Annotated in this window: 48 protein-coding genes (1 of these 48 only partly in view); 26 read left to right on the top strand and 22 right to left on the bottom strand. The window is 72.5% G+C overall.

The window, feature by feature from the left end; genetic code table 11:
* From ACFQ53_RS11580 to ACFQ53_RS11555, 6 genes are all read right to left on the bottom strand, one after another.
* Positions 1-873, bottom strand: the 5' portion of a protein-coding gene (locus ACFQ53_RS11580; RefSeq protein WP_377859768.1) for a GtrA family protein. 318 nt of this gene lie to the left of the window's left edge; only the first 873 of its 1,191 coding nucleotides appear in the window; its start codon is at positions 871-873; its stop codon lies off the left edge, out of view.
* A 5-nt stretch (positions 874-878) separates the two neighbouring features.
* On the bottom strand, positions 879-1,802 hold the full coding sequence (locus ACFQ53_RS11575; protein ID WP_377859773.1) for a phosphodiester glycosidase family protein: 924 nt from the start codon (positions 1,800-1,802) through the stop codon (positions 879-881).
* Positions 1,803-2,094: 292 nt separating this feature from the next.
* Entirely contained in the window at positions 2,095-3,576 is a 1,482-nt protein-coding gene (locus ACFQ53_RS11570; RefSeq protein WP_377859766.1) for an amidohydrolase family protein, read from the bottom strand.
* Between the two features lie 9 nt (positions 3,577-3,585).
* Positions 3,586-4,197, bottom strand: coding sequence for an AAA family ATPase (locus ACFQ53_RS11565; protein WP_377859764.1), 612 nt, complete (start codon positions 4,195-4,197; stop codon positions 3,586-3,588).
* Positions 4,198-4,252: 55 nt separating this feature from the next.
* Entirely contained in the window at positions 4,253-5,251 is a 999-nt protein-coding gene (locus tag ACFQ53_RS11560; RefSeq protein WP_377859762.1) for a proline racemase family protein, read from the bottom strand.
* Positions 5,251-6,306, bottom strand: coding sequence for an Ldh family oxidoreductase (locus ACFQ53_RS11555; protein WP_377859760.1), 1,056 nt, complete (start codon positions 6,304-6,306; stop codon positions 5,251-5,253). The genes ACFQ53_RS11560 and ACFQ53_RS11555 overlap by 1 nt, the downstream gene beginning before the upstream one ends.
* 236 nt (positions 6,307-6,542) lie before the next feature.
* On the opposite strand from ACFQ53_RS11555, the gene ACFQ53_RS11550 reads away from it, so the two are divergent.
* A complete protein-coding gene (locus ACFQ53_RS11550; protein WP_377859758.1) occupies positions 6,543-7,325 on the top strand; it encodes an ABC transporter ATP-binding protein in 783 nt (260 codons plus the stop codon).
* Between the two features lie 78 nt (positions 7,326-7,403).
* Here ACFQ53_RS11550 and ACFQ53_RS11545 read toward each other — a convergent pair whose 3' ends face one another.
* From ACFQ53_RS11545 to ACFQ53_RS11535, 3 genes are all read right to left on the bottom strand, one after another.
* The gene (locus ACFQ53_RS11545; RefSeq protein WP_377859756.1) at positions 7,404-7,979 is read right to left on the bottom strand and encodes a sugar O-acetyltransferase; all 576 of its coding nucleotides are present in this window, start codon (positions 7,977-7,979) and stop codon (positions 7,404-7,406) included.
* A 34-nt stretch (positions 7,980-8,013) separates the two neighbouring features.
* Entirely contained in the window at positions 8,014-8,610 is a 597-nt protein-coding gene (locus tag ACFQ53_RS11540; protein ID WP_249477581.1) for a manganese efflux pump MntP family protein, read from the bottom strand.
* A 319-nt stretch (positions 8,611-8,929) separates the two neighbouring features.
* Complete coding sequence (locus tag ACFQ53_RS11535; RefSeq protein ID WP_377859754.1) at positions 8,930-10,261, bottom strand: multidrug effflux MFS transporter; 1,332 nt, start codon at positions 10,259-10,261, stop codon at positions 8,930-8,932.
* A 222-nt stretch (positions 10,262-10,483) separates the two neighbouring features.
* On the opposite strand from ACFQ53_RS11535, the gene ACFQ53_RS11530 reads away from it, so the two are divergent.
* Positions 10,484-10,891 carry a VOC family protein gene (locus ACFQ53_RS11530; protein ID WP_377859752.1) on the top strand — a complete coding sequence of 136 codons (408 nt, stop codon included), beginning with the start codon at positions 10,484-10,486 and terminating at the stop codon, positions 10,889-10,891.
* Between the two features lie 40 nt (positions 10,892-10,931).
* Here ACFQ53_RS11530 and ACFQ53_RS11525 read toward each other — a convergent pair whose 3' ends face one another.
* Entirely contained in the window at positions 10,932-11,804 is an 873-nt protein-coding gene (locus tag ACFQ53_RS11525; protein WP_377859750.1) for a hydrolase, read from the bottom strand.
* Between the two features lie 82 nt (positions 11,805-11,886).
* On the opposite strand from ACFQ53_RS11525, the gene soxR reads away from it, so the two are divergent.
* The 5 genes from soxR (at position 11,887) to ACFQ53_RS11500 (ending at position 16,343) form a co-directional block, all read left to right on the top strand.
* Entirely contained in the window at positions 11,887-12,396 is a 510-nt protein-coding gene (soxR, locus tag ACFQ53_RS11520) for a redox-sensitive transcriptional activator SoxR (protein ID WP_377859748.1), read from the top strand.
* Between the two features lie 23 nt (positions 12,397-12,419).
* On the top strand, positions 12,420-12,908 hold the full coding sequence (locus ACFQ53_RS11515) for a VOC family protein (RefSeq protein ID WP_377859746.1): 489 nt from the start codon (positions 12,420-12,422) through the stop codon (positions 12,906-12,908).
* A 149-nt stretch (positions 12,909-13,057) separates the two neighbouring features.
* A complete protein-coding gene (locus ACFQ53_RS11510; protein ID WP_377859744.1) occupies positions 13,058-13,807 on the top strand; it encodes a DUF4956 domain-containing protein in 750 nt (249 codons plus the stop codon).
* Complete coding sequence (locus ACFQ53_RS11505; protein ID WP_377859743.1) at positions 13,804-14,625, top strand: VTC domain-containing protein; 822 nt, start codon at positions 13,804-13,806, stop codon at positions 14,623-14,625. The genes ACFQ53_RS11510 and ACFQ53_RS11505 overlap by 4 nt, the downstream gene beginning before the upstream one ends.
* A 137-nt stretch (positions 14,626-14,762) precedes the next feature.
* Entirely contained in the window at positions 14,763-16,343 is a 1,581-nt protein-coding gene (locus ACFQ53_RS11500) for a carbohydrate-binding domain-containing protein (RefSeq protein ID WP_377859741.1), read from the top strand.
* 130 nt (positions 16,344-16,473) lie between these two features.
* On the opposite strand, the gene ACFQ53_RS11495 is transcribed toward ACFQ53_RS11500, so the two are convergent.
* From ACFQ53_RS11495 to ACFQ53_RS11485, 3 genes are all read right to left on the bottom strand, one after another.
* The gene (locus ACFQ53_RS11495; RefSeq protein WP_377859739.1) at positions 16,474-19,056 is read right to left on the bottom strand and encodes an alkaline phosphatase PhoX; all 2,583 of its coding nucleotides are present in this window, start codon (positions 19,054-19,056) and stop codon (positions 16,474-16,476) included.
* Positions 19,057-19,342: 286 nt separating this feature from the next.
* Entirely contained in the window at positions 19,343-21,271 is a 1,929-nt protein-coding gene (locus tag ACFQ53_RS11490; RefSeq protein WP_377859737.1) for a carboxyltransferase domain-containing protein, read from the bottom strand.
* On the bottom strand, positions 21,268-22,098 hold the full coding sequence (locus ACFQ53_RS11485) for a LamB/YcsF family protein (RefSeq protein WP_377859735.1): 831 nt from the start codon (positions 22,096-22,098) through the stop codon (positions 21,268-21,270). The genes ACFQ53_RS11490 and ACFQ53_RS11485 overlap by 4 nt, the downstream gene beginning before the upstream one ends.
* Before the next feature lie 164 nt (positions 22,099-22,262).
* Here ACFQ53_RS11485 and ACFQ53_RS11480 point away from each other — a divergent pair, with 164 nt between their 5' ends.
* Positions 22,263-23,177, top strand: a complete 915-nt coding sequence (locus ACFQ53_RS11480) for a LysR family transcriptional regulator (RefSeq protein WP_377859733.1) — start codon at positions 22,263-22,265, stop codon at positions 23,175-23,177.
* A gap of 44 nt (positions 23,178-23,221) precedes the next feature.
* Complete coding sequence (locus ACFQ53_RS11475; protein WP_377859732.1) at positions 23,222-23,716, top strand: hypothetical protein; 495 nt, start codon at positions 23,222-23,224, stop codon at positions 23,714-23,716.
* A gap of 69 nt (positions 23,717-23,785) precedes the next feature.
* On the opposite strand, the gene ACFQ53_RS11470 is transcribed toward ACFQ53_RS11475, so the two are convergent.
* From ACFQ53_RS11470 to ACFQ53_RS11460, 3 genes are all read right to left on the bottom strand, one after another.
* Positions 23,786-24,364: a dihydrofolate reductase family protein gene (locus ACFQ53_RS11470; protein ID WP_377859730.1), complete on the bottom strand. Its 579-nt coding sequence runs from the start codon at positions 24,362-24,364 to the stop codon at positions 23,786-23,788.
* A gap of 89 nt (positions 24,365-24,453) precedes the next feature.
* Positions 24,454-24,750, bottom strand: coding sequence for a YciI family protein (locus ACFQ53_RS11465; protein ID WP_377859728.1), 297 nt, complete (start codon positions 24,748-24,750; stop codon positions 24,454-24,456).
* Between the two features lie 151 nt (positions 24,751-24,901).
* Entirely contained in the window at positions 24,902-25,747 is an 846-nt protein-coding gene (locus tag ACFQ53_RS11460) for an undecaprenyl-diphosphate phosphatase (RefSeq protein WP_377859726.1), read from the bottom strand.
* A gap of 379 nt (positions 25,748-26,126) precedes the next feature.
* On the opposite strand from ACFQ53_RS11460, the gene ACFQ53_RS11455 reads away from it, so the two are divergent.
* From ACFQ53_RS11455 to ACFQ53_RS11445, 3 genes are read left to right on the top strand one after another with little or no spacing between them, the layout of a single operon-like run.
* Complete coding sequence (locus ACFQ53_RS11455; protein ID WP_377859724.1) at positions 26,127-26,822, top strand: helix-turn-helix domain-containing protein; 696 nt, start codon at positions 26,127-26,129, stop codon at positions 26,820-26,822.
* A gap of 3 nt (positions 26,823-26,825) precedes the next feature.
* Complete coding sequence (locus ACFQ53_RS11450; protein ID WP_377859722.1) at positions 26,826-27,986, top strand: serine hydrolase domain-containing protein; 1,161 nt, start codon at positions 26,826-26,828, stop codon at positions 27,984-27,986.
* Positions 27,983-28,429, top strand: a complete 447-nt coding sequence (locus tag ACFQ53_RS11445) for a hypothetical protein (protein WP_377859718.1) — start codon at positions 27,983-27,985, stop codon at positions 28,427-28,429. The genes ACFQ53_RS11450 and ACFQ53_RS11445 overlap by 4 nt, the downstream gene beginning before the upstream one ends.
* A 207-nt stretch (positions 28,430-28,636) precedes the next feature.
* On the opposite strand, the gene ACFQ53_RS11440 is transcribed toward ACFQ53_RS11445, so the two are convergent.
* The 3 genes from ACFQ53_RS11440 to ACFQ53_RS11430 form a co-directional block, all read right to left on the bottom strand.
* A complete protein-coding gene (locus tag ACFQ53_RS11440; RefSeq protein WP_377859716.1) occupies positions 28,637-29,434 on the bottom strand; it encodes an alpha/beta hydrolase in 798 nt (265 codons plus the stop codon).
* A gap of 105 nt (positions 29,435-29,539) precedes the next feature.
* Positions 29,540-30,982, bottom strand: a complete 1,443-nt coding sequence (locus ACFQ53_RS11435) for a 6-phospho-beta-glucosidase (RefSeq protein ID WP_377859714.1) — start codon at positions 30,980-30,982, stop codon at positions 29,540-29,542.
* Entirely contained in the window at positions 30,979-31,749 is a 771-nt protein-coding gene (locus tag ACFQ53_RS11430; protein WP_377859712.1) for a DeoR/GlpR family DNA-binding transcription regulator, read from the bottom strand. Before ACFQ53_RS11430 ends, ACFQ53_RS11435 begins: the two co-directional genes overlap by 4 nt.
* A 117-nt stretch (positions 31,750-31,866) precedes the next feature.
* On the opposite strand from ACFQ53_RS11430, the gene ACFQ53_RS11425 reads away from it, so the two are divergent.
* The 8 genes from ACFQ53_RS11425 (at position 31,867) to dhaM (ending at position 41,215) form a co-directional block, all read left to right on the top strand.
* The gene (locus ACFQ53_RS11425) at positions 31,867-33,222 is read left to right on the top strand and encodes an extracellular solute-binding protein (RefSeq protein WP_377859710.1); all 1,356 of its coding nucleotides are present in this window, start codon (positions 31,867-31,869) and stop codon (positions 33,220-33,222) included.
* An 86-nt stretch (positions 33,223-33,308) separates the two neighbouring features.
* A complete protein-coding gene (locus ACFQ53_RS11420; RefSeq protein WP_377859770.1) occupies positions 33,309-34,190 on the top strand; it encodes a carbohydrate ABC transporter permease in 882 nt (293 codons plus the stop codon).
* Complete coding sequence (locus tag ACFQ53_RS11415) at positions 34,187-34,993, top strand: carbohydrate ABC transporter permease (RefSeq protein ID WP_377859708.1); 807 nt, start codon at positions 34,187-34,189, stop codon at positions 34,991-34,993. Before ACFQ53_RS11420 ends, ACFQ53_RS11415 begins: the two co-directional genes overlap by 4 nt.
* Positions 34,994-35,010: 17 nt before the next feature.
* The gene (locus tag ACFQ53_RS11410; protein WP_377859706.1) at positions 35,011-36,135 is read left to right on the top strand and encodes a carbohydrate kinase family protein; all 1,125 of its coding nucleotides are present in this window, start codon (positions 35,011-35,013) and stop codon (positions 36,133-36,135) included.
* Between the two features lie 43 nt (positions 36,136-36,178).
* Complete coding sequence (locus ACFQ53_RS11405) at positions 36,179-38,935, top strand: PIG-L family deacetylase (protein WP_377859704.1); 2,757 nt, start codon at positions 36,179-36,181, stop codon at positions 38,933-38,935.
* A gap of 101 nt (positions 38,936-39,036) precedes the next feature.
* Positions 39,037-40,035: a dihydroxyacetone kinase subunit DhaK gene (dhaK, locus tag ACFQ53_RS11400; protein ID WP_377859702.1), complete on the top strand. Its 999-nt coding sequence runs from the start codon at positions 39,037-39,039 to the stop codon at positions 40,033-40,035.
* Between the two features lie 83 nt (positions 40,036-40,118).
* The gene (gene dhaL / locus ACFQ53_RS11395; protein WP_377859700.1) at positions 40,119-40,796 is read left to right on the top strand and encodes a dihydroxyacetone kinase subunit DhaL; all 678 of its coding nucleotides are present in this window, start codon (positions 40,119-40,121) and stop codon (positions 40,794-40,796) included.
* Entirely contained in the window at positions 40,793-41,215 is a 423-nt protein-coding gene (gene dhaM, locus ACFQ53_RS11390) for a dihydroxyacetone kinase phosphoryl donor subunit DhaM (protein WP_377859698.1), read from the top strand. Before dhaL ends, dhaM begins: the two co-directional genes overlap by 4 nt.
* Positions 41,216-41,447: 232 nt before the next feature.
* Here dhaM and ACFQ53_RS11385 read toward each other — a convergent pair whose 3' ends face one another.
* The 3 genes from ACFQ53_RS11385 to betT form a co-directional block, all read right to left on the bottom strand.
* Positions 41,448-43,010 carry a GMC family oxidoreductase gene (locus ACFQ53_RS11385; protein ID WP_377859696.1) on the bottom strand — a complete coding sequence of 521 codons (1,563 nt, stop codon included), beginning with the start codon at positions 43,008-43,010 and terminating at the stop codon, positions 41,448-41,450.
* Between the two features lie 99 nt (positions 43,011-43,109).
* Positions 43,110-44,585 (bottom strand): aldehyde dehydrogenase family protein, encoded by a 1,476-nt coding sequence (locus ACFQ53_RS11380; RefSeq protein WP_377859694.1) that lies wholly within the window; start codon positions 44,583-44,585, stop codon positions 43,110-43,112.
* Between the two features lie 108 nt (positions 44,586-44,693).
* The gene (gene betT, locus ACFQ53_RS11375; protein ID WP_377859691.1) at positions 44,694-46,925 is read right to left on the bottom strand and encodes a choline BCCT transporter BetT; all 2,232 of its coding nucleotides are present in this window, start codon (positions 46,923-46,925) and stop codon (positions 44,694-44,696) included.
* Between the two features lie 287 nt (positions 46,926-47,212).
* Between betT and ACFQ53_RS11370 the strand changes: the two genes are divergently transcribed.
* The 6 genes from ACFQ53_RS11370 (at position 47,213) to ACFQ53_RS11345 (ending at position 55,761) form a co-directional block, all read left to right on the top strand.
* A complete protein-coding gene (locus ACFQ53_RS11370) occupies positions 47,213-48,754 on the top strand; it encodes an alpha-amylase family glycosyl hydrolase (protein WP_377859688.1) in 1,542 nt (513 codons plus the stop codon).
* Between the two features lie 132 nt (positions 48,755-48,886).
* Positions 48,887-49,225 (top strand): hypothetical protein, encoded by a 339-nt coding sequence (locus ACFQ53_RS11365; RefSeq protein WP_377859685.1) that lies wholly within the window; start codon positions 48,887-48,889, stop codon positions 49,223-49,225.
* A gap of 347 nt (positions 49,226-49,572) precedes the next feature.
* Positions 49,573-51,414 (top strand): ABC transporter ATP-binding protein, encoded by a 1,842-nt coding sequence (locus ACFQ53_RS11360; RefSeq protein ID WP_377859682.1) that lies wholly within the window; start codon positions 49,573-49,575, stop codon positions 51,412-51,414.
* The gene (locus ACFQ53_RS11355) at positions 51,411-53,219 is read left to right on the top strand and encodes an ABC transporter ATP-binding protein (protein ID WP_249477637.1); all 1,809 of its coding nucleotides are present in this window, start codon (positions 51,411-51,413) and stop codon (positions 53,217-53,219) included. The genes ACFQ53_RS11360 and ACFQ53_RS11355 overlap by 4 nt, the downstream gene beginning before the upstream one ends.
* Before the next feature lie 148 nt (positions 53,220-53,367).
* Positions 53,368-53,901, top strand: coding sequence for a lamin tail domain-containing protein (locus ACFQ53_RS11350; RefSeq protein WP_377859677.1), 534 nt, complete (start codon positions 53,368-53,370; stop codon positions 53,899-53,901).
* 204 nt (positions 53,902-54,105) lie between these two features.
* Entirely contained in the window at positions 54,106-55,761 is a 1,656-nt protein-coding gene (locus tag ACFQ53_RS11345) for a cation:proton antiporter (RefSeq protein WP_377859674.1), read from the top strand.
* The last annotated feature ends 150 nt before the right edge of the window (positions 55,762-55,911 follow it).

Raw genomic sequence — 55,911 nt, 5'->3', positions numbered from 1 at the left:
GTCCAGGGCGAAGGCCAGCAGCCCCGACCCCATGAAGGCGACCACCGGGCCGAGGACGCGCAGCGAGTCCCGGACGGGACGGAAGTGGCTGGCCTCGTTGTCGTCGAGGTAGACGGTCTCGATCGGCACCTGGTGCAGGCCGATGCCCTCGCGGCTGGCGCGCACGAGCATCGAGTACTCGTACTCGTAGCGGTCGCCCGGGATCGCCTCGGCCCAGGCCAGGCGTGAGGCGGGCAGGCCGCGCAGGCCCGTCTGCGTGTCGCGCAGGCGCGCGCCGGAGGCGAGGCGCAGCACCCACGAGCTCACCACATTGCCCAGCCGCGAGCGCAGCGGCACCTCGGCCCGGTCGAAGCCGCGCACGCCGAGCACGAGGTCCGTGCGGGGCACGGCCTGCGGGGCCGACGCGCGGCGCACTGCCCCATCGGCCGACGCTGGACCCGCTGCCCCGTCGGCCGGCGTCTCAATCCCGTCGAGGACGTCGCGCACGCGGCGGATGTCGGCGAGGGTGTGCTGGCCGTCGGCGTCTGCGGTGACAACGCCGCTTGCGGGGCGGGTGGCGCGCACGTGGGCGATGCCGGCGCGCAGGGCGCCGCCCTTGCCGCGGTTCTCCGGCAGGTGCAGGACCTCGGCGCCCTCGAGGGAGCAGCGGTCGAAGACGACCTCGTAGTCGGGGCCGGAGCCGTCGTCGACCACGAGAGCGTCGATGTCGTCGGCGGCGAGCCTCGCGACCAGGTCCACGAGCGGTCGCGCGGGGGCGAGCGCCGGGATCAGGACCACGGAGCGGGCCGGAGCGGCTGGCTCGGTCGGTGCGAGCGATGCTCCCGGACGGGCGGGAGCGGTCTCGGGGCGCAGGTGCGGGCGGATCGTGACCATCGCGCTCACCCGGCCACGTACAGGATGTCGGAGGTGGCGCGCTCGCCGCCGTTCGAGGGCTCGTTGAGGATCTCGCCGTCGAAGATCATCACCGAGGAGCCGCCGCCGTCGAGGTTGTAGCCGCTCGTGCAGCCGAGGTCCGCGAGGATCTCGCCGAGCTCGGTGAGCCCGACGCCGCGCGAGTGCCCCTCGGAGCGGCCGTCGACCACGAGGAAGACCAGGTGGTTCTCGCCGATCACGCCGATAGCGGTGCGCGGCTGCTCGCCCTGGATGGAGTGGTTGCCGATGTTCGTGTCGATCTCGACGTCCTCGACGCCGTCGGGGACCTTCCCGCCCTCGAGCACGGCAGGGCCGAAGCTGAGGGTGTTCCAGGCGCCGTCGGCCAGCAGCTCGTCCGCGCTGGTGGTGGTCTCGTCGTAGATCTCGATGCGTCCGTCGGTATAGAAGACCAGGCCGTCGCGGGCGGGCTCGTCGCGGTAGGAGACGCCGTTGCGGATGACGATGCCGGTGTCGCGGAAGCCGTAGTAGTCGCCGTTGATGGCGAGCACCGCCGAGTTGTCCGAGGCCATCTCGCTGGGCTCGGCGGTGATGTTCTGGCCGAACTCGTCCTGCGCGAAGGCCGAGCGGACGATCGTCGCGTCGTCGATCTCGATCTCCGCGGCGTACCAGGCCAGGGCCTCGGAGCCGGTGCCGGTCTCCGTCTGCGTGAGGGTGATCGTGGTGGTCGACGAGGTGAACCCGGTGCTCGAGTACTCGCCGTCGGTCGCGAGCGCCGCGGTCTGCGCGGTGCCGGCCTCGGACTCGGCGGCGGAGACGTCGGAGACCTCGACCTTCTCCCGCAGGAAGCGGTCGTAGGCCCAGGCCGCGGAGCCGCCGGTGCCGGCGAGCAGGGCGACGCCGGAGCCCAGCAGCACGCGCCGGCGGATCATACTGCGCCCGCGGTGGGTGCGCCGACCCGCCGGGGGCGGGTCCGACGGGGACTGGTCCGGTGGGAGCTCGCCCGCCGGGGACTGGTCCGGCAGGGAATGGTCCGACGAGGGTTCGTGCGACGGGTTCTGGCCCGGCGGATGCTCGCCGGGATCGCGGGTGGGTGCGTGGGGTGCGTTCATGCGCCATAGAGTCGGCGCGCAGACTGTGCCGGGAGCCTCGGGCGGGCTGTGGGGGTGCTGTGCGGGCCGGCGGGCCCCGTCTCAGCGGCTCAGCGGCTCAGCACCCCCGGACTCAGCGCGCCGTCGGGCGGGCGGCGAGGCGCTCGAGCGTCTCGCCGAGCGCGGCGCGGTCGCGGTAGGCGCCATCGCGGACCACGCCGCGCACGTCGGCGAGCGCGGCGGCGTCGGCCGTCGGGTCCCCGCCCAGCAGCACGAGGTCCGCCTCGAAGCCCGCACGGACCGCACCGGAGCGGTCCTCGCGGCCGAAGAAGCGGGCGGCGTCGCTGGTCGCCGCGCGGAGGATCTTCGTCGGGCTCACCCCGGCCTCGGCGAGCAGGGCGAACTCGTCGTGCAGACCCAGGCCCGGGATCACCCAGCTCGCGCCGTTGGAGTCGGTGCCGGTGAGCATCGGGACGTCGGCGTCGGCGAGCACACGGGTCATCCTCAGCTGCGCCTCCCAGTGCTCGGCGAGAGCCTCGCGCGTGGGCGCCGGGAGCTCCTCGAAGGTGTCGGTGACCGACTCCCACACCGCGAGCACGTCGGGCGCGATGAACCTCTTGCGGGGGTCGTCGCGGTGGCGCGGCGTGCCGGGGAACTGCTGGGTGTGCACGCGGATCAGCGTGGGGCACTGCCAGGTGCTGTTGGCCGCGAGCAGCTCGGCGAGGGACGCGGCGCGCTGCTCGTCGAAGGTGCGGTCCACGAGCCGGTAGTTCTCGGCGGTCTTGGCGCTGGTGCGGGCCACGGGGTTGACCACGAGCTTCATGAGGAAGGGCTGGAAGATCCGGTTCGCGATCGGGGCGAGACCGGGGATCCGCGGGAGGCTCGGCACGCCGCCGGCGTTCTTGCGCACCTGCTGCTCGCGCCGCGAGGACGCCGCGTACAGGGCGACGCCGGTGCCCAGGTGCTCCATGCAGTGCATGCCGGCGTCGGAGGCCTCGCGGGCGTCGATGTCGTCGGGCACATGGCCCACGACGTCCAGGCCGACCCTCTCGCCCTCGGCGATCGCGGCGAGCAGCGTGCTGCGGTTGGTGAAGCCGGCCTTGATGAAGTCGGCGCCGTGCTCGGCCTGGTGGCGCACGGAGGCGGCGGCGCCCTTCGCGTCGGGCGCGGTGATCGGGGTGAGCAGATCCCCGGGCAGGGCCAGCAGACGGGGCGAGCCCTCCGGGATGCGCAGCGTGCCGGCGGCGCGGCGGGCCAGCAGCTCGTCGCTGCCGGACATCTGCCGGTACCCGGCGACGCCCGCGGCGAGCATGAGCGCGTAGGTCGCGTCGACGTCGTCGGGATCGTTCAGCGGGTGCGCGTGCGAGTCGACGTAGGCGGGGACGACGAACAGGCCGGAGGCGTCGACGATGCACGGGGACGCGGCGGATCCCGCGCCGTGCGACCGGTCCGGGGAGCGGTCGTCGTGCGCTGCGACGGAGGCGATGCGCTCGCCCTCCAGCCGCACGTCCTGGTGGGCGGTGACCGCACCGCTCGCGGGGTCGACGACGGCGACGTCCGCGAGGACGACGGAGCCGGCGGCGGTGGGTGCGGGGACGTAGCTCGCGGCAGTCATGCCCCGAGGCTATGCCCCGTCGATGTGCGCGGGTCCGGCAGGGCGCGAGGGGTCGAGGACGCGCGAGGACTCGAGGATGTGCGTGGCAGCCCGCTCGATGCTCATCCGTGAGGTGTCCACCTCGATCGCGTCCGACGGGGCGGGCAGCGAAGGGATCGCGAGCAGCTCGCGCAGGACGCCGGCGTCGATGAGCTTCGAGCGCTCCGCCCGTTCGGGGGAGTCCACGCGCGCGGCGAGCTCGTCGGCCGACGCCGTGAGCCAGACGGGCACGAACCGCGCGCCCCGTTCAGCGGCGAGATCGCGCAGGCGCTGCACGTGGGCGGCGTTGTCCGGATCCTCGGGCAGCCAGTTGGTGAAGACGTGTGAGAGGCCCGCCGGGGCGGCGAGCGTCGCCTCGAGCACGACGTCCAGGACCCGCGCGCGCAGCGCGTCGGTGTCGGCGAGGTCCCTGCCCCCGCGATCCAGGCCCATGGGCACGAAGACGGCGTTGTTGACCAGGTGGTTGTCCACGACGATCGCTCCCGAGCGCCGTCCGATCTCGCGGGCGATGCTGAGCTTCCCGACGGCCGGCGGGCCGACGAGGAGGAAGAGGCGGGAGGGCGCGGGTCGCTCGGGGCTCATGCTGACAGAGCGTAGAGGGTGTCCCGGAGCAGAGGTCGTCGCGCCCGTCGGCCGCTCAGAGGGTGAATCCGGCCGGGAACGGGTCGCTGGGGCCCAGGACGACCTGCGAGAGGGCGGTGAGCCAGGCGCTGCCGGTGATCGTGGGCAGCACGGCCTCCGTCCCGCCGATGCGTGTGGTCCCGACCAGGCGCCCGGTGAAGGACGTGCCCAGGATCGACGTGTTCTCGAAGTCCTCCTCGAGGCCCAGGGTCCCGCGGGCGTGGTGGAGGGCCATGAGCGCGCTGGTGCCGGTGCCGCCGGGCGAGCGGTCCATCCAGCCCGGGTGGTTGACGAGGGCATGGCGGGCCCGTCGCGCGTCTGGGGCGGGATCCAGCAGGATCGTGTGCTCGCAGCCCTCGTAGCCGGTCCCGGGATGGCGCGGCAGCATCTGCGCGTTCACCGCGTCCATCACGGCGCTCCCCGCGCGGACGAGGTCTGCGGACGCCTCGCGCTCCACGCGGAGCCCGAGCGCGTCGGCGCCGAGGACCGCGTAGAAGTTCCCGCCGAAACCGATGTCGACGCTGACCTCCCCGTATCCGGGGACGTCGATGCGCTGGTCGAAGGCGTGCGCGAAGGAGGCGACGTTCGCGATGGTCACCGAGAGGGCCCGCCCGTCGCGCACCTCGACGTCGGCCGTGATGAGGCCGATCGGGGCGTCCAGGCGGATGCGGGTCACGGGCTCGCTGACCTCGACCATGCCGGTCTCGACGAGGGCCGTCGCGACGCCGATCGTTCCGGCGCCGCACATGGGCAGCACACCCGTGACCTCGATGAACAGCACTCCCCAGTCGGCGTCCTCGCGGGTGGGCGGCTGCAGGATCGCGCCGGACGTCCAGCCGGTGCCGCGGGGCTCGCACATGAGCAGGGTGCGCAGGTCGTCGTGCTCCGCGACGAAGCGGGCGCGGCGCTCCTCCATGGTGTCGCCGGGCAGCGGCGCCACTCCCCCGGTGACCACGCGCACCGGGAGTCCTTCGACGTGGGTGTCGACCACCTGCAGCAGACGGCGCGCGCGCATCAGCGGACCTCCGACGCCGCGGCCGGGGCGGTCGACGCTGAGCCCGTCGACCCTGCCCCCGCGAGCTCGTCGAGCAGGGCGACGGGCAGCTCGACCTCGGTGACCTCGGTCTTGCGCCGCCCGAAGTCCACGCCGAGCTCCTCGCGCAGTCGGCGCAGGTGCTCCTCGGCCCGCTGCGGGTAGTCCTCGGCGAAGGCCGACGGGTCGATGGCGATCGCGAACATGCCCAGGCTCGGCGAGGTCGCGCCGGAGTCGAAGGGCGCGGCGTCCAGCGAGAACGAGCCGCCCGACATGGCCGCGAGCATCTCCACCATGAGCGCGATGTTCCCGCCCTTCACGCCGCCGAAGGGCAGCAGCGCGCCGGCGAGCGCCGCGCGGGCGTCGGTCGTCGGCTCGCCGTCGGGGTCGAGGGCCCAGCCCTCCGGGATGGAGGAGCCGTCATCGGCGGCGTCGCGGATCTTCACCCAGGCCGTCTCGCTCGTGGCCTGGTCGAACATGCGGGGGCCGTCCGGATGCGGGAGGGCGAAGGCGATCGGGTTGGTGCCGGTGACCTCCTGGCTCGCGCCGTGCACCGCCATCAGCGCAGGCGAGTTCGCGCCGGTCACGGCCACGAGGCCGTGCTCGGCGAGGCGGGTCGCGTAGTCGCCGAGCTCACCGGCGGTGAAGGCGTCGCGCACGGAGAGGACCGCGACGCCGCAGTCGCGGGCGGCCGTGACGAGCGCGTCCTCGGCGGTGTCGAAGGCCAGCTGGGCGGTGCCGCCGTCGGCGTCGACCGCGACCACGGCCCGACGGGACACGGTCACGCGCGGGTGGGCGTCGGGCGCGATCCGGCCCGACCGGAGACCGTCGAGGTAGTCGGGCAGGTGGGCGGCGCCGATCGCGGACTTGCCGCGGCGCTCGGCGGAGGCGACGGCCGCGGCCAGGGACTCGGCGACCTCGGCGGATCCGCCGGCCGCGCGCACCGCCTCACGGCAGAGGTCCGTCAGTTCGACGAGGGTGAGCCGACGGGTCGAGGCGGGCGCGGCATGGCCGGAAGAAGCAGAGCTCGAGGTCATGGTCGTCCACGCTATCGGAGCGGCGCGCCCGGCTCGCGGGCGTCCGGCGGGCGACGGGCGGCGGCCGGGGCGGACAGGAAGAGGTCCGACGGGCGACGCTCCCGACCCGGCCCCAGCCTCCGTCGCTACAGTGCCGGAGGTGGGGCACCCGCACCCGCACCCGCACCCGCACCCGCACCCGCACCCGCACCCGCACCCGCACCCGCACCCGCACCCGCACCCGACTGAAAGCGATCATGGCCTCTTCCGCCTCGTCCACCGCCCTCACCGCGTCCGACCTCCACGCCGGCTACCCGGGCCAGAGGGTCCTCGACGAGATCGACCTGGAGATCCGTTCGGGCCAGGCGCCCACGGGCCTGCTCGGTCCGTCGGGCGCGGGCAAGACGACGCTGATCGATGCGCTGCGCGGGATCCTGAAGCCGACGTCGGGCCAGGTCATGTACGAGGGCAGGAACGTCTCCCGGCTGCGCGGCGCGCACCGCAAGGCGTTCACGGCCGACGTCCGCTTCGTCTCCCAGTACGCGATGACCGTCACCGATCCGCGGGCGAGCGTCGCCGGGGCCCTGGGCAACGCCGCGCGGGAGGCGCGCAAGGGCGGCCGCACGCACGCGGTGTCGGTGGTCGAGATGCTCGGGACCGTAGGCCTCGAGCCCCGCTTCGAGGACCGCACGCTGCGCTCGCTCTCCGGCGGGGAGCTGCAGCGCGTCGCGCTCGCGACGGCGCTGGCCACGCGCCCCGGGATCCTCGTGCTCGACGAGCCGCTGACCGCGGTGGATCCGGGCATGCGTGGGGAGATCGCCGCGGGCCTGCGCTCGCGCGCGGACGAGCTGGGCGTGGGCATGCTGATCGCCTCGCACGATCTCGAGCTGCTGCAGCGGCTGTCCGAGGACATCGCCTTCCTCGGGCAGGGACGCATCCTCGCCCGCGGCACGATGCATGAGGTGCTCGCGAGCACCGAGCACCCGGCGATCCGGGATCTCGCGACGAGCGCCCCGCTCGCCGTGCAGCGCTTCCGCTGAGCGAGCCCGGAGGCGGCGCACGCCGCACGAGCACGCGCGCCGATCGCCCCGAGTCTCCCCGGGCAGAAGAGCCGAGGCTCAGCCCGGCCCGTCCTCCGGCGGGAGAGTGCGGATGATCCTCGCCGGCGACCCCGCCGCCAGGACGTGATCGGGAAGATCCCGCAGCACCAGGCTGCCCGCGCCGACCACCGAGTTGCGGCCGATGCTCACGCCGGCGCCGACGGTGACCGAGGCGCCGAGCCAGCAGTTCTCCCCGATCGAGATCGGCAGCGCCCGCTCCCAGCCCTCGCGCCTGCGGGCGTGGTCGTCGATCGGGTGCAGGGCCGTCATCAGCTGCGCGCCGGGCCCGAGCCGGGCTTGGGCGCCCACGGTGATCGCCGCATCGTCCATGAAGAACGCGTTCGCGTTGACGAACGCACCGTCGTCCAGACGGACATGAGCGCCGTAGGTGCACTGGAACCGGGGCACCACCTCGACGTCGGCGCCGACGTGACCGAGCATCGCGGTCAGTGCGCGGTGGCGCTCGTCGTCCTGGTCGGCCGCCGCGGAGTTGAAGTCGTCCAGCAGGCGCCGGCAGCGGCGTCGGCGTTCCTGGAGCTCCGGGTCATCGAGGTACCACTCGCCGCGGGCGAGACGCTCGGCGTGTTCTCCCATGGCCCGATGGTCTCAGAGCAGGCGGCTCCGCCTCTCACAGCACCCCGAGGTGCTCGAGCAGGATCTGCAGGCCAATGAGGATCAGGATGATGCCGCCGACGACCTCGGCGGGGGTGCGGAAGCGGGCGCCGATCCTCTGCCCCAGGAACACGGCGACGAAGGACAGCACGAAGGTCACGACGCCGATCACGGGCACGGCGGCCCAGATCGAGAGCGAGGAGAAGGCGATCGAGATCCCGACGGCGAAGGCGTCGATGCTGGTCGCGACCGCGAGCACGGCCACCTCGCGCGGGGTGACGCGATGGTCGGGATGGTCGGGGTCCTCGGGGAGCTCATCGGCCGGGTCGTCGGGCCGGAAGGCCTCCCAGATCATCTTGCCGCCGACGATCGCGAGCAGCCCGAACGCGATCCAGTGGTCGATCTTGTCGACGTAGGTGCCGAAGGCGGCCCCCAGGAGCCATCCCAGCAAGGGCATCACGGCCTGCGCGACGCCGAAGGCGGCGGCGAGGACGAGCGCGTTGAACAGAAGCTTGCCGCGGATCTGCAGACCGCGGCCCAGGGCGACCGCGAAGGCGTCGGCGGAGACGCCCAGGGCGAGGATCAGAAGGGTGGCGGTGGTGGCCAGGGTCATGGGGTCGAGGGCCTCACGAGTCGGGCCGGCGGATGGAGTCCTCCGGCATGGTCAGATGCCGAAGGTCTCGTTCACCCTGGCTCCTCCGCCGCTGCGGTCGCGGAGCCGGGCGGCGGGCCGGGTGCCGGGGCACCAGAATGTCGACGTCGCCTCGGCGCTGCGCCAGTGGCCGACGGCCGGGCCGACGTGCCTGCGGCGCCCGCGCGCTGGGAACTACTCCCCTTCTGGTTGCAGGGTACGGGAGGCCGACGGTGGGGCGAAGCGCCGGTGGGAGGCCTCACGGGCCGTCGGCCGCTCTTCTCAGCGGCGCCCGCCCGGCTCAGCGGCGTCCGCCCGCGAGCGCGAAACCGCCGAGCGCGATGACCGCGGAGACGAGCATGGTGAGGGCGAGCGGGAGCGTGGTGTCCTCGCCCGCGAGGCCGACGAGGCCCGCGACGATGCCGGCGAGCACGAACTGGAGCATGCCCAGTAGCGCGGAGGCGGAGCCGGTCGCGCGCTGCGGGACCGACGAGAGCGCGAGCGCGGTGGCGTTGCCGAAGACCAGTCCGAGCGGTGCGATGGCCGCGAACAGGGGCACCATGAGCCATGCCGGGGGCGCTCCGACCAGGGTGAACGCGAGGATCACGAGCACCGCGCAGCTGCTGATCGTCAGCCCCGTGCCGGTCAGGGTGCGCACGCTGACACGGGAGGCGAGACGGGCGGAGAGGGCGGAGGAGGCCATGATGCCGACGGCGTTGACCGCGAAGGCGAGCCCGTACTGCGCGGTGCCCAGCCCGATCATGTCCTGGTAGACGAAGGGCGAGGCGGAGATGTAGGCCATCATGATCGCCATCCCGAAGCCGAACGCCGCGACGTGCCCGAGATAGCCGCGGGTCAGCATCGCCGACCAGGCCGAGCGCGGCGCCGAGGCGCCGGCGGACGCGGCGTCGACAGCAGCAGGGTCGCCGGCAGCAGGGCCGTCGGAGGCAGAGCCGTCCGCAGCATGCCGCCGCCCCGCGCGGACCTCGACCGGGAGGGTCTCGCGCACGCACAGCAGCGTCGCGACCAGGGCGACGAGACCGAGCGCAGCGACGATGCCCAGCAGGCCGCGCCAGCCGAGCGGCTCGGCGAGCAGGCTGCCGCTGAGCGGGGCGATCACGGGCGCGACGCCGCCGATCATCATCATCACGTTCAGGGCCCGCGCGGCGGCCGGTCCGCGTTCGCGGTCCAGGATCATCGCGCGGCCGATGACCATGCCGGCGGCTCCGCCGAGGCCCTGCAGGAGCCGTGCGATCACGAGCATCTGCACGTCGACGGCGAGGACGGCGGCGATGCTCGCCCCGAGGAACAGCACGAGCCCGATGAGCAGCGGGGGCATGCGCCCGGAGCGGTCCGACCAGGGGCCGAACACGACCTGCCCGAGCCCGGCGCCGACGAGGAACGCGGTGAGCGAGAGCTGCACGCCCGTGGCCGTGGTCGCGAGGTCCGAGGTCATCGCGGGGAACGCGGAGAGGTAGAGGTCGGTGCCGAAGGGGGCGACGGCCGCGAGGATCGCGAGGGTCACCAGCATCGCGGCGCCGATGGGGCGGGCGGGCGCGGGCCGGTCCGGGGTAGAACTCGCCGCCTGCGTGCTCGTCTCGGCGGGCGGGTCGATGGTCACTTCGCTGGTCACGTCGCGCAGTCCTCCTTCGCGGTGCACGGACCGTGCGGCTCCTCGCCGGCTCGTCATGGGTCCGTCGGGCGCTCCGACGCACCGCACGAATATTGTTATGTATTCATTGCAATATCGCGAGAGACGCGTGCCGCAGGCCACTCGACCGAGGAAAGGCTCCGGAGCGGCGCGAAGGACCGGGCGGGCGGGTCGTCCGTCGGCGCACAGGCCTACGGTGAGGCCATGACCTCCACGCCCACTCCCGGCGCCGCTCCCGCCGCGATCGCCCCGCTCGCCTCGGTCTCCATCGACTGCCCGGATCCGCGCGCGCTCGCGCCCTTCTGCTGCTCGCTGCTGGGTCTTGCGGAGGCCTTCGCCGCGCCCGACGGATCCGTCGTCTCCCTCGCGGGGGCGGGCCCGATGATCACCCTGATGAGGGCCGATGACTACGTCGCCCCACAGTGGCCGAACGGCCCGCAGCACCAGCAGATGCACCTCGACCTCGCCGCCGCCGACCTCGACGCCGCCTCGCACGCCGTCCTCGCGATCGGCGGCGTCGAAGCGCCGACGCAGCCCGATCCCGCACGCTGGCGCGTCATGCTCGACCCCGTCGGCCACCCGTTCTGCCTGAGCGCCGTGCGGCCGGACTGACCGGACTGATCCGCCGACGGCCCACACGGGTGAGGACGCCTCAGGTCAGGTCGTCGTGCTCGCCGCTCGTCCAGGCCGCGTGCCGACGTGCCGAGGCGAGCACCGCCTCGCGCGCATCCTGCAGCACGGCGCCCGCGAAGTTCCCGTACAGCCGGTCGAAGTCGAAGCGCGCCGCCGCTTCGGCGACCCGCAGCGCGACCGTTCCGGACAGCGGGATCCGATTGGGGTAGGAGCGCATGAAGGCGAGCGTGCGACCGTCCGGGTTCGGCGCGATGGTGTCGCCCGAGAGCAGCACCCCGCGCCCGTCGGCCCCCGCCCAGTGCACGACCGCACTGCCGGGGAAATGGCCGCCGAGCTGGGCCGCCGTGATGCCGGGGACCACCTGCTCCTCGCCCTCCCACAGATGGATCCGCGCGGGTGCGCGGCCCAGCCAGGCGGCGTCGGCCCGTGGGACCCACACCGGCGCGCCGCCGAGCGCCTCCGACCAGGCCGACTGCAGACCGAACATGTGCGGGTGACTGGGGATGATGGCGCGCAACGGCCCGAGGGCGCGGACGGCCTCGATCGCGGAGTCGGTGATCGCGGCGGGCACCTCGACCATGACGTTCCCGTGCTCGGTCACCAGCACGTTCGCCTCCTGCCCGATGCCCACGCCCTCGACGCCCCGCAGCGCGAACAGGCCCCGCTCGAGCTCGACGAGCTCGAGCAGCCCGGCGTAGCGGGAGGGGTCCGCCCAGTGCTGGATCCCGTCGGCGGGGAGGTACTGCCGCTCGTCCGCGCAGATCGGGCAGATCCCGGGGTGGTCCCTCGCGTCGTACTCGACGCCGCACGTGGCGCACTGCAGGATCCCGCGGGTGGCGGTCTGCGCGTCGAGCATTTCGGCGTGGGCGACGGTGCTGACGTTCTGGGTCATGATCAGGCCTCTCCTCGAATGACCTCACCTTCCGACCTCAAGTCCGCTTGAAGTCAAGGGCTTCACGGCGCAGACTTCTCGCATGACCGCCGACCGCACCGACCGCGCCTTCCGCGACGAGTCCTCGGGGGCGCACGCCTCGCCCGAGCAGCGGCTGAGCATCGGCGAGGTCGCCGAGCGCGCGGGCGTCGCCACCAGCGCGATCCGCCACTACGAATCGCGCGGGCTGCTGACCAGCGACCGCACCTCCGGCAACCAGCGTCGCTACGCGCGCACCGTGTTGCGCCGCATCGCCGTCATCCAGGCCGCGCAGCACGTCGGCCTCTCCCTCGCAGAGATCGCCGAGGCCTTCTCGCGCTTCCCGCCCGACCACGCGCCCACCAAGCGCGACTGGGCGCGGCTCGCCCGCGAATGGCGGCCGCGGCTGGATCGGCGGATCCGGGAGCTCGAGCAGGTGCGCGACGGGCTCTCGATGTGCGTGGGCTGCGGCTGCCTCTCCATGCGCCAGTGCGCGATCTATAACCCCGACGACGCGCTCGGGGCGTCGGGCCCCGGTGCGCGCCGCGTGTTCCCGCACCCTGACGAGGAGTGAGGGCGCCCCCGTACGCTCGCCCCATGGATCAGCCCGCGGACCGCCCCTCACCGGCCCTTCAGCCCCTGCACCACGTGGAGCTGTGGACGCACGACCTCGCGGGCGCCGCGCCGTCGTTCGACTGGCTGCTCGGGGCGCTCGGCTGGACGGGCGAGTCGGATCCGGACTGGCCGACGGGCCGGATCTGGCGGCATCCGAGCGGGGTGTACGTGGTGCTCGAGCAGTCTCCCGCCGTCGTCGGCGAGGTCCACGACCGCATGCGGCCCGGCCTGAACCATCTCGCGCTGCGCCTCCCGCCCCGTCTCGGCACGGGGCCCGGGACGGAGACGGCGACGCACCGGCACGCGGCCGCGGGCTCCGCCCCCGCCGCGCTCGACCGTCTGCGCGAGCAGGCCCCGGCGCACGGCTGGTCGGAGCTCTTCGCCGAGGCCTATCCGCACGCGGGAGGACCCGAGCACACGGCCCTGTTCCTCGAGAACGCGCAGGGGTTCGAGATGGAGATCGTCGCCTGAGGACCACGCCCATCGCCCCCTGACCAGCGCTGTCACCCTCGGCCACCTTGGCGTTCATCTCTCATACACCCGCGACAGGGCGGGCATAGGCGCTCCACAGGAGCGGGCCGGATTCTCGATGTCATACCGATCATCGAGGAGCACACGTCATGTCCGCCATCACCCTGTACGCCCTGGATCTCGTCGCCGCCGCGACCCTGACCTTCGGCATCTACTGGCCCCGCCATCGCCGACGCGACCTCGTCGTCGCGTTCCTCGGCATCAACGTCGGAGTCCTCGCCGTCTCCGCCCTGCTCGCGAACTCGGCCGTGAGCGCCGGGATCGGCCTGGGCCTGTTCGGCGTCCTGTCGATCATCCGGCTGCGCTCGGACGAGCTCGCGCAGCACGAGATCGCCTACTACTTCGCGTTCCTGGCGCTCGGCCTCGTGGGCGGGCTGTCCGTCACTCCCGCCTGGATGGGCGCGGTGTTCATGGCGCTCATCGTCCTCACCATGACGCTCGTCGACCACCCGGCGCTGCTCGCCGCGCACCGCCGACAGGTGGTGGTCGTCGACCGCGCGATCGCCGATGAGGACGAGCTGCGCGAGCACCTCTCGCGGATGCTCGGCGGCCGCGTGACCTCGCTCAGCGTGCAGCGCCTGGACACCGTCTCGGACACCACCACGGTCGACGTCCGCTACCGCCTCACCGGCGAGCGCCCGGCGGGCGCGGCCGTGCCGATCGAGGCGAGCGCCGCCGAGCGCTCGACGACCTCGCCCGGGCGCACCAGCATGGCCGCCCCCGTCGGCGCCGAGTCGGACACCCGGCCCGATTCCCGGTCCGACTCCCGGGCCTACGCCGGCGCCGGTGCCGACACCGCGGCCGACGCCTCCCGCCACGTGCAGGGGGTCGCGCGATGACCAGCCTGAGCACCCTCCCCGCCGTGGGCCTCGAGGAGATCTCCGAGCGCGCCGGCCTGATGACCCGCGTGGACCGCAAGTACCTGGTGCCCCGCGAGACCGTGCACATGCTGCTCACGGGGCTCGACGGCAGCATCCGCGTCCTCGAGATCGGCGGACGGCGCACCTTCCGCTACGCCTCCACGTACTACGACACCGCCGACCTCGCGACCTTCCGCGCCGCGGCCGGCAGGCGCCGCCGGCGCGCGAAGATCCGCTGCCGCGAGTACGTCGACTCCGGCACCGCGTTCCTCGAGGTGAAGACCGCCACCGGACGCGGGGGCTCCTCCAAGCAGAGGATCCCGCTGCCGTCCGGATCCGACGGCGACCCATCCGCCGGACCCCTGGAGGGCACCTCCCGGGAGTTCGTCGACACCGCGCTCGACGGCGCCGGATGCGCCCTCGACGGCGAGCTCGGACCGGTGCTCACCACCCGCTACGACCGCACGACGCTCCTGGTCACAGGCGAGGAGAGCCGCGTGACGATCGACGCCGGCCTGCACTGGGAGATCCCCGGCACGCAGCGTCCGACGGGCACGGGCAAGCACGCCGCGTCCGCGCCGCCGCCCGGCTACGACCTCGAGGGCCTCGTCGTCATCAAGACGAAAGCGGGCACCCGACCGGGACGCGCCGACCGCCTGCTCTGGGCCGACGGCCATCGCCCGGTGCGGATCTCGAAGTTCGCGACGGGCCTCGCCCTGCTGGATCCGCGTCTGCCGACGAACCGCTGGCACCGCACCCTCCAGAAGGTCCGCTCGCCGGCCCAGCACGCAGCGTGAGGAGGCCCCCGCATCACCACCGGACCGACCATCGGCACCGCACCAGTCGCCGGCACTTCTTCAGCCACCGGCACTTCTTCAGCCATCGGCACTTCTTCCACCACCACGGCCCCGGGCCGCGAGAGGACACGATCACCATGACCAGCCAGCACACCCCTGAGAACCCGTCGACCACCGAGCCCGCGACACCTGCCCCGCCGTCGTCCGCACCTCCGTCGACGACCCCGCCGCCGACCGGACGCAGACGCGGCCGCAGCGCGCGCAGCGTCCGCCGGACCATGGCCGCCGTGGCGGCGGGCGCCGCCACCCTCGCCCTCGCGGCGTGCGGAGCGGCGACCGCGGTCACCGGCGCCTCCTCGAGCAGCGAGGCGGCGGCGAGCAGCACCTCGAGCTCGAGCACCTCGGCGAGCAACGACATGCTGTCGAGCCTGGACCTGACCACCCTCGACACCCACTACGACGAGGACGACCTGAACTGGGACGAGGCCGACGAGCAGGCGATCACCCTCTCCGACAACGGCTCGACCTCCGACTCCTCGGGGGTGAGCGTCGACGGCTCGACCGTGACGATCACCGAGGGCGGCGTGTACCGGGTCTCCGGGTCGCTCAGCGACGGCCAGCTGGTCGTCGACGCCCCGGACGACGAGGACGTCACGATCATCCTCGACGACGCCTCGATCACCTCGAGCAGCGGCCCCGGCATCTCCGTGACCAGCGCGGACGAGGCGACCCTGTATCTGGCCGACGGCACCGAGAACTCCGTCGAGGACGGCTCCGACTACGAGGTCGCGGACGATGCGACGCCCGTCGCGGCGATCGCCTCCGCCTCCGATCTCACGATCTCCGGCAGCGGCGCGCTCTCGGTCACCGGAAACACGAACGACGGCATCTCCACGAAGGACGGCCTCGCGATCGTCGGCGGCGACCTCACGGTCACCGCGGCCGACGACGGCATCCGCGGCAAGGACTACGTGGACATCACCGGCGGCACCTTCGACATCACCAGCGGCGGCGACGCCATCAAGTCCGACAACTACGAGGACGAGGACCGCGGCTGGGTGCTCATCACCGCCGGCAGCTTCACGATCGACGCCGGCGACGACGGCATCGACGCCGAGCAGGCGATCGAGGTCGCCGACGGCACGCTGACCATCGAGAAGTCGCAGGAGGGCCTCGAGGCGAACGACGTCATGATCGAGGGCGGCACCGTGGACATCACGGCCTCGGACGACGGCATCAACTCCACCGCGGCGACCACCGAGGAGGAGGCCGCGGCGGAGGAGTCGTCGGACGCCTCGAGCTCCTCGGATTCCACCGACTCCACGGACTCGAGCAGTTCGAGCGACAGCACCGACGCCCAGCAGCAGGGCCCGGGCGGGGGCAGCGAGGAGGACGACGGCTCGTGGCTGTCGATCTCCGGCGGCACCGTCACCATCGACGCCGACTACGACGGCCTCGACTCGAACGGCTCCATCTCGCTGACCGGCGGCGACACCACCATCACGAGCGCCGACAACGGCGGCGACTCACCCGTCGACGCCAACGGCGACGTGTCCTTCGACGGGGCGACGCTGACGGCGAACGGCACCGAGATCACGTCGGCCGACGACCTGCAGTCGCAGGCCGGCGGCATGGGCGGTGGCCAGGGCGGCACGCCTCCCGACCAGCAGAGCAGCGATGCGGGCACGGACTCCGCGTCCTCGACGACCGACTCCTGACGTCGGGCCCCCAGCGACCGGCCGCCCCACAAGATATGAGCGTGGCGGACCAGAATCCGTGGATCCTGCTCCGCCACGCTCATATCTTCACGCCCGCGCCGGCACCTCCGTGCCCGCGCGGGCTCGGGCGTCAGCCCTTGAACGCGACCTTCTGCTCGGCGATCAGGCCGTGCAGGAACTCGGCGGCCCATTCGCGGGTGAGCGCCTCGGTGGGCCGGAAGGTGCTGCCGGAGACCACGCCCTCCTTCTTCAGCCAGGCGATCTGGCGGGCGAAGGTGGAGCTCGCCGGCACGTCGCCGAACGGCGCCTTGGTCGGCTTCGGGGCGGACGGGGAGCCCGCGTACCGGTAGAGGTAGGCGGCGCTCTCCTGGCGGCTGACGGCCTGGGTGGGGCGGAAGGTGCCGTCGGAGTAGCCGCCGACGATCCCCTCCTGCTTCGCCCAGATGATCGCCCGGTAGTTGTTCGTCTCGCCCTGCTCGACGTCGCGGAAGGGCTCGTTGCGCGGCAGGCGCACCTCGGGCTTCCCGGCAGCCCGGTAGAGGAACGCGGCGAGCGCCGCGCGGGTGACCTTCTTGCGCGGGGCGAAGGTGTCGTCGGCCCGGCCGGGGATGATCCCCTTGAGGGCCGCCCACTGGATCGCGTCGTAGTGCTCAGAGCCCTTCTTCACGTCGCTGAACTCGGTGCGCGCGGGCAGGATCTGCACGACGGTCGGCTTCGGGCCGGTGCCCTCGAACTCGGGCCAGTAGGAGACCTGCTCGTCGAAGGTGCCGTCCTCGCCCGGGTGCTGGACCGAGACGAAGGCGGTGCGGTCCTGGTCGCGCACGATCGGGCCGCAGGTCTCGGCGTCCACCGGGACGGAGGCGAACTGCTCGACCTTGCCGCGCTGGTTCCCCTCGAGGGTCACGCGGAACAGGCCGTCGTTGAAGCCGATGGTGCTCGGGGCGCCGTCGGTCGAGATCCAGAGGTTCCCGACGGAGTCGAAGGCCAGGTTGTCCGGGCAGGAGATCGGCGAGACCTTCTTCTTCGGGAAGCCCGAGAAGTAGGTCGAGGTGTTCTGCGCAGGATCGCCGCACACGAGCAGCACGTTCCAGGCGAAGGAGGTGCCGGACTGCGTGCCCAGCTCGTCGATCTCGACGACGTGGCCGTCGCGGTTGACGGTGCGGGGGTTGACCTCATCGGGCCCGGCCTTGCCCTCGGTGCCGCGGCCGTCGTTGTTCGTGCAGGCCACATAGACCTTGCGGCTCTTCAGCGAGGGCTCGACGTCCTCGCAGCGGTCCATCTTCGTGGGCCCGACCTTGTCGGCCGCGAGGCGGGTCTTCACGAGCACCTCGTCCACGTCCATGCCCTCGACCTCGGACTTGCCGTCCACGATCAGCGGGATCCAGCGGCCGGTGCCGTCGAAGGAGCCGTCCTTCGGGACCGCTCCCGAGCCGTTGATGGTGCCCGAGTTGCCCTCGAACTTCGCGACGTAGAGGTCGCCCTCCTCGAGGAGGGTCATGTTGTGCTTGCGGTTGCCCTCCTTGTACTTCTTCGCGGAGACGAACTTGTAGAGGTAGTCGAACTTCTCGTCGTCGCCCATGTAGGCGACCGCGTGGCCGTCCTCGGCGATGATGACGTTCGCGCCCTCGTGCTTGAAGCGGCCCATCGCGGTGTGCTTGCGCGGGGTCGACTCGGGGTCCCACGGGTCCACCTCGACGATCCAGCCGAAGTGGTGGGCGGAGTTCTCGTAGCCGTCGTTCGTGGTGTCGAAGCGCGGGTCCACGTTCTCCCAGCCGCGGGCGGTGGCCTTCGCGCTCATGCCGTAGCGCTTGTCCTCGTCGGTGTCGCCGGCGGTGCGGAAGTAGCCGTTGAAGTTCTCCTCGCCGCTGAGCTGCGTGCCCCACGGGGTGAGGCCGCCCGAGCAGTTGCCGAAGGTGCCGCGGGTGGCGTTGCCGCGGGGGAAGTCCTTGGTCTTCAGCAGATCGGAGAAGCGGGCGGGGCCGGTGAAGGCGTACTTCGTGTCGGCGAGGAAGCGGCGGTTCAGCTCGGCGTCGACCACGTACTCGTACGGCGAGTCGTGGTCCTCGCGCTGCAGCTCGACGACGGTCAGGCCGTGGGCGTTCAGGCCCACCTCGGCGACGGTCTCGGCGTCGGTGTCCTCCGGCAGCATGATGTTCTCGTTGGTGTACTCGTGGTTCACGAACATCACGGCGCGCAGGCCGTCCGAGTCCGGGATCTCCTGGATCTCGGTGTAGTCGTTGTTGTAGCCGAACTGGCGCTTCTGCGCCTCGCCGGTCTGGGCGCCCCAGTCGAAGTCGGGGGCGTCGGAGAACAGCTTGTCGCCCCACTTGATGATGGGGTGCCACTCGAAGCCCTCGGGGACGGTGAACTCGTCGACGGTGTAGTCGACGGGGTCGATCGCGTCGAAGCGCAGCGGGCTGCCGTTCGGGGCCTTGGGGCCCTTTCCGGCGTCGGCCAGGGGGCCGACGGGGGCCGCGTCGGCCGACGGAGCGCCCGCGGTGCCGGCGACGGCGATCGCGAGGGCACCCGCGGCGGTGCCGCCGAGCATGGCGCGGCGGCTCAGCGCGGCCGAGGCGACGTCACGGAAGTATGAGTTCGACGAGCTGTTGCAGGTCTCGCCGAGGCACGCGTTCGCGCACTTCAGGGCACAGGTCACGGGCGACCGCTTGCCGGCCACGTGATCCTTCATGAGCAGAGGGAGCTGGATGACCACGAGGGGTCCTTTCGCGTGGGGACGAGGCCCCGGCGGAAGGATTCCGGCGGCATGCGCAGCGCGGCACGGTCTCCGTCGCCGCACCATCGGGCGCAGCGCGGACTCCGCCGCCGCACCGATGGGCGCGGCGTGATCCTGTGCGGACGCTCGTGTCGCAGTGGCGCGTCCGCACTCCCCCGGGGCGCGAGGGGCGGATCGAGCATGTCGTCCCGGAATGTCCAGGACCCCACGCCGACATGACAGGGAGGTGTCGGGACGGTGAGCGCGACGCGGCGGACGCGCGGCGTCAGTGACCGGAAGGTGCGAAGCGCAGGCTCGTGCCGGGCGGGAGCTGGGCGAGCAGGGGGAGATCGGCCTCGTCGACCACCGCGATCACAGGATATCCGCCGGTCACGGGGTGGTCCGCGAGGAACACGACGGGCAGCCCGGAGGGCGGCAGCTGGATCGCTCCTGGCACCAGGCCCTCGCTCGCGAGCTCCTCGGTGCGCACCCGGCGCATGGGCGCGTCGCCGTCGGCCGCCTCGAGGCGCGCGCCCACCCGGTCGCTGTGGCCGCCGACCACCCAGGTCCGTCCGAGCAGGGCGTCGTCCTCGGCCCAGTCCGCCCGCGGGCCGCGTCGGATCCGGAGCACGGCACCGGTGAGGCCGCCGGCGGCCGAGTCCTCCGCTGCCGCGCCGTCCGACGGTGCATCGCCCGCGGCCGCGTCGTCCGACGGCGCGTGGTCCGCGGCCGCGTCGTCGTCGAGGTCCGGGGCCTGCGGAGACCGGGGCAGGACGGTTGCGGGCTCCTCGGGGGAGCCGACGCTGCGGTGCGCGTCCGCCTGCCCGATGGCGAGCACGTCGCCGGCGGCGAGGGGGCGAGGGCCGAGGCCGGAGAGGGTGTCCGCCGCGCGGCTCCCGAGCTGGGCGGGCACGTCGATGCCTCCGCGCACCGCGACGTATCCGCGCAGTCCCGACGTCGGCGCGGCGAGGGCGAGCGTCTCGCCGTCGCGCAGGCCGAAGGGTTCGCACAGGGAGACGGGGAAGCCCGCGTCCTCGCGCGCGGCCGCCTCCTCTCCCTCGTCGAGGTCGCTCTCGTCCTCCTGCGCGGCCTCGGCGTCGGCCCGGTGGATCCTGGCCTCGCCGATCGCCCCGGACAGCGCGAGGACGAGGTCGCCGCGGGCGCGCACGCGGAGCCCGCCCAGCAGCGTCTCCAGGACCGCCGCGTCCGGGGCGTTGCCCACCAGGCGGTTCGCCTGGCGGGCCGAGGGGCCGTCGGCCGCACCGGAGCCCGTGACCCCGAGGTCGCCGAGACCGGGCCGGCCGGAGTCCTCCACGAGGGTGCGCGGGCCGGGGGCGAGGACCTCGAGCGCGGCCGATCCTGCGGCGACATCCGGGAAGGGGCGCGGGGCGGGCTGCGCCTCGCCGGTGGCCGCGGCGCCGTCCGAGGCGGCATCGTCAGAGGCCACTCCGTCCGCCGTCCCCTCGTCGACCGTCCCGCGCCCGCGCCGCATCACCCGCGCGCTCTCGCGCCGTGCCTCGAAGCGCACGGTGTCGCCGGGGCGGATGAGCGCGGGATCCTTCGCGTCGGGATCGAAGAGGACGGCGTCGGTGCGGCCCACGAGCTGCCAGCCGCCGGGCGAGGCCTTCGGGTAGACGGCCGAGAACTCCCCGGCGAGCGCGACCGCTCCCGCCGGGACGCGGGTGCGCGGGCTGTCCCGGCGGGGGACCGCGAGGCGCGCGTCGCCGCCGGTCAGGTACACGAATCCAGGGGCGAATCCTCCGAAGGCCGCCGTCCAGGGCGTGCCCGTGTGGGCCGCGACGACGGCCTCGGCGCTCAGCCCGGTGGCGCGGGCGACCTCCTCGAGGTCCTCCCCGTCGTAGACGACGCCGATCCGGCGGGTCCGTCCCGTCGAGGCCTTCCCCGCCTCCGGGGTGCGCGCGGCGATCTCCTCGGCGGCCGCGAGGGCGTCGGCCGAGGTCCCGAAGCGCACGAGCACGGTGCGGGCGGCGACCACGCTCCACTCCTGGCCGGGCAGCGGCGCGGTGCGCACGGAGTCGTTCCAGGCCAGGGCGTCCTCGAGGCTGGGCAGCTCGAGAAGCAGGGCCCGCTCCCCCATCGGCAGCACGCGGGGCGAGGCCGCGCCGGCTCCGTCCCCGCGCTTCGCGGCGCGTCCGCGTGTGGGCCTCGGGTTCGTGTCGCGGGCCTTCCCCGCCCAGTCCTCGCGGGGGCTCATGCGAAGCTCCGGACGTCCACGCCCGCGTCCTCGAGGCCGCGGCGCACGGCGCGGGCGAGGTCGACGGCGCCTGGGGTGTCGCCGTGCAGGCAGATGCTCGTCGCCTCGGGTCGCAGGACCGTCCCGTCCGTCGCCTCGATCTCTCCGCTGGTGGCGAAGCGGACCATGCGCTCGGCGACCTCACGGGGGTCCTCGATCACCGCACCGCTCTCCCGTCGCGGCACGAGCGTGCCCGAGGGGGTGTAGGCGCGGTCGGCGAAGGCCTCGCCGATCACCGCGATCCCCGCTTCGCGCGCGAGCTCGGCCGCACGGGAGCCGGGCAGCAGGAGCAGGGCGAGCGCGCCCGACCCTCCTGCGCCGTCGGGCCCGCCCGGCCCGTCGTTCGCGCCGGCCGCATCGGCCGCGTCGGCCGCTCCGCCGAGGGCCCGCACCGCGTCGACGACCGCGCGGGCATGCTGCTCGTGGTGGACGATCGTGTTGTAGAGGGCGCCGTGCGGCTTCACGTACGTGACGCCGGCGCCCTCCGCGCGGGCCATGCCCTGCAGGGCGCCGATCTGGTAGATCACGTCGTCGGCGAGCTCGTCGGGACTCGCGTCGACGAAGCGCCGGCCGAAGCCGGCGAGGTCGCGGTAGGAGACGTGCGCGCCGATCGTGACACCGCGCGCGGCCGCCGCGCGCACCGTGCGCCGCATGTGCGAGGGGTCCCCGGCGTGGAAGCCGCAGGCGATGTTCGCGCTGGTCACGACGTCGAGAATCGCCTCGTCGTCGCCCATGGTCCAGGCGCCGAAGGACTCGCCGATGTCGCTGTTCAGATCGATCGTGCTCATGGGGCCTCTCCGTCGACGCTCGTGGACGCATCTCCGCTCCAAGGATCGCAGACTCCCCCGACAGCCGGCCCGGACCGCGATCCCGGACATTCCGTGCGACCGATCGGGTGACTTCGCGCCCAACCCATAAGCATCCCTAGGGTCACCCGAGTACGCTCGTCCCCATGGATCCTCGTCGTGTGCTCATCTTCCGGACGGTCGTGCGCAACGGCACCATCGGTGGTGGTGCCCGCGAGCTCGGCTGGACCCAGCCGGCCGTCTCCCAGCATCTCGCCGCCCTCGAGAAGGAGGTCGGCACCCAGCTGCTGCTGCGCTCCTCGAGCGGCGTCACACCCACCGAGGCGGGACAGCGCCTGTTCCGCCACTCCGAGCGGATCGCCTCCTCGCTGCACGCCGCCGAGGAGGAGCTCGCCGAGATCACGGCGCTGCGCCGCGGGCGCGTGCGCTTCGCGACGTTCCCGTCGGCCGCGGCGCTGCTGCTGCCGCCCGCGCTCGCGCGCATGGGCCGCGAGGCCGAGGGCGTCGACGTCACCTTCGACGAGCTCGAGCCGCCGGATGCGATCCAGAGCCTGCTCAGCAACGATCTCGACCTCGCGCTGGTCTTCCGCTACGAGGGCACCGCCGTGGACGCCGAGGGCGCCCTCGAGTGGACACCCGTGCTCGACGACCGCGTGCTCGCGGTGCTGCCGAAGGACCACGCCCGGGCCGAGGACCCCGACCTCACCATGGCCGACCTCGCCGAGGAGGAGTGGATCGCGGGCTGCGAGCGGTGTCGCGCGAACCTGCTGGTCAACGCGCAGCGCGCGGGGTTCAGCCCGAGGGTCCGGCACACCACCGACGATGCGATCGTGGTGCAGCGCCTGATCCAGCACAGCGGCGGCATCGCCCTGCTGCCCGAGAGCGCGATCGAGGCCGCGCCGTGCGCGGACGTCACCGTGCGCCCGCTGACCGGGCTCAACGAGCGCACGATCGGCCTGATCAACCGCCCCGGCGCGACCGCGATCCCCGCGGTCAAGGCGCTGCGCGACGCCCTCATCGACGTCGCGGCGGAGCGCTCGAGCGCCGCCGTGATGATCTGAGGTCCGACAGGGACCCGAGGATCGAAGGACTCGAGGAGAAGCCGATGGAGCCGACGATCGCCCCCGACGCGGGCCGACGGATGAGCCGCGCGAGCTTGTGGGTCCGCCCCGTGCTGATGACCGTGGGCGGGCTCGCGGTGGCCGCGCTGCTGCTGCTCGCCGATCAGGAGATCGCGGCGGCGGTGCTCGTCGTCGCGGCCGTGTTCATGGGCTACTGGACCTCGCCGCTGCGCGCCGGGCGCCACGAGCCGTTCGCCCAGGCGCTCTCGCGCCGCGACGACGCCCACGCGATCATCCTCTGGGCCCCCGGCGATCCGCTCTCGGCGCGCCTGCAGACCGCTGTGCGCGGCGACCGCGAGGACGTGGCCTGGGTGAACGTGCTGCGCGACCCGTGTGCGATCGAGTTCCTCGAGGCCCACGGCGGTCGCGGCGCGCTGCCGCTCGTGGTGGTCGGCTCGACCGTGCTGCGAAGGGCGACCGCGAGCCAGTACCTCGAGGCGAAGGCCGAGGGCGAGCAGCGATCCGCCGCAGCGGGCTGAGGCCGCGGCGCGGGCGAGCGGCCGACGCGGCCAGATGACGCGCTCAGGCGACGTGCTCGGGAGACCCGCTCAGGACCGGGTGTACTCCGCGAGCACCACACCGGACTCGAAGGCGCGCGTGTTCGCGCGCGTCCACGCCGAGGGCGCGTACGGGCGTCGGCCGAAGAGCGGCACGCCCCCGCCGAGCAGGACCGGGTTGATCTTCAGGGCGAGTCGATCGATCTCGTCGGCGAGCTCCGCGGCGAGCGCTCCTCCGCCGCACAGCCAGATCCCCCTGCCCTCCTCCTGCTTGAGCGCGCGGACCCTCTCGACGGGGTCCGCATCGGTGAAGGTCACGCCGTCGCTGCCCGATGGAGCCTCGTGGGAGCGGGTGAAGACGATCTGCCGCAGGTGCTGGTAGGGGTCGGCCAGGTGGTGATCGGGCAGGCCCACGCCGTAGGTGTTCCAGCCCATGACCACGGTGTCGAAGGGACTGTCCTCGACCTCGAGCCCGACGGCGCGGGCGAGGGCGGTCGGCGCGGTCCCGCGGAAGCGCTCCCAGAGGAGTCCCATGTGATCGCCCTCGGCGAGGAAGGCATCGAACTCACCACCCGGACCGGCGATGTACCCGTCGAGGCTCACGGCGACGTAGTAGGTCAGCTCGCGCATGGGGTTCCGTTCTGGAGTGGGGCGTCAGCGGGGCTGGCACCGAGGGGCGCCGGCGGGCATGGTCAGGCGCCGTCGGACGACGGACGCGGTCAGGAGCCGAGGGAGCCGAGGGAGCCGATGACCACGTTCCAGGTGTGGATCTCGCGCTCGGCGATCAGGCCCTCGCGGCGGAACGGATCGTCCTCGAGCGCCGATTCGACGGCGGCGACGTCGGCCGCCTCGACGAGCAGGAGGGCGCGAGCGCCCTCGGTGTCGGTGTACGGGCCGCTCGCGATGATCGTGCCGCGCTCCTGCAGGCCGCCCAGGAACTCCCGGTGGGAGGGGCGGTGCTCGTCGAGACGGGTCGGGTCGTTCGCGTAGTGGTAGGTGACGGCGAAGGTGATCACGGGTGCTCTCCTCGTGCTCGACGGTCGGGCTGCCCGGCGCCCACCGGGACGACTCGCGGCGGCGCTGGTCACAGCAGGATAGGTCGTCGACGCCCGCGCAGCGAGGCCCGTCCGCAGGCCGCGAATCCCGTCACGACCCGCGCCGCGTGGGTCAGGCGCTGACGACCCCGCCCGCGAGCAGGCCCAGCAGCACCAGCGCGACGATGATGCGGTAGACGATGAACGAGGTGAACGAGTTCTTCGAGACGAACCGCAGCAGCCAGGCGATCGACGCGTAGGCCACGACGAACGACACCGCGGTGGCGATGATCGTCGACCCCCACCCCACAGCGTCGGAGATGTCGCCGGCCGAGCCGACGGCCTCGAGCCCGCCCGCAGCGACCAGCGCAGGGATCCCCATGAAGAAGCTCAGGCGGGTCGCGGTGACCCGGTCAAAGCCGAGCATGAGCCCCGCGGAGATCGTCGCGCCCGAGCGGGAGACGCCGGGGAACAGTGGCGCGAGCGCCTGGAAGACGCCGATGATCAGCGCATCGAGCACCGAGACATGGTGCATCTCCTTGGCGACGACCTGGTTCGCCTGGATGCGATCGGCCGCCCACATGGCGAAGGACCACACGAACAGCGCGATCGCGATCACCCACATGCTGCGCAGCGGGCCCTCGATGAGGTCCTTGAAGGCCAGGCCCACGACCGCCACGGGGATCGACCCCACGATGACGCCCCAGCCCAGCGTGTAGTCCGGGTCGGTGCGCGCCTCGGCGCTGACCAGCCCGCGCACCCAGGCGACGGCGATCCGCACGATGTCCTTCCAGAAGTACAGGATCGCGGCGATGATCGCTCCGACCTGGATCACCGCCGTGAACGCGGTCATGCCGCGGGAGTCGATGTCGTAGCCCAGGAGCTTCTCGACGATATTCAGGTGGCCGGTGCTGGAGACCGGGAGGAACTCGGTGATCCCCTCGATGATGCCGAGGAGGATCGCATGCAGCCAGTTCACGGGCGTCTCCGGATGTCGGTGCGGACAGGACGCCCGGAGCATATCGCCGAGGCGCGGGGCGAGCCTGAGCGGCGCGGGCGACGTCCTGACCCGGGCGGAGGGTCGGCCCGGGCGGAGTGCTGACAGCCCTTCGATGTCGCTGGGTGAGGTCTCGAGCTCATATACGCGGTGAGACCTCACCCAGAGACATCGAAGGCCTGCGACCTAACCCCGGAAAGGGTGGAAAAGGACACCAACTCCGGACCGAGGCCGGAACCGCGGCAGAACGTGCCCCCACCTCACACTTGTCAACTCCTCCGGATTTCCGTAATCTCCATGTCGGCAGGCGATGACACCGACGATCGGCACGGTTGACCGCGGGTGACGACGAGGAGGAACGATGGCTCGAGGAATGGCGAACAGCGAGGAAGCGTCCACGCAAGCTCCGTCGGGCGCGTCCATCCCCGACTCCACCCCTAGCTCGACCTCGACCTCGACCTCGACCTCGACCTCGACAGGCAGCCTCGAGGACCGCATGGACCGGATGGAGCAGAGGCTCGAGGGCGTCCTGGCGCGACTGGAGTCAGCAGCGGGAGAGTCCTCCGCTCCGTCGGGCGCCGGTGGGGAACCAGCCTCGTCGGACGCGGTCGATCCCGCCACCGACCCGACCGATCCGGCCGACCCCACCGCCTCGGACCGATTCTGGGCGCTGAACGCGCTGAAGTCGCAGCTCCCCACGCCCGGCGGCGTGGTCTACGCGGGCGCTGTCGACCTCCCGATCGGCCATGTCGAGTACCAGTGGGGCCGCCCCACCGATCCGCTGCTGCGCGCGGACTGGGCCGATCGGGCGGAGCGCGTCGCGGCGCTCGGCCACCCGCTTCGGCTCTCGCTGCTGCAGAAGCTGCTCGAAGCCGAGTGCACGGTCGCCCAGCTCGTCGACGAGCTGGACCTCGCCTCGACGGGGGTCGCCTACCACCACCTCCACCAGCTGCAGAGCGCCGGCTGGGTCACCTCGCCCGCCCGCGGGAGCTGGGCGATCCCGGCCACGCGGGTGGTGCCCCTGCTCGCGATCATCACGGCCCTCGAGGAGGCGTGAACGATGAGCGATGAACCCACGACCGCCGCCGCGGACAGCGACGGCACGGGATCCGAGGGCCCGGCGTCGGGCGCCCCTGACATCGTCCGCCCCTCCCGCCGCACAGTGCTCGGGGTCGGCGCGGTCTCGGCCGTCGCGCTGCTGGGCACGGGCGCGCTGGCCGGCCCCCGACCTGCGCGGCTCGGCGCACCGACGGGCGACCAGGATCTCGCATCCGAGCTCGCCGACCACCTCACCGGCCAGCGCACCGTCGCGTGCGCCCTGATCGACGGCGACGACGTCCGCTTCGCGGGCTTCGGGGCCGACGAGCACCGGGAGTTCGAGGTCGGCTCGGCCACGAAGACGTTCACCGCGGCGCTCGTGATGGACGCCGTCCGCCGTGGCGAGCTCGACCTCGAGGCGAGCGTGCAGGACGTGCTCGGCGCGAGCGCGAAGGGTTCGGCCATCGCGGACGTGACCGTGCGCGAGCTCGCGAACCACACCTCGGGCATCCCGTCCCTGCCGGGCCCCGTGCTCGCGAAGAATCTCTGGCGCACACCCCTGCACCGCGATCCGTACGCGGGTGTCAGCGCGCCGGAGGTCGTGGACCTCGCCGTGGACGCGTCGCCCGTGGGCCGCGGCTCGGTCGCCTACTCCAATCACGGCGTCGCCCTCGAAGGGCAGCTCGTCGCCCACGCCGCCGGCGCGTCCTGGCCGGACCTGCTCGCGGAGCGCGTGCTCACGCCGATGGACCTCGCGGCCACGCGCGCCCCGATCACCGCCTCGCGGCTCGGCGCGCAGTCCCCGACGGGCTTCACGCGCACCGGTCACCGCAGCGCGGCGTGGACCATGGACGGCTTCGCGCCGGCGGGCGGCGTCCGTTCGACCGCGGCCGACATGGTCGCGTGGGTGCGCTCGATGATGGACGGCTCCAATCCCGGGGCCGACGGGGTCAGACCCACCGCGCAGCAGGACGAGTCGACCTCTGTGGGCGTCAACTGGTTCACGACGGCGCTGGCGGGCGGCGGCTCCGCCGTCTGGCACAACGGCGAGACCGGCGGCTTCCACAGCTTCTGCGGCTTCTCGCCCGAGGCGGAGCGGGGGTGGGTCCTGCTCTCGGACACGGCCGACTCCGGGACCGATGACCTCGCCTTCCGCATCCTCGGCAGCGAGGTCGCCGCATGAACGTCTCCACTCTGCTGCTCGCCCTCGCTCCCTACGGGGCGGCACTGCTTCTCGCGCTGCTGCTGATCCTCGAGCTCGTCCACATGCTGCTGGGGCGCCGCCACCCGCTGCGCATCCTCGATCACGTGCTGAGCTGCGGGTTCTTCCTGCTGCTCGGGGGCCTGATGGTGCCGATCGGCGGCGCGCTCACGATCGTCTGGTGGGTGTTCGTGGCGCTATCGCTCGGCGCGGCGGCGGTCGCCCTCGCACGCAGCCGGGCCGCTGCCCCGACGGCGGTGACGGCTCCGGGCGGCGCGCTCCCTGCACGCGGCACTCCTGGGGTTGCATCGGCGCGGCGGGACCGCCGTCGTCTCCGTCGGGCGACACGGCCATCGGTCCTCGAGGTGGCGATCACGGTCGCCCTGTTCGCGGGTGCCGCGGCGCTCTGGCTCGTCGCCGGCTGATCCCGCGGCCCCGGCTCCGCCGCACGCCGCACCCATCCGCAGCCCGTACCCCTTCCGAAGCTCCCGCCCAGCCCTCGAGAAGTACGAAGTCGTTGCCAAAACCGGTCTTGGCAACGATTTCGTACTTCTCACGGATCGGACGGGGGCTCGAGGGTCGGATAGCGGCTCGATGAGCGGAGAGCGGCTGAGCGAGTGGCGCCCCGCCCCTCAGCGCGCGCGGACGGGCAGCCAGTCCAGGACGTCCTGGATGCCGCGGTCCCAGAAGTCCCAGGCGTGGATGCCGGGGCGCAGGCGGGAGGTGAGGTCGACGCCCCGCTCCTCGGCCAGGTCGATGAACGCCTGGTTCTGCGTGACCAGGTGGTCCTCGGTGCCGCAGTCCAGGAACAGCTGCGGCAGAGCGGTGGGATCGGCCGAGCCGAGCAGGCCCAGGAGATCGTCGGCCGTGCCCGCGATGTCCTGACCGCCCCAGATGCGCTGGGCGAGCTGGCCCGCATGCTGACTGAGGTCGAGGGCCGTGGGATCCAGCGCGCCGGAGAGCGAGGCGGCGGCGGCGAAGCGCTCGGGGTGGTTCAGGGCGAGCTTGAAGGCGCCGAACCCGCCCATGGACAGGCCCGTGACGAAGGTGTCCTCGCGCGCGGTGGAGATCCGGAACGTGCGTGCGAGCAGCTGCGGAAGCTCCTCGGAGACGAAGGTCCAGTACTTCTCGCCGACGGCCTCGTCGGTGTAGAAGGAGCGGCGCACCTCGGGCATGACCACGGCGATCCCGCGCTCGGAGGCATAGCGCTCGATCGAGGTGCGGCGCTCCCAGATCGTGCAGTCGTCGCTCAGCCCGTGCAGGAGGTAGAGCACGGGGACGCCGCGCGAGGCGACCCCGTCGCCGCCTGCAGCGCCTGCGTCGTCGGCCCCTCCCATCCCGATGCCGGCCGCCTCCTGCGGCATGAGCACCACCATCGAGGTGCCCATGCCGAGGGACTCGGCGAAGAAGTCGGTGCGCATGCGGATCATGGGGGCTCCTCGTGGCTCTGCGGTGCGTGGCTCAGCGGTCGGCGGCTCAGCGGGCGCGGGGCCTCGCCCGTCACTCGTGCGCGGCGCCGCCCCGGTGGATCCGCCTCAGTATCCCAGCAGCCGACCCACGGCGGGCTGCCGGCGGGCATAGGCGTCGACGAGCTTCCCGCCCAGGTCCACCGAGCGCACGAGCGGGTGCGTCGAGAAACCCTCCCAGGCGGCGCGGCGGGCGCGCACCGGATCGCCGACGGTCGCGGCCTCGAGGATGCAGCGCTCCGCGCCGCGCTGCTGCGCCATCAGTCCGAGCTGCTCGAGCGGGACGGGGCCGACGGCCTGCGGGTGGACGCCGTCGCCGTCGACCAGGCAGGGGACCTCGAGGACGAGGTCGTCCGGGAGCTGCGGGACGATGCGCCCGGAGGGGTCGGCGGCGGCGGTCGATGATCCGGCCGGCGCATTGCCGACGTCCAGGATCATCCGCTCGGTGCGGCCGCTCGCGATCGCGGTCATCAGGCGCAGCGCGACCTCCTGGTAGCCGCCCCCGGCGACGTCCTCGGGACGGCGCTCCTCGTCGGCCTCCCGGGACTCGGCCATGTAGGTCGCCTCGCGCTCGTGCAGCGTCGCGCGCCAGGCCGCGAGCGGCCCGTCGCAGCAGGCCTCCGACTTCTCCGCGGCCTGCCCGTAGAACCGGCCCTGCTGCTCGACGAGGAACTCGCCGCGGGTGGTGCCTGCCTCGAGGATCCGCTCCCGGGCCTGTTGGGTGAACAGGTAGTAGTAGAGGTACTCGTTGGGCAGGGCGCGCATGGCGCGCACCCAGTCGAAGCCGACGAGCCGCGCCTCCTCGATCTGCTCGAGGGCGGCGTCGTCGGCGAGGATCCCCGGCAGGCGGTCCTCCCCATCGACCGAGAGGCCGCGCAGCCAGCCCAGATGGTTCAGGCCCACGTAGTCGATGCCGATGCGGTCGAGGGCGTCGGGTGCGTCGACGTCCTCGCCGATCAGGCGGCTCACGCGGCGCACCAGGCCGATCGGGGTGTCGCAGATGCCCACCACGCGGTCGCCGAGCACGGAGCGCATGGCCTCCGTGACGATGCCCGCGGGATTCGTGAAGGTGATGGTCCAGGCGCGGGGCGCGACCTCGGCGAGGGTGCGGGCGATCTCGAGGGCGACGGGCAGCGTGCGCAGGGCGTAGGCGAGGCCGCCGGCGCCCACGGTCTCCTGGCCCAGCAGGCCCAGGTCGAGGGCGACGCGCTCGTCCACGGTGCGCCCCTCGGCCCCGCCCACGCGCACGGCGCTGAACACGAAGTCCGCGCCGACCACGGCCTCACGCAGGTCGGTGGTCACGATCAGGCGGGGCAGAGGGCCGACGGTCCGCCCCTGTGCGCGCAGCTCGGCCCCGAGCTCCTCGACGACCCGTTCGATGGTCCGCAGGCGGGAGGGATCGACGTCCTGCAGGACGATCTCGTCGATCGTGAGCCCGGTGGCGCCGGTCGCGGCGGCCTCGTAGACGAGCGGGACGCGGAAGCCTCCGCCGCCCAGGATGGTGAGCTTCATGGGGTGAGGACCTCCAGGTCGGAGTCGGGGGGAAGGTCGAGTTCGCGGGCCGAGGGCTTCCTGTCCGTGACGAGCTGGTCGAAGCGCGCGAGCGGCGCGACCTCGAGGTACCCGGTGCCGGGGAGCTTCTCGTGGTCGGCCAGCAGGCAGGAGACGGTCGCGATGTCGAGCAGTCCGCGCTTGATCGGCACCTCGCTGGGGGTCGTGTCCAGCACGGTCCCGTCGGCCCGGATCCCGGAGGTGCCCAGGAAGGCGCGGTCCACGCGCAGCTGGCGCAGCGCGGACTCCGTGAGCGGCCCGACGAGGCTGCCGTAGGTGGGGCGCAGGATCCCGCCGAGCACCACGAGCTCCACGTCGCGCGCCCCCGCGAGCCCCCGCACGACGGCGAGGGAGGAGGTCACCACGGTGATGGAGCGGCCCAGCAGGAAGGGGCACATGGCGGCGACGGTGGTGCCGATGTCCAGGGCGATGACGTCCCCATCGGCCACCTGGACCGCCGCTCGCTGCGCCATCTCGCGCTTGGGGCCGACGGCGTCGCGGGCGACCTGCTCGAAGCGTCGCGGGTCAGGCTCGGGATGCGCGTCGCCGCGCGGGTCGCAGGCGCCGCCGCGCACCCGCCGCACCTGTCCGTCCGCGGCGAGCTGCTCGAGATCCCGTCGGATCGTCGCCTCCGAGGCGGCGAAGGACTGCGCGAGATCGGCGACCGGGACCGAGCCGCGGCGACGCACGGCGGCGACGATCCCACGGCGGCGGTCATCGGTGAGCATGCGGTCAACCTAGCACCGTCCGCGCATCTTCACGCAGTTCCGAACATCAGCATTCATCTTCTCGCATCCTCGCGCAACCTGTGGGAAGCTGAGGTCCCCGCTCCCCTGGAGGACCTCATGCACCGTCGCCAGTTCCTCGCCTCCGCCACCGCCGCGGGCGGCATGGCAGCCCTCGCCGCCTGCGCTCCCGGCACCGGCACGACCGACGACCCCACCGGCCCGTCGGCCGACGAGGTCGACACCGATGTCGCCGGGCTCGGCGACATCACCCTGCGGGTGTGGGACCAGGAGGTCCGCGGCTCGCAGGATGAGGCCATCACCGCCCTCATCAAGGCCTTCGAGAAGAAGTTCCCGAACGTGAAGGTCGATCGCGTCAAGCAGTCCTTCGACGATCTGCAGAAGCAGACCGCCCTCACCCTCTCCGGGGCCGACGTCCCCGACGTCCTGCAGGTCAACAACGCGCGCGCCGACATGGGCGAGTTCGTCAAGGCCGGGCAGCTGCTGGACCTCTCGGGCTACGCCGACGCCTACGGCTGGTCGAAGCGCTTCTCGGACTCCGTGCTCTCCAAGGCGCGCTACTCCGAGGACGCGAAGACCTTCGGCGAGGGCTCCCTGTGGGGCGTGCCGCAGACCGGCGAGGTCTGCGGCATCTACTACAGCGCGAAGAAGCTCCAGGGCATCGGCGCTGAGCCCCCGACCTCGTGGGACGAGCTGCGGACCGTCCTGGAGACCGCCCAGAAGGCCGACGAGCAGCCGATCATGCTCGGCAACCTCGACAAATGGCCCGCGCTGCACGTGTTCGGTCCGCTCCAGGCCGCCTCCGTGGACCCCGAGCAGATCACGAAGCTCGCGATGGGCAACGCGGGCGGCGACTGGACCGACGCGAAGAACGTGGACGCCCTCACCGAGCTCGCCGACTGGGCGGAGAAGAAGTACCTGGGCGACTCGCCCAACGGCCTGGACTACGACGCGGCCTGGGCGGACTTCACCAAGGGCAAGGGCGTGCTGCTGATCGGCGGCTCGTGGCTGGGCACCGACATGGCCAAGGCCATGGGGGACGACCTGCACTTCATGGCCCCGCCCGCCGGCGTCGGCGGCAAGGTCGCGACCACGGGCGGCACCGGCCTGCCCTTCTCGATCCCCGCGAAGGCGAAGAACCAGGTCGCGGCCGCGGCCTACATCGACTTCATCACCAGCGAGGACGCGATGAAGCTGATCGCGGACAACGGGGGCATGCCCGTGCTGGACACCGCGGCGCTCGCTCCGAAGAAGGGCGTGAACAAGGAGATCTTCGAGGCCTTCGACGCGGTCTCGAACGACGGCGTGCTGCTGCCCTACCTCGACTACGCGACCCCCACGTTCTCCGACACCGCGGGCGCGACCCTGCAGGAGCTGATCGGCGGGCAGTCCTCGCCGAAGGACGCCGCCGCGGCCCTGCAGAAGGACTACGCGGACTTCACGGGAGCCTCGTGAGCACGCGCGCAGCGGAGCAGGGGACCACGAGGGACCAGGCGGACGCGGCGAACGCGAGGGCCCGGCGCCGGAGCGCCCCGTCGGCCGTGGTCCGGGGTCGCCTCACGCCGTACCTGTTCCTGTTGCCCGGGTTCGTGGTCTACGGGGCGTTCGCGCTGTACCCGCTCGTGCGCTCGGCCCAGTTCTCGCTGTACGACTGGTCGGGCATCGGCGCCTCGACCTTCGTGGGGCTGGGCAACTACGCGGACCTGCTGCGCGACGGCGGCTTCCTCGCCGCGATCGGCAACGCGCTCGTGCTCATCATCTTCTACGCGCTGCTGCCGCTCGCGATCGGCCTGCTGCTCGCCGCGGTGCTGCGCCGCGCGCAGGTGCGCGGGCTCGGCTTCTTCCGCACCGTGATCTTCCTGCCGCAGGTGGTCGCGCTGGTCGTAGTCGCCGTCGCGTGGAAGCACATCTATGCGCCCGACGGCCCTTTGAACACCGTGCTGCGCGCCGTGGGCCTGGACTCCCTGGCCCGCGGCTGGCTGGGTGATCCCGGCGCGGCGCTGCCGGCCGTCGGTTTCATCGGCACCTGGCTCGAGATGGGTCTGGTGATGCTCCTGCTGCTCGCGGGCATGAGCCGCATCCCCGAGGACCTCTACGAGGCTGCGCGCCTCGACGGCGCCGGGCCGGTGCGGGAGTTCTTCGCGATCACTCTGCCCTCGGTGCGCGGGGAGATCGTCTCGGCGCTCGTGCTGACGATCATCGCGGCCCTGAAGACCTTCGACCTCGTGTACATGACGACCTCGGGCGGGCCGGGCAACGCCACCACCGTGCCCAGCTACGAGGTCTACCGGCGGGCCTTCGAGCTCAAGGACGTGGGCTCGGCGAGCTCGGTCGCGATCGTGCTGACGATCCTCGTGTTCGCGATCAATCTGCTGGTCACACGCATCGACGAGCGTCCGCAGACGCGAGGGGGCCGACGATGAGGGTCTCCACCGCCGAGCGCACCATGAACTACGTCGTCCTCGTGGCGTTCGCCGCCTTCGCGCTGTTCCCCGTCCTCACGATCCTGCGCGACGCCTTCTCCCCGCGCATCGGCGCCGCCGGCGGCATCCACCCGGAGAACCTGATCGACGCCTGGCGCATCGGCGGCTTCGGCGCCTCGCTCGGGAACTCGCTCGTGGTCGCGCTGATCGTCGTGGTGGTCTCCGTGGCCCTGTCCCTGGGCACCGGCTACGCCTTCGGCACCATGCGCTTCCCGGGCTCGCGCGTGCTGTTCCCGCTGTTCCTGCTGGGCCTCATGATCCCCGCCGAGGCGATCGTGATCCCGCTGTTCTACGACCTGCGCACGGTGGGCCTCACCGACACCTATGCGGCGATCGCTCTGCCGCAGATCGCGCAGTCGATCGCCTTCGGCACCTTCTGGATGCGCGCACAGTTCCGCGCCCTGCCGCAGAGCCTCGTCGAGGCCTCCGCGCTCGACGGGGCGGGGCCGCTGCGCACCCTGCTGCGGATCCTGGTGCCGGCCTCGCGGCCCGCGATCGTGACCCTGGTGGTGCTGGTGGGACTGTGGACCTGGAACGAGTTCCTCATCGCCCTGGTGATGACGCCGTCGGGCCGCCACCGCACCGCCCCGCTGGGCCTGGCGAACTTCCAGGGCCAGTACACCGCCGACAACGCCCTGCTCGCCGCGGGCGCGATCATCGTCGCCGCGCCGATGCTGATCCTGTTCCTGGTGCTCCAGCGGCACTTCATCCGCGGCATGATCGACGGCGCCTCGAAGGAATGAGAGACGGAGTGAGAGAGATGGACGAGACCGCACCCACCACGACCTCCGCGGCCGGGGACTGGGACCCGCTGGCCTCCCAGCGCACCCCCGAGGACCCGCCGCTGGACGTGCTGCTCTCGGGCACGGTCTTCTTCGACATCGTGTTCACGGGCCTCGAGCGCATGCCCGCTCCCGGCGAGGAGCTGTGGTCCGAGGGGCTCGGATCGTGCCCCGGAGGGATCGCGAACCTGGCGACGGCGACCGCCCGCCTGGGTCTGCGCACCGGCCTCGTCGCCGGCTTCGGGGACGACGCCTACGCGGACTGGATGTGGGAGACCCTCAGCCGCGACGAGGGCATCGACCTGCACGCCTCACGCCGCTTCCCCAGCTTCCACTCGCCGCTGACCGTCTCCGTGGCCACCCCGGAGGACCGGGCGATGGTCACCCACGGCCACCCCCTGCCCGAGCCGCTCTCGACGCTCATCGACAGGGCGCCCGCCGCCCGCGCGGCCGTCGTGGACCTCGCCGGGGAGACCGCCTGGTGGTCGCGCCTGGCGGAGGCGGGCACGATGATCTTCGCCGACATCGGCTTCGATGCGACCGGCCGCTGGGATCCGGCCGACCTCGCCCCGCTCACCCACTGCCACGCCTTCACCCCCAACGCCGTCGAGGCGATGGGGTACACGCGCACCTCCACCCCGGGCGCCGCCGTGCGAGCGCTCGCCGAGAAGGTGCCGCTCGCGATCGTCACCGACGGCGCCGAGGGCGCCTACGCGATCGACTCCTCGACCGGCGAGGAGGAGTACTGCCCGGCCGTCCCGGTGCGCGCCCTGGACACCACCGGTGCGGGCGACGTGTTCGCCGCAGCGATCGTGCTGGGCACCCTCGCCGGCCGGCCCCTCGAGCAGCGCCTGAAGTTCGCCTCGCTGTGCTCGGCGCTGGCCGTGCAGCAGTTCGGCGGCTCGCTCGCCGCGCCCGGCTGGGGCGACATCACCGACTGGTGGAGGGCGCTGACCAGCTCCTCCGACGGCGGCGACCTGCGTGCCAAGCACACCCGCGACGGCTACTGCTTCCTCGAGGAGGTGATCCCGGACCACGCCGTCCAGGGCAAGCGCCGCGCCCAGGGCACCTTCGCGCTGCGCTCCGACGCCGGGGCGCACTGAGCGCGGGCCGGCAGCATCCCGAGGATCCGTTCGAGGAGGAATGATGATCCCGATCCCCCAGTCCACGACCCGCCCCACCCGCCGCAGCGTCCTGCGCGGCGGCGCCGCCCTCACCCTCGCGGGCGGCGTCGGAGCATTCGCCGGCGGCGCGCTCACCCCTGCCGAGCAGGCCGCGGCCGCCGGCGCCATCGACCTGGACGTGCTGTACATCGGCGCGCACCCGGACGACGAGGCGTGGGCGCTCGCCGCCTTCGGCCAGTGGCACGAGTTCCACGACCAGGAGGCCGGGGTCATCACGGTGACCCGCGGCGAGGGCGGCGGCAACGCCGTCGGCCTCGAGGAGGGCCCCGAGCTGGGCGTCATCCGCGAGGCCGAGGAGCGCACCGCGGTGGGCATCGCCGGCATCCGCCACGTCTTCAACCTCGACGCCGTGGACTTCTACTACACGCTCTCCGCGCCGCTCACCCAGGAGGTGTGGGGTGAGAAGGCCGTGCTCAGCCGCATCATCCGGGTCGTGCGCGCGACGCGGCCGGACGTCATCGTGACGATGAACCCGTCGGCCGTCGAGGGCAATCACGGCAACCACCAGCAGGCGGCGCGCTTCGCCCTCGAGGCCTACCTGATGGCCGGCCGCGAGGACGTCTTCCCCGAGCACTTCGACGAGGGGCTGAAGCCCTTCTCCCCCGCCCGGATCCTGCGCTCGGGCTCCGACGGCACGGGCGGCACCGGCCCGGATGCGGTGGCGGACGGCTTCGAGCCCACCGTCGCCTCGGACCTGGTCTTCGGCGCCTGGAACGGGACGGAGTCCGCGGAGCACGGCACGCGCTGGAGCGCCCTGCTCGACGAGTCGATCCGCTCCTACGCCACGCAGGGCTGGACGGTGAATCCGCCGTCGCCGACCGACCCCGCGAAGATCCCCGTCGCCTGGTTCACGCTCCTCGACTCCCGCACGCCGCTCGCGGATCCCACCAGCGGAGACGAGGCCGCCCTGCGCGGCGCCTCCCTGCCGTCGGCGAAGGGCGGGCTGCCCGAGGGAACCCGCCTGGAGATCACCGCCGACGCCTTCGAGGTGGTCCCCGGCGTCCCGTTCACCGTGGAGGTCACCTCGCGCGCAGCGCGCAGCGCCCTGCCGCGGGCGGAGGTGGCGCTGGAGACGCCGAAGGGCTGGAGCGTGGAGGGGAGGACCTCCCTCGGCACGATCGCGAAGGGACGCAGCGCGACGGCCCGGCTCACCGTCACGCCCGCCTCCGACGCCGAGACCAGGACGGCCGTGCAGCTGACGGCGACTCTGCGCTGCCGGCGGGGCGAGGGCCGCAACGTGCTCCCTCTGCAGGTCTCCGGTCCTGTCCGCGCGGGCCTCGCGCCCCGCTCGGAGATCGCGCAGTTCCTGGACTGGACCGACGACCTGGGCATGCAGCGCCTGGACGCCCTGGTCCCGACGCAGCACGCGCTGGGTTCGGGGCTCACGAGGACGCTCGACGTCGAGGCCCGCAACCTCACCGACGAGGCCCGCTCCGCAGATGTGGAGCTCACGCTTCCCGCGGGCATCACGGCGGACCCCGCGACGCTCACCGTCGCCTCGATCCCTGCTCACGGGACGAAGACCGTGCAGGTCACCCTCGAGAACACGGACGCGTCCCTGCCGACGGCCAACCGCGCACCGCACGGCGGGGTCTACCCGGTGACGGTGCGCACCGTGAGCGACGGCACCGCGCACATGGAGAAGCAGGGGCTCGTGCTCGTGCCCCGGCTGGTCGCGAAGCCCTCGGACGAGGTCGCCGTCGACGGTCGCCGGAAGGACGGCGAGTACCCGGGCGATCCGATCGACGTGGGCACCCTGTGGGAGGGCGCCGAGGTCACCGCGGCGGACGCCTCCGGCTCCGCCTGGGTCACCTTCGACGAGGAGGCGCTCCATGTCTTCGTGCACGTCGTCGACGACACCGAGGGCACGGTGCTCGGGGCCGATGACAACAAGCAGCGCTTCCGCACGGACTCCGTGGAGATCATGATCGACCCGCGCGGCGACTCCGAGTCGACGGCCTCGACGTTCATCCTGGGCATCCTCCCGGACACCCTGGCCGCCGACGGGGCCTCGGCGGGCGTCGCCGCCGGCCGGGACCACGACCAGCACCAGGGCGCGCTCGCGAAGACGGCACCGGGGGTGCGCGTCGCCTCCCGCATCAGCGACCCGTACGAGGGCTACGACCTCGAGGCGACCATCCCCTTCGACGCGCTCCCCAACGGAATCTATCCCGAGCACATCGGCCTGAACGTCGTCGTGTACGACTCGGACACCCAGGACCGCACCGGGCAGTCCCGCATCGGCTGGTCGACCTTCCCCGGCGTGCAGGCCGACCCGTTCCGCTGGGGCGTGCTGCAGCTGCCGCAGGCCGACGCCGGGGACGACGCGCCGCAGGATCCCGTCATCCCGAACACCGCCGCCCGCTCGGTCGAGTCGGCCCAGTCGATCATCCAGTCGGCGGCCGACGGCGTGGGGCTCGGCGGGCGGCCCGACCTGGGGCGCTCCGTGCTGAGCATCCACGACGTGCACAGCTCCGGCGACCGCGTGCGCGCCCGCGTCCGCTCGCGTCGCGGCGGCACCCTGCGTGTTCTCGCCTGGGACGGCGAACGCAGGCTGGGCAGGGCGAAGGAGGTCGAGGTCCGCGCGGGCCGCAGCACGCGGGTCTCCTTCGCGATCGAGGCGCCGAAGGGCGGGTCGTCCGCGCGGCACCGGATCGTCCTCGCCGCTTCCCTCGAGGACTCCGACGGTGCGACGGCGGCCGCGACTGCGAAGGCCTGAGCGGGTCCGCGCCGCCGCTGGCCGCGCCGGCCGCGCCGGCATCGAGCAGGGACTCCTCAGCACCCCGTGACGCCGCTCACCGCACGGGGTAGCGTCGAGCCATGAAGAAGCTCATCGATGCCACGGCCGACGTCGTCGTCGACGCCCTGCGGGGCATGGCCCTCACCCATCCCGATGACCTGCAGGTGGACCTCGAGAACCGCGTCGTGCTGCGCGGTCGCCCCAAGGGCGACGGCAAGGTCGCGATCATCTCCGGCGGCGGCAGCGGCCACGAGCCCCTTCACGGCGGCTTCGTGGGCGAGGGCATGCTCGACGCGGCCTGCGCGGGCGAGGTCTTCACCTCCCCGGTCCCCGACCAGATCACCGCAGCGATCGCCGCCGTGGACCGCGGCGCCGGCGTGCTGCAGATCGTCAAGAACTACACCGGCGACGTCATGAACTTCGAGATGGCAGCGGAGCTGGCCGACGCCGAGTCCGGCACCGAGGTGCGCAGCGTCGTGACGAACGACGATGTCGCCGTCGAGGACTCCACCTTCACCGCCGGCCGCCGCGGCGTGGGCGGCACCGTGCTCGTCGAGAAGATCGCGGGCGCCGCCGCCGAGGAGGGCCGGTCGCTCGACGAGGTCACCGCGATCGCCGAGAGGGTGAACCAGAACGCCCGCTCACTCGGCGTGGCGCTGACCTCGGTGACCGTGCCCGCGAACGGCAAACCGTCGTTCGAGCTGGGCGAGGACGAGATCGAGATCGGCATCGGCATCCACGGCGAGCCCGGGCGGCGCCGGGAGAAGATCGCTCCGGCGCGCGAGATCGCCCGCACCATGCTCGAGCCGATCCTCGCCGAGCTTCCCGGCGAGGGCCCCGTGCTGCTGCTGGTCAACGGCATGGGCGCGACCCCGCTTCTCGAGCTCTACATCCTCGCGGCCGACGCCCACGCGGTCCTCGAGGGGGCGGGCGTCGAGGTCGCGCGCGACCTGGTCGGGAACTATGTCACGAGCCTCGACATGGCCGGCGCCTCGATCACCCTGCTGCGTCTGGACGAGGAGCTCACCGCGCTCTGGGACGCACCGGTCGCCACGCCCGCGCTGCGCCGCGGGCTCTGAGCCCGTCGGCCGCTCCCGGCGGTCGCCCCCGTCGGCCGTCGCCGTCGGCCTTCCCCCATCAGCCACCACGAAAGGAGCTGGCGATGACCAGCGAGAACACCCCCGTCTCGGAGCTCGGGCTGCACGAGCTGACCACCTGGCTGCGCCGCTGCACGGAGCTGGTCGACGAGAACGCCCCGTATCTCACCGACCTCGACGCGGCGATCGGCGACGCCGACCACGGCGCGAACATGCAGCGTGGCTTCGACGCCGTCGCGGGGATCCTCGACGGCGAGTACGAGGACGTCCAGGCGCTCATGAAGAAGGTCGGGATGACGCTCGTCTCGAGCGTCGGCGGTGCCTCCGGGCCGCTCTACGGCACGTTCTTCCTGCGCTTCGCGACCAGCGCGAAGGGCGCCGACGCGCTCGACCTGCACGCCCTGTTCGCCGCGCTGCAGGCGGGCGTGCACGGCATCGAGGAACGCGGCAAATCGATGATCGGCCAGAAGACCATGCTCGACGCCTGGGTCCCGGCGCTGGACGCCTACCTGCGGGCGGGCGAGACCCTGCAGGGCGCGGTCCTCGCCGGTGCCGCGGGAGCGCAGGAGGGCCGAGACGCGACCGGTCCGATGGAGGCCACCAAGGGACGCGCCTCCTACCTGGGCGAACGCTCCGTCGGCCACATCGATCCCGGCGCCGCCTCGACCGCATTGCTCTGGGAGGCGCTCGCGGACGTGGTCCGCCCCGGCGGACCGACGCCCGATGGGGAGGCGGCCTCATGACCGGCATCGTCGTCGTCTCGCACTCGCGTCAGCTCGCCGAGGCCGCCGTCGACCTCGCCCGCCAGATGGTCCGCGAGGGCGGTCCCCGCATCGAGATCGCCGCCGGCGTGCAGGACCCCGAGACCGATCAGCCGGGACTCGGCACCGACGCGGCCGCGATCAGCGCGGCGATCGAGGAGGCCGACGACGGCCAGGGCGTCGTCGTCCTCATGGACCTGGGCTCGGCGATCCTCTCCGCGCGCACCGCCCTCGAGTTCACCGAGCCCGCCATCGTCGAGCGCACCCGCCTGAGCTGGGCACCGCTCGTGGAGGGGCTCGTGGGCGCGGTCGTCACCGCGGCGAGCGGCGCCGATCCCGCCGAGGTCGCCGCGCAGGCCGAGGTCGCCTCCGAGGCCAAGCGCCAGCAGCTCGCCGACTGACGGGCGCAGCCGCGCCGGGTGCACCCAGCCCGGCCGGGCCGCACCTCGCAGTCGGCCCCCGCTCCGCAGCGCACCCAGCCAGTCCGGGCCGCGAGAAGTACGAAACGGTTGCCAAGAGCGCTCTTGGCAACCGTTTCGTGCTTCTCACGCGGCGTCCGCGTCCATGACGCGCCGCCTACTCCCTCTCGGCGCGACGCCGTCGCCTCGTCGGCGCGACGCGCGACGCCCCGGCTCACTCGCCCGAGGTGATCATCTCCGCGCACTTCTCGCCCATCATCATCACGGTGATGTTGGGGTTGACGGTGACGATCTCGGGCATCGCCGAGGCGTCGACGACGCGCAGCCCGGTGACGCCCTTGACGCGCAGCTGCGGGTCGAGCGGCGAGTCGGCGCCATCGAGCGGGCCCATCCGGCACGTGCCCACCGGGTGGTAGACGGTGTTGTGGGTGGCGCTGATGTACTCGGCGAGCTCCTCGTCGGTCTGCGCCTCGATGCCCGGGGACAGCTCGCGGCCCGCCCACTCGGCCATGGCCGGCTGGGAGACGATCTCGCGGGCCTTGCGGATCCCGGCGATCATCACGCGCATGTCGTGGCCCTCGGGATCGGTGAAGTAGCGGGGATCGACCTTGGGCTTGTCACGGAAGTCCCGCGAGCGCAGGCGCACGGTGCCGCGCGAGCGGGCGTGGGTGACGTTCGGGGTGAGGCAGAAGACCTCGTCCGCCGTCGGGTAGCCGGCGCGGTAGGTGTGCATGTCGAAGGGCACCGAGCCGTAGTGCATCATCAGGTCGGGCCGGTCCAGGCCCTCCTCGGTGGGGGTGAACACGCCGATCTCCCACCACTGGGTGGACTCGCGGACCATGGGCTGCTTCGACTCCCACTGGACCAGCCCCTCGGGGTGGTCCTGCAGGTGGGCGCCCACTCCCGGCGAGTCCACGCGGACCTCGATGCCGTGCTCCTCGAGGTGCTCGCGCGGGCCGATGCCCGAGAGCATCAGCAGCTGCGGGGTGTTGATCGCCCCGGAGGAGACGATCACCTCGCGTCGGGCCTCGATGAGCGAGGGCCGCCCGAAGGCGTTGTCGACGACCTGCACGCCGGTGCAGCGCTGGTCGTCGTCGAACTCGAGCTCCCGTGCCCAGGAGCCGGTGAGGATCGTGAGGTTCTCGCGCTCGAGGATCGGGTGCAGGTAGGACACCGAGGACGAGGAGCGGGTGCCGTCGGCCCGACGGTTGACCTGGAAGAAGTTCGCGCCGTTGACGACGGTCTGTCCGCCGTTGAAGCGCGTGCGGGGGATGCCCGCCTGCTCGCAGGCCTCGAGCAGCGCGACGCCGGAGGGGTCGCGCGGGGGCACGTTCATGAGGTGCACGGGGCCGTCGTGCCCGTGGTGGGCGCCCTCGTCCTCGTTGGTCTCGAGCTTCGTGTACAGCGGGTAGGTGCGGTCGGACTCCCAGCCCTTGGCGCCGTGGACGTCGGCCCACTCGTCGAGGTCCTCGCGCGGCGCCCAGAAGGCGATGCAGGAGTTGTGGGAGGAGCAGCCGCCCAGCACCTTCGCGCGGGCGTGGCGCATGAACGAGTTGCCGTTCTCCTGCGGCTCGATCGGATAGTCCCAGTCGAAGCCGGACTCGAGCAGCTCCATCCAGCGGTCCAGCTGCAGGACGACGTCGTGGTCCTGGTCCGAGGGGCCCGCCTCGAGGAGGCCGACGCTCACCTCGGGGTCCTCGCTCAGGCGGGCGGCGACGGCGGCGCCGGCGGAGCCGCCGCCCACCACCACGTAGTCGAAGGTGTGGGTGGTCTGCATGTGTGGTGTTCTCCTTCGTTCGGTGTCCGGGGGTCGGGGCGCGGCGGGGCCGATGGGCCGGTCACGGGGTTCCGCTCCGTCCGGCGGCCGCTCGCGCGCTCAGTGCTGGGGGAACCAGCCGGTGACCGCGGGACGCAGGTTCTGGTAGATGTGCTTGGCCTCCTGGTACTCCGCGAGGCCCGTCGGCCCGAGCTCGCGGCCGGAGCCGGACTGCTTGTACCCGCCCCACTCGGCCTGCGGCAGGTAGGGGTGGAAGTCGTTGATCCAGATGGTGCCGTGGCGCAGCGCGCGGGCGACGCGCTGGGAGCGTCCGGCGTCCTGGGTCCAGACGGCGCCGGCGAGGCCGTAGAAGGTGTCGTTGGCGATGGCGATCGCCTCGTCCTCGCTGGTGAAGGTCTCGACGGTGACCGTCGGCCCGAACGCCTCGTCGCGCACCACGGACATGCCGCGGCGCACCTGGTCGATCACCGTGGGCTGGTAGTAGAAGCCCTCGTCGAGGCCCTCGCCGATGGCGAAGGCGCCGCCCGTGCGCACGCGCGCGCCCTCGGCCTCGCCGGCGCGCACGTAGGCGTCGACCTTCTCGCGGTGGGCCTTCGAGATCAGCGGGCCGGACTCGGCCTGCTCGTCGAAGGGGCCGCCCAGGCGGATCTGCTCGGCGCGGCGCACCAGCTCGTCGACGAACCTCTCGGCGATGGACTCCTCGACGATCAGCCGGGCGCCGGCGGAGCACACCTGCCCCGAGTGGACGAAGGCGGCGTTCATGGCGTTGTCCAGGGCCGCGTCGAAGTCGGCGTCGGCGAAGACCACGTTGGGGTTCTTGCCGCCCAGCTCGAGGGCGACCTTCTTGACGCTCGCGGCGGCGTTCGCGGCGATCAGGCGCCCGGTGACGAGACCGCCGGTGAAGGACACCATGTCCACGTCGGGGTGCGTGGACAGCGGTCCGCCGACGCTCGCGCCGGCCCCGAGCACGAGGTTGCCGACGCCCGCGGGCAGGCCGAGGTCCTCGAGCACCTGCAGCATGAGGATCGCGGTGTGCGGGGTGAGCTCGGCGGGCTTGAGCACGAAGGAGTTGCCGGCGGCGAGCGCGGGCGCGATCTTCCACGCGGCCTGCAGCAGCGGGTAGTTCCACGGGGTGATCAGCGTGCACACGCCCACGGGCTCGTGCTCGATGCGGCTGGCGACGTCCGGATCACCGGCGTCGACCACGCGGCCGGCATCCTGGGCGGCGATCCGCCCGAAGTAGTCGAAGCAGGCAGCGATGTCATCCATGTCCAGGCGCGACTCGATCAGACGCTTGCCGGTGTCCAGGGACTCGGCGCGGGAGAACTCCTCCTTGCGCTCGCGCAGCTGCTCGGCGGCGCGCAGCAGCAGGGCGCCGCGGTCGGCGGCCGGGACGGAGGTCCACACCCCGGAGTCGAAGGAGCGGCGGGCGGCCTCGATCGCGGCGATCGTGTCCGTCTCGGTGCCCTCGTCGACGACGGCGACGAGCTCGCCGTCCGCGGGACACCGGATCTCGCGCGTGCCGCCCTCGGCGGCGGCGCGCCAGGTCCCGTCGATGAACAGTGTGCTGGGCATGGTCTCTCCCTTCGTGGTGGGGCGCGGGCCCCTGGGGGTGATGGTCGGTGCTGTCGGTGGGTTCGATCGGGTGCGGGGAGTCCGCGCGGCCGGTGCGGCCCGGCGGCCTCAGCGCACGGGAGCAGGCTCCTCGTCGGTCCGGTCCTCGTCGGCCGTGTCCTCGTCGGCCGTGTCCTCGTCGGCCGACGGGCCCTCAGGATCCTCCTCGAGCGCCGGGAAGTCCTCGTGCCAGTCGGTGGTGACGGCCGAGGCGAGGGCCCCGTCGGCCCCTCCCTCCGAGACCCGCAGGTACTCGAGGTGGGACTCGTAGAGGTCCAGGACGTCGGTGATCAGGTGCTCCGAGGAGTAGCCGTACACGTCGTAGCCGCGCGACCCGGTCGCGGTGAAGACCTCGAGCCGGTAGTAGTCGTCGTCCTCGGGGGCGACGCGCACGGCGAAGGACGGCATCGGCTGGGCGACGGGGTGCACCTGGTACACGAAGTCGTCGCATCCGGGAAGGCCCACGCGCAGCACGAGGCTGGGCACGGGATGGCCCTCGACGTCCTGCCGCTCGACGGCGACCTCGGCGCCGCTCTCGCGCATCTCGGAGGCGACCTCCTGCAGGGCGGGGTCGACGGTGCGCTCGAGGTAGCGCAGGGTCGCGCCGCGCTGCGGGTAGGACATGGAGCGGCGCAGGCGGGAGCGCCAGGAGCGCTCGGAGGCGCCGGACCGGGCGACGAGGGTCGCCCGGAAGCTGTCGACCTGCTGGGTCTCGCTGCGCAGCGCGCGGTACAGGGAGATCATCACCAGGTACAGGACGATCGAGAACGGCACGCCGATCACGAGGGTCGCGCCCTGCAGGGTGGTGATCCCGCCGACCAGCAGCATCGCGAGGGTGAGCACGCCGGTGAGGACCGCCCAGAACACGCGCAGCCAGGTCGCGCCGTCCTGCTTCGGGTCCTCGATCACGGAGGTGAAGTTCGCGAGCACGAGCGCACCGGAGTCGGCCGAGGTCACGTAGAACAGCAGTCCGGTGAGGGTGGCGAGGCCGATGAGCAGGGTCGCGCCCGGGTACTGGGCGAGCAGGTCGTAGAAGGCGCGCTCCGGGGTGGCCATCGCGACCTGCCCGAAGGCGTCGTCCCCGCCGATCACGAGCTCCAGCGCACTGTTGCCGAACACCGAGATGAACAGGGCGATGAACAGGAACGGCACCACCAGCACGCCGAGGACGAACTGGCGCAGCGAGCGCCCGCGGGAGATGCGGGCGAGGAACAGGCCCACGAACGGCGCCCAGGCGATCCACCAGGCCCAGAAGAACAGGGTCCAGGTGCTCGACCAGGTGTCCGGCTGCTCCCACGCGAAGGTGTCCAGGAGCATGCCCGGGAAGCGCGAGAGGAAGTCGCCGACGTTCATCACGAGGCCCTCGAGGATGCGTCGCGTGTTCCCGGTGACGGCGATGTAGACGAGCAGGACGATCGCGAGGATGACGTTGAGCTCGGAGAGCCGGCGGATGCCCTTCTCGACGCCGCTCACGGTGGATACGGTCGCCATCAGCACGCTCAGCACGATGAGGCCGATCTGCGCGCCGACGCCCTCGGGGAGCCCGAAGAGCTGGTGGAGGCCGTAGTTCAGCTGCACCACGCCGATGCCCAGCGAGGTCGCGATCCCGAAGACGGTGCCCAGCACGGCGGCGATGTCGACCGTGTGCCCGGCCCAGCCGTCCATGCGCCGTCCGAACAGCGGCGAGAGCAGCGTGCGGATGCTCAGCGGCATGTTGCGCCGGTAGGCGAAGTAGGCGAAGGCCGCGCCCATCAGCGCGTACATCGCCCAGCCCACGGGTCCGTAGTGGAAGAGGGTCCAGACGATCGCCTGCCGTGCGGCCTCGATGTTCTGCCCGCCGCCCGTGGGCGGCTCGTAGTACTGGGAGATCGGCTCGGAGACCGAGAAGAACATGAGGTCGATGCCGATGCCCGCGGCGAACAGCATCGCCGTCCAGGTGAACAGGTTGAACTGGGGGCGGGCGTGGTCGGGGCCGAGCTTGGTGGCGCCCGTGCGGCCGAGCGCCAGGAAGAGCACGAAGGCGACGACGATGCCCGCGGTGACGATGTAGTACCAGCCCAGGTTCTGCGAGGTCCAGGTGACGATCGCTCCGATCACCACCCCCGCCTGAGCGGGGGCCAGGATCGCCCAGAGCGCGACCGCGCCGATCAGGGCGGCGGACCCTATCAGCACGGGTGGGTTCGCGCGGGGGCCGCGCGGGGCGCTCGGTGCCGGTGCGCTCGGGGAGCTCGGGGCTGCGGCCGACGGGTCCTGCGTCGGCGGGGCCGTGGTGGTCGGGGTGCGGTCGGTGCCTGCTGTCATCTGCTCCTCGTCCTGCTGCGGGCGGTCGCGGATCCCGGCACCAGGACGCCGTACGTCCAGGGCACGCCGTCGATCCTCCAGCACCCTAGACGAGGCATCCGGCGGCAGCAGCGCTCCCCAGCAACCGGCCGACCGGTTGCGGCATCCCTCGGGACAGACCCGACGCCACCAGCGAAGAACCCCCTGTCCTCGGGGCGGTCCGCGTGCCGCGCAGGGCGGCTGCGGCCCCCGGGAGCGACCCCGCGGATCGGGAGGCACGTCACAGCCCATGTCCGTACGATGGACCGATGGAGACCTCATCCGCCCCTGAGGCCCGGCCCGCTCCCACCGTCGAAGCTTCCGCCTCCGATACCGCCGCCGACGCGCCGCGGTGGCAGCACGCGATCTGCTGGCAGGTCTATCCGCTGGGGTTCTGCGGCGCCCCGCTGCACCGCGAGGACCTGGGAGCCGAGACCTACGGCGAGCGCCAGGGCGACAACGTCGTCCATCGTCTGGACCGCATCGTCGGCTGGCTCGACCACCTGCTCGCGCTCGGCGCGGACGTGCTGATCCTGAACCCGATCTTCGACTCCGCCTCCCACGGCTACGACACGCTCGACCATCTGCGCGTGGACCCCCGGCTGGGCGACGAATCGGACCTCGACGCGCTCATCGCGGCATGCCGCGAGCGCGGCATCTCCCTCGTGCTCGACGGCGTCTTCAACCACGTCTCGCACCTGCACCCGCTGGTGCGGCGGGCGCTGGCCGACGGCCCCGACTCCCCCGCCGGCGCGTGCATCCGCTGGTCCGGTGCGCACCCGTACGGCTTCGAAGGCAATGAGGACCTCGTCGAGCTGAACCTCGCCGAGCCCGCGGTCCAGGAGCGGATCGCCCAGGTGATGAACCTGTGGCTCGACCGCGGGATCAGCGGCTGGCGGCTGGACGCCATGTACGCGGCGGGTCCCGAGGCCTGGACGCCGATCCTGGACATGGTCCGGGCCGAGCACCCGGAGGCGTGGATCCTCGGCGAGGTCATCCACGGCGACTACCGGACCCTCGCCGAGGCCTCCGGTGCGGACTCGATCACCCAGTACGAGCTGTGGAAGGCGATCTGGTCCTCGATCCGCGAGACGAACCTCTTCGAGCTCGCCCACGCGCTCGGCCGGCACGAGGCCTTCGTGCACGGCGGAGAAGGCGACGGCGGAGGCTCCCCGTTCCTGCCGCTGACCTTCCTGGGCAACCACGACACCACGCGCATCGCCTCGCAGCTGCCCGACGGCCGCGACCTCGCGGTCGCGGTCACCCTGCTCGCGCTGCTGCCGGGCATCCCCGCGATCTATGCGGGCGACGAGCTGGGAGCCGTCGGCACCAAGGAGAACCGCGCGGGCGGGGACGACGCCGTGCGCCCTCTGTTCCCCGCCTCGCCCGACGCGCTCCGCTCCGGCATCGGGCCCGACGGCACCTGGCACGGGGAGGCCCCCGCCGGCGCCTCACCCTCCCTCGCGCTGCTCTCCCGGCCCGCCGCGCCGCGCCTCTTCGAGGTGCATCAGCGCCTGCTCGGCCTGCGCCGCCGCGAGGGATGGCTGGCGAGCGCGAGGATCCACGTGGACGAGGACTCGCTGACCAACTCGTCCGTGCGCATCGTGCTCGAGGCCGACGGCCCCGCGCCGTCCGACGGATCCGCCGCCCCGCGCGGCCTCGCGCTCTGGCTCAACCTGAGCGACGATCCGCTCGACCTGCCGACCCACGCGGAGGTCCTCACGCAGGTCTCCGGCGCCGACATGCTCGATGCCGTCGGCCCCGCCGCACCCGGCATCGTCCCTCCGCACGGCACCGCCATCGTGCGTTGAGCGATGCGTCGACCGCCCCAAGGCGACGGTCCGTCGCCCGACGCCCGACGCCTCTCGGCCGATCACGAGCCGGCGGTCATCCCTCCACGCACCCTCTGTGCCCACCCAGCGTCGCGTCATAGGCTCGGCCCCATGAGCACCTCCACCGCGCTGAAGTCCGCCGAGTCCGTCCGCACCGCCCCCGTCGTCGCCACAGGCCTGCTGGGCGGCTGGATCACTGCGCGGGAGACGGGCATCCGCCCGCTCGGCGGCGTCGTCCTCGCCGCCGCGGGCGTCTACGCGGGCCGCACCTGGCTCGCCAAGCGCGGCGCCGGCACCACCGCGGCGCTGAGCGCGCTGTACGTGCTGGGCTTCGGGCTCTCGCACCCGCTCGCGAAGAAGATCGGTCCCTGGCCGTCCGTGCTGGCCGTCGCCGGCGCGAGCGCGGGCGCCGCCGCACTGCTCTCGGACGCGAAGCCCGCGCAGGACTGACCCGCGCCGAGCAGCAGCAGCTGCCGCAGCGGCCGTCGCAGCGGCCGCACGGACCCGAGGATCCTTCCGCGGCGCCGGACCGTCGGCCGCCCCGACTCGGCGCCCCACCACGATCACACCCCGGAATCCTCTGGTTTCCCACGTGATCGTTGACTAGGCTAAAGGGCCGGTCCGCACGAGGCTCACGGAGCCCGCCGGGCCGGTCCGCCCCGTATCCCGTCCCTTCTCAGCCCGGTGCCCCGACCCGTCGGAGCATCCGGGCTGGACCGTCCTCCCCGCCCGCTCCGCCTCCTCAGCCCGCGCCGCACTCCCCCGCCCATCACCGCACAGCGAGGTGCCGCCTCTTCATGATCGCGTCCATGGGCCGTCTCTGGCAGACGGTCCGCCCCATCCGCTTCCGTCTCTTCCTCGGACTCCTCAGTGCGCTCGTCGCCTCCACGAGCGCCCTGCTCATCCCGCAGGCCCTCGAATGGATCATCAACCGTCTGGACGCCGATCCGACCGCCGCCGCGGTGTGGACCGGCGGGGCGGTCGTCATGGGCATCGGGCTCCTCGAGGCCTCCCTCATCTGGCTGCGACGCATGTTCGCCGTCTCGCCCTCGACCACGGTCGAGAAGGAGATGCGCGTCAGCTTCTACCGCAAGGTCATCCACCTGCCCGTCGCCTTCCACGACGCCTGGGGGTCCGGCCAGCTGCTCTCGCGCATGATGAGCGACATCAGCCTGATCCGCCGCTGGGTCGCCTTCGGCATGATCATGATCGTCACCGACGTGGTCACGATCATCGTCGGCATGGTGCTGCTGTTCCGCTCGAGCTCGCTGCTCGCGCTGATCTTCGTGTGCGCTGCGGTGCCGGTGTGCATCCTCGCCTTCCGCTTCAACCAGCGCTTCGCCTACCTCTCGCGCCTCTCGCAGGACCAGAACGGCGACCTCGCCACCACCATCGAGCAGTCCGTGCAGGGCATCCGCGTGCTCAAGGCCTTCGGTCGCGGCCCGACGGCCCTCGAGGGCTTCACCGAGCAGGCCGACGAACTGCGCCGCACCGAGGTGAAGATGGCGACGGCCATGGCCACCTTCAACATGTTCATGTTCATGCTCCCCGAGATCGCCCTCGGCCTCGCGCTGCTGCTGGGGCTGTACGAGACCTCGCAGAACCACATGAACACGGGTCAGATGGCCTCCTACTTCGCGACCGCGACGATGGTCATCGGCCCCGTCCGGATGCTCGGCAACCACCTGGGGCAGGCGATCAACACGAACACGGCGCTCGACCGTCACTTCGAGGTCATGGACCTGTCCAACGACATCATCTCGCCCGAGAGCGCGGACGAGCCCGCACCCGCAGGCTCCCGCGGCGACGTGCGCCTGACCGGCGTCCACTTCCGCTACGCGGACGCCCCCGCGCGCATCCCCGACGTCATCGACGGCGCCGACCTGCACATCCGCCCCGGCGAGACGATGGCGCTGGTGGGCGTCACCGGCAGCGGCAAGTCGACGCTGCTGCAGCTGATCCCGCGCCTCTACGACGTCACCGGTGGCCGCATCACGATCGACGGGATCGACGTGCGGGACATGGACCTCGTGGACCTGCGCTCGCTGACGGCCGTCGCCTTCGAGGACGCGACGCTGTTCTCCGACACCGTGCGCGGCAACGTCATGCTCGGGGCCGACGAGGCCCTCACCCCCGAGCAGTCCGAGGAGCTGCTGCACCTGGCGCTGCGCACGGCGGATGCGGGCTTCGCCCTCGACCTGCCCGACGGTCTGGACACCCGCATCGGCGAGGAGGGCATGAGCCTCTCCGGCGGTCAGCGCCAGCGCCTGGCGCTCGCCCGCGCGATCGCGGCGCGGCCCGCCGTCCTGCTGCTCGACGACCCGCTGTCGGCCCTGGACACCAAGACGGAGGAGCGGGTGACCGACCGTCTGCGCGAGGTGCTCGAGGGCACCACCACGCTGATCGTCGCCCACCGCACCTCCACGGTCGCCCTCGCCGATCGCGTCGCCCTCATCGACCACGGGGAGATCGTCGCGGTGGGCACCCACACCGACCTCATGCGCAGCTCCGCCCGCTACCGGTACGTGATCGCGAACCAGGAGGAGGAGGCCCGCAGCAACCAGGACATCGAGACCCTCACCGGGGAGCTCGATCTGCGGGAGGTCCAGGAGACCGCAGGGAAGGAGGGAGAGCGATGAGCGCCCCCGCACGCGAGGAGGACGAGGAGCAGCGCGTCCTCTCTCCCGAGGAGAACAAGCGGGCCAGGTCCCGCTCGCTGACCCTGCTGCGCGAGCTGCTGCACCCCGTGCGCGGCCAGTTCGCCGCCATGAGCGTGATGGTCGTGATCGCCCAGCTCGCGGTCGTCGCGGGCCCCGCGATCATCGCCTGGGGCATCGACAACGCCCTCACGCCGATGGTCGAGGGCAATCCCGCGCCCGCACTCGGCGCCGCCGCCCTGCACCTGAGCTGCGCGATCGTCGGCGGCGTGCTGACCTTCGGGTACGTCCGCCAGGGCACCGTGGTCGGCGAGCGGATGCTGCTGAGCCTGCGCCGGAAGGTCTTCCGCTTCACCCAGAAGCAGGATCTCGAGTTCCACGAGCGCTACACCTCCGGCCGCATGGTCTCCCGCCAGACCTCCGACATGGAGGCCCTGCGCGAGCTCGTCGACTCCGGCGTCGACATCCTCGTCGGCTCCACCCTGTCGATGGTGTTCACGGTGGTCCTCATCGTCACCATGGACTGGGTGACCGGCGTGGTCATGCTGCTGATGCTGGTCCCCGGCGTCATGCTCACCAGCTGGTTCCAGAAGCGCTCGCGCGAGCAGTACCGGCAGATCCGCACCCATTCGGCGCGGCTCATCGTCCACTTCGTGGAGACCATGGGCGGCATCCGCGCCGTCCAGGCCTTCCGCAAGGAGCCGGCCGACGAGAAGCGCTTCGACGACCTCGCCCAGGACTACCGGGACGCCTCGCTGGCCTCGACGATGACCTTCGGCATCTACCAGCCGGCCCTGCGCATCCTCGCCAACGCGACGATCGCGGTGGTGCTGCTCGTGGGCGGCTTCCGCGTGCTCGGCGGTCACCTCGAGGTGGGCTCGCTGGTGGCGCTCGCGCTGTACTCGCGGCGCTTCTTCCAGCCCATCGACCAGCTCGCGAGCTTCTACAACACGCTGCAGAGCGGGCTCTCGGCCCTCGAGAAGATCGCGACGCTGCTCGCGGAGTCGCCGAGCGTCAAGGAGTCCGAGCACCCCACGCCGATGCCGGCCTCCACCGGGCGCGTCGACTTCGAGGACGTCTCCTTCCGCTACACGGCCGACGGCCCCCTGGTGCTCAAGCCCCTGGACCTCCACATCCCACCGGGTCAGACGATCGCCCTGGTGGGGCAGACGGGCGCGGGCAAGTCTACGGTCGCGAAGCTCATCAGCCGCTTCTACGACGCGACCGAGGGCGAGGTGCTGCTGGACGGCGTGGACCTGCGGGACATCTCCATGCAGGACCTCACGCGCAACATCGTCATGGTCACCCAGGAGGCGTACCTGTTCTCCGGGACGGTCGCGGACAACATCGAGCTGGGCATGCCCGGGGCCCCGCGCGAGGACATCGAGCGGGCGGCCCGCGCCATCGGCGCGGACGACTTCATCGAGAACCTCCCCGACGGCTACGACACCGACGTGAACAAGCGCGGCGGCCGCGTCTCCGCCGGCCAGCGGCAGCTGATCTCCTTCGCCCGCGCCTTCCTCGCCGATCCGCGCGTGCTCATCCTCGACGAGGCCACGAGCTCGCTGGACATCCCCAGCGAGCGCATGGTCCAGGAGGGGCTGACCAAGCTGCTCGGCGAGCGCACGGCGCTGATCATCGCCCACCGCCTCTCCACGGTGATGATCGCCGACCGGGTGCTCGTGGTCCACGGCGGCGAGGTCGTCGAGGACGGCTCCCCCGCCGAGCTCGTCGCCGCCGGAGGCCGCTTCGCCGCCCTCTACCAGGCCTGGCAGGAGTCCCTCTGACGGTGGCCGCGGGCCATGTCGCGCAGATGACATGACCCAGGGGGTGTCGTCGTCCGTTCCGGGTGCTATCTTCCGACATATCCCCGTCGGACCGGGCTCCCGCAGGACGATGACGCCCCGCGGCCCCTCAGATCCTCCAGAGGTCACCATGCATCTGCCCCTCCTCCAGCGCGCCCGATTCCAGCACGCCCGCGTCCGTCCGCTGCTCGCCCTCCTGCTGCTGCTCGCGCTCGTCGCGGGCCCGCTCGCGATCGCCCCGTCGGCCGACGCGGCGACGAAGAAGCCGCTGGACATCGTGAAGATCGTCTACGACCCCTCGGGCCGAGACACCTGGAAGAACGGTCACCTGAACAAGGAATACATCGTCCTGAAGAACACGGGGAAGAAGACCCTCTCGCTGACCGGGTACACGCTGCGCGACAACGGCCCGCAGCGCTTCCGCTTCCCCAAGGGCACCAAGATCAAGCCCGGCAGGACCCTCACGATCCGCTCGGGCAAGGGGAAGAACACCTCCTCGACCCTGTACTGGGGCACCAAGAGCTACATCTGGAACAACACCCACGACACCGCCCGGACCTATGACTCCAAGGGCAAGAAGCTCGAGTCCTGCACGTACAAGAAGCTCACCAAGAAGGCGACGAAGAAGTACGTGCGCACCACCGCGACGACCGCGTACTGCTGACTCCCGTCCGGCTCCCTTCCCTTCCCGTGCGTCACCTGCGCGCCCAGCCGGCGAGCAGGGGACGCACGGAGTGGGCGATAGAGTGGGAGGGCTCCCGCGACCTCGGACCGCGCCGGCGGTGTGCGTCCACTTCGCCCGAGGCCTCTGACCGCCCGCCGCTGCCGGTTCCCGCGCAGCCGGCCGTCCACGATCCCGGAGCCGTCCATGATCAACCTGGCGCTGGTCATCGGCCTGCTCGCAGTCACCGTCGTCTGCGTCGCCCTGGGCGAGCGCCTGCGGCTCCCCTACCCGATCCTCATGCTCCTGGCGAGCTCCGCGATCGCCTGCATCCCCGGTCTCCAGCACCTCGAGATCGACCAGGACCTGATCCTGCCCCTGTTCCTGCCGCCGCTGCTGTTCGCGACCGCGCAGAAGACCGACTGGTCCGTCTTCCGCTTCCGCTGGCGCACCCTGCTGTTCCTCGCCGTCGGGCTCACGGCGACCACGGCCCTGCTCGTGGCGGGCGCCGTGTGGGTGCTCGTGGGGGCCGTGTCCTTCCCGCTCGCGCTCATGGTGGGCGCGATGGTCGCCCCTCCCGATCCGGTCGCGGTCGAGGCCGTCGCCGGCCCCGCGCGGATGCCGCGGCGCCTGCTGTCGATCCTGCAGACCGAGGGCCTGTTCAACGACGCCGTCGCGATCGTGCTGTTCACCTCAGCGCTCAGCGCCCTCACCGGTCCTGACACCCTGGGTGTGGGCCAGGGCGTGGGCCTCGTGCTGAACTTCTTCGTGGGCGCCGCGATCGCCGTCGCGATCGGCCTCGTGATCGGCTTCCTCTACCGCTTCGCCTCGCACCGCGTGACCACGACGGCCGCGCGCACCGCGATGAGCGTCGTCGTCCCCTTCGCCGCCTACATGCTCGCCGAGGAGCTGCACGCCTCCGGGGTGATCGCCGTGGTGGTCACCGCGCTGGAGACCCGTCGCCGCGCCCGCGCGGAGGACTCCGAGGCCCGGATCTCGCGCGCGACCTTCTGGGACGTGGCGAACCTGCTGGTCACCGGCCTCGCCTTCGGCCTGATGGGGATGCAGCTGCGCGACATCGTGGCCAACGAGGGCGCGGACGTGCTCCGCTACCTCCCGGTCGCGGGCGTGGCCTGCGTGATCGTGGTGGCGGTGCGACTGGTGGGCATGCTCCTGATCAAGCCGATCGCCCGCTTCGACGCCGGCGAGAACCTCACGCTCAAGGACTCCACGGTCCTCACCTGGTGCGGAATGCGCGGCCTGGCGACCCTGGCCCTGGCCCTCGCGATCCCCACCTCGGGAGTCTCCGGGTCGGAGGCCGACGCCCGCAACATGATGGTGATCGTGGCCTGCTCGGTGCTGCTGGTGACCCTGGTGCCGACGGGCCTCGTGCTGGGCTGGCTGCTGCGCCTGCTCAAGCTCCAGGACGACGGCACGGTCGCCGACCAGGAGATCGCCGAGCTCACCCACCGCGCGCAGCGCGCCGCGCTGGGCGCGATCCACGAGCGCTTCGAGGAGACCGGCGAGCTCACCGAGGAGCAGATGCGCGCGGTGAAGAAGCGCTTCAAGGGCCTGCGCCAGGAGCTGGACTCCACGACGCAGGCGATGAGCGCGATCAACCCCGACGGCTCACCAGTGGATCCCGAGGCGCAGAAGGCCCTCGCCGCCCGGCGCAAGAAGATGAAGCGCGGGCGCGAGCTCATGGTCGCCGCGCAGACCGTGGGCCTGGACGCCGCGCGCACCGAGGTGCTCCTGGCGCGCTCGGAGCCCGGCATCGACCCCGAGGCGGCCGACGTGGTGCTGCGCCAGCTGGACCTGCAGATGCTCGCGGCCCCGCCGCGCATGCGCGCCCGCAAGCACTGACGAGCACCGAGGTCGGCGGGAGCTTTCCACCCCGGGGGCGGCTGCCTGCTCGACCAGCAGCTGGCAGTCCCCGCTTCGATGTCGCTGGGTGAGGTCTCGAGCCCATATAGGCGGTTTTTGAACAACCCCCGACAGAGAAACGACCGGGTT

This window comes from Brachybacterium sp. NPDC056505 (genome assembly GCF_042794925.1).
Lineage (GTDB): Bacteria > Actinomycetota > Actinomycetes > Actinomycetales > Dermabacteraceae > Brachybacterium > Brachybacterium kimchii.
Note: the sequence above shows the minus strand (reverse complement) of the source record. Positions and strands in the feature narration are given on the sequence as shown.

What these genes read in the sequence shown, in the direction of transcription:
- ACFQ53_RS11575 (WP_377859773.1), bottom strand. Translation starts at nt 1,802, where the DNA reads ATGATCCGCCGGCGCGTGCTGCTGGGCTCCGGCGTCGCCCTGCTCGCC.
- ACFQ53_RS11570 (WP_377859766.1), bottom strand. Translation starts at nt 3,576, where the DNA reads ATGACTGCCGCGAGCTACGTCCCCGCACCCACCGCCGCCGGCTCCGTC.
- ACFQ53_RS11565 (WP_377859764.1), bottom strand. Translation starts at nt 4,197, where the DNA reads ATGAGCCCCGAGCGACCCGCGCCCTCCCGCCTCTTCCTCCTCGTCGGC.
- ACFQ53_RS11560 (WP_377859762.1), bottom strand. Translation starts at nt 5,251, where the DNA reads ATGCGCGCGCGCCGTCTGCTGCAGGTGGTCGACACCCACGTCGAAGGA.
- ACFQ53_RS11555 (WP_377859760.1), bottom strand. Translation starts at nt 6,306, where the DNA reads ATGACCTCGAGCTCTGCTTCTTCCGGCCATGCCGCGCCCGCCTCGACC.
- ACFQ53_RS11550 (WP_377859758.1), top strand. Translation starts at nt 6,543, where the DNA reads ATGGCCTCTTCCGCCTCGTCCACCGCCCTCACCGCGTCCGACCTCCAC.
- ACFQ53_RS11545 (WP_377859756.1), bottom strand. Translation starts at nt 7,979, where the DNA reads ATGGGAGAACACGCCGAGCGTCTCGCCCGCGGCGAGTGGTACCTCGAT.
- ACFQ53_RS11540 (WP_249477581.1), bottom strand. Translation starts at nt 8,610, where the DNA reads ATGACCCTGGCCACCACCGCCACCCTTCTGATCCTCGCCCTGGGCGTC.
- ACFQ53_RS11530 (WP_377859752.1), top strand. Translation starts at nt 10,484, where the DNA reads ATGACCTCCACGCCCACTCCCGGCGCCGCTCCCGCCGCGATCGCCCCG.
- ACFQ53_RS11525 (WP_377859750.1), bottom strand. Translation starts at nt 11,804, where the DNA reads ATGACCCAGAACGTCAGCACCGTCGCCCACGCCGAAATGCTCGACGCG.
- soxR (WP_377859748.1), top strand. Translation starts at nt 11,887, where the DNA reads ATGACCGCCGACCGCACCGACCGCGCCTTCCGCGACGAGTCCTCGGGG.
- ACFQ53_RS11515 (WP_377859746.1), top strand. Translation starts at nt 12,420, where the DNA reads ATGGATCAGCCCGCGGACCGCCCCTCACCGGCCCTTCAGCCCCTGCAC.
- ACFQ53_RS11510 (WP_377859744.1), top strand. Translation starts at nt 13,058, where the DNA reads ATGTCCGCCATCACCCTGTACGCCCTGGATCTCGTCGCCGCCGCGACC.
- ACFQ53_RS11505 (WP_377859743.1), top strand. Translation starts at nt 13,804, where the DNA reads ATGACCAGCCTGAGCACCCTCCCCGCCGTGGGCCTCGAGGAGATCTCC.
- ACFQ53_RS11500 (WP_377859741.1), top strand. Translation starts at nt 14,763, where the DNA reads ATGACCAGCCAGCACACCCCTGAGAACCCGTCGACCACCGAGCCCGCG.
- ACFQ53_RS11490 (WP_377859737.1), bottom strand. Translation starts at nt 21,271, where the DNA reads ATGAGCCCCCGCGAGGACTGGGCGGGGAAGGCCCGCGACACGAACCCG.
- ACFQ53_RS11485 (WP_377859735.1), bottom strand. Translation starts at nt 22,098, where the DNA reads ATGAGCACGATCGATCTGAACAGCGACATCGGCGAGTCCTTCGGCGCC.
- ACFQ53_RS11480 (WP_377859733.1), top strand. Translation starts at nt 22,263, where the DNA reads ATGGATCCTCGTCGTGTGCTCATCTTCCGGACGGTCGTGCGCAACGGC.
- ACFQ53_RS11475 (WP_377859732.1), top strand. Translation starts at nt 23,222, where the DNA reads ATGGAGCCGACGATCGCCCCCGACGCGGGCCGACGGATGAGCCGCGCG.
- ACFQ53_RS11470 (WP_377859730.1), bottom strand. Translation starts at nt 24,364, where the DNA reads ATGCGCGAGCTGACCTACTACGTCGCCGTGAGCCTCGACGGGTACATC.
- ACFQ53_RS11455 (WP_377859724.1), top strand. Translation starts at nt 26,127, where the DNA reads ATGGCTCGAGGAATGGCGAACAGCGAGGAAGCGTCCACGCAAGCTCCG.
- ACFQ53_RS11450 (WP_377859722.1), top strand. Translation starts at nt 26,826, where the DNA reads ATGAGCGATGAACCCACGACCGCCGCCGCGGACAGCGACGGCACGGGA.
- ACFQ53_RS11445 (WP_377859718.1), top strand. Translation starts at nt 27,983, where the DNA reads ATGAACGTCTCCACTCTGCTGCTCGCCCTCGCTCCCTACGGGGCGGCA.
- ACFQ53_RS11440 (WP_377859716.1), bottom strand. Translation starts at nt 29,434, where the DNA reads ATGATCCGCATGCGCACCGACTTCTTCGCCGAGTCCCTCGGCATGGGC.
- ACFQ53_RS11435 (WP_377859714.1), bottom strand. Translation starts at nt 30,982, where the DNA reads ATGAAGCTCACCATCCTGGGCGGCGGAGGCTTCCGCGTCCCGCTCGTC.
- ACFQ53_RS11430 (WP_377859712.1), bottom strand. Translation starts at nt 31,749, where the DNA reads ATGCTCACCGATGACCGCCGCCGTGGGATCGTCGCCGCCGTGCGTCGC.
- ACFQ53_RS11425 (WP_377859710.1), top strand. Translation starts at nt 31,867, where the DNA reads ATGCACCGTCGCCAGTTCCTCGCCTCCGCCACCGCCGCGGGCGGCATG.
- ACFQ53_RS11415 (WP_377859708.1), top strand. Translation starts at nt 34,187, where the DNA reads ATGAGGGTCTCCACCGCCGAGCGCACCATGAACTACGTCGTCCTCGTG.
- ACFQ53_RS11410 (WP_377859706.1), top strand. Translation starts at nt 35,011, where the DNA reads ATGGACGAGACCGCACCCACCACGACCTCCGCGGCCGGGGACTGGGAC.
- ACFQ53_RS11405 (WP_377859704.1), top strand. Translation starts at nt 36,179, where the DNA reads ATGATCCCGATCCCCCAGTCCACGACCCGCCCCACCCGCCGCAGCGTC.
- dhaK (WP_377859702.1), top strand. Translation starts at nt 39,037, where the DNA reads ATGAAGAAGCTCATCGATGCCACGGCCGACGTCGTCGTCGACGCCCTG.
- dhaL (WP_377859700.1), top strand. Translation starts at nt 40,119, where the DNA reads ATGACCAGCGAGAACACCCCCGTCTCGGAGCTCGGGCTGCACGAGCTG.
- dhaM (WP_377859698.1), top strand. Translation starts at nt 40,793, where the DNA reads ATGACCGGCATCGTCGTCGTCTCGCACTCGCGTCAGCTCGCCGAGGCC.
- ACFQ53_RS11385 (WP_377859696.1), bottom strand. Translation starts at nt 43,010, where the DNA reads ATGCAGACCACCCACACCTTCGACTACGTGGTGGTGGGCGGCGGCTCC.
- ACFQ53_RS11380 (WP_377859694.1), bottom strand. Translation starts at nt 44,585, where the DNA reads ATGCCCAGCACACTGTTCATCGACGGGACCTGGCGCGCCGCCGCCGAG.
- betT (WP_377859691.1), bottom strand. Translation starts at nt 46,925, where the DNA reads ATGACAGCAGGCACCGACCGCACCCCGACCACCACGGCCCCGCCGACG.
- ACFQ53_RS11370 (WP_377859688.1), top strand. Translation starts at nt 47,213, where the DNA reads ATGGAGACCTCATCCGCCCCTGAGGCCCGGCCCGCTCCCACCGTCGAA.
- ACFQ53_RS11365 (WP_377859685.1), top strand. Translation starts at nt 48,887, where the DNA reads ATGAGCACCTCCACCGCGCTGAAGTCCGCCGAGTCCGTCCGCACCGCC.
- ACFQ53_RS11360 (WP_377859682.1), top strand. Translation starts at nt 49,573, where the DNA reads ATGATCGCGTCCATGGGCCGTCTCTGGCAGACGGTCCGCCCCATCCGC.
- ACFQ53_RS11355 (WP_249477637.1), top strand. Translation starts at nt 51,411, where the DNA reads ATGAGCGCCCCCGCACGCGAGGAGGACGAGGAGCAGCGCGTCCTCTCT.
- ACFQ53_RS11350 (WP_377859677.1), top strand. Translation starts at nt 53,368, where the DNA reads ATGCATCTGCCCCTCCTCCAGCGCGCCCGATTCCAGCACGCCCGCGTC.
- ACFQ53_RS11345 (WP_377859674.1), top strand. Translation starts at nt 54,106, where the DNA reads ATGATCAACCTGGCGCTGGTCATCGGCCTGCTCGCAGTCACCGTCGTC.